Origin of the sequence: Streptomyces sp. NPDC048504, assembly GCF_043200035.1 — a bacterium.
In the GTDB taxonomy this organism is placed as follows: Bacteria; Actinomycetota; Actinomycetes; order Streptomycetales; family Streptomycetaceae; genus Streptomyces.
In genome coordinates, this window is sequence record NZ_JBICXA010000003.1 from 393,758 (window position 1) to 450,051 (window position 56,294).

A 56,294-nucleotide genomic window follows, 5' to 3' on the forward strand; every position below is an offset into this window, starting at 1 on the left:
GCGCGTCCCTGACCTCTACGTGGATATAAACACACTCCACGCGCACTCCCCGTCCTTATTATTGGGGGGGGGGGGGGGGGCCCGCGCGCCCCCCCCCCCCCCCCCCCCACACTGCTGTAACAGGCAAAACGGCTACTGGTCCCTGTACATCTCGGCGACGAGGAAGGCCAGGTCGAGCGACTGGCTGCGGTTGAGGCGCGGGTCGCAGGCCGTCTCGTAGCGCTGGTGCAGATCGTCGACGAAGATCTCGTCGCCGCCGCCCACGCACTCGGTGACATCGTCGCCCGTGAGCTCGACGTGGATGCCGCCCGGGTGGGTGCCGAGGCCCTTGTGGACCTCGAAGAAGCCCTTCACCTCGTCGAGCACGTCGTCGAAGCGGCGGGTCTTGTGACCTGAGGCCGCCTCGTACGTGTTGCCGTGCATCGGGTCGGTGATCCACGCGACGGTCGCGCCGGACGCGGTGACCTTCTCGACCAGCTCGGGCAGCTTGTCGCGGACCTTGTCCGCGCCCATCCGCACGATGAAGGTGAGCCGGCCGGGCTCGCGGTCCGGGTCGAGGCGCTCGATGTACTGCAGCGCGTCCTCGGCGGTCGTCGTCGGGCCGAGCTTGATGCCGATCGGGTTGCGGATCTGGGAGGCGAACTCGATGTGCGCGCCGTCCAGTTGACGGGTGCGCTCGCCGATCCACACCATGTGCGCGGAGACGTCGTAGAGCCTGCCGGTGCGGGAGTCGACGCGGGTCAGGGCCGACTCGTAGTCCAGCAGCAGCGCCTCGTGCGAGGAGTAGAACTCGACGGTCTTGAACTCCTCCGGGTCCGTGCCGCAGGCCCGCATGAAGTTCAGCGCGCTGTCGATCTCGCGCGCGAGCTGCTCGTAGCGCTGGCCGGACGGGGACGACTTCACGAAGTCCTGGTTCCAGGCGTGCACCTGGCGCAGGTCCGCGTAGCCGCCGGTGGTGAAGGCGCGGACCAGGTTGAGCGTGGACGCGGACGCGTTGTACATCCGCTTCAGGCGCTCGGGGTCCGGGACGCGGGACTTCTCGTCGAAGGCGTAGCCGTTGACCGAGTCGCCGCGGTACGTCGGCAGCGTCACGCCGTCACGGGTCTCGGTGCCCTTGGAGCGCGGCTTGGAGTACTGGCCGGCGATCCGGCCGACCTTCACGACCGGCACGGAGGCCGCGTACGTGAGGACGGCGCCCATCTGGAGCAGCGTCTTCAGCTTGTTGCGGATGTGGTCGGCGGACACCGCGTCGAAGGCCTCGGCGCAGTCGCCGCCCTGGAGCAGGAACGCCTCTCCCTTGGCGACGGCCGCCAACCGGGCGCGCAGCTGGTCGCACTCGCCCGCGAAGACGAGCGGCGGATACGACTCGAGGTCCGCGATCACTGCGCGCAGAGCCTCGGTGTCGGGGTACTCGGGCTGCTGCGCCGCGGGCAGGTCTCGCCAGGTGTTGCCAGCGCTGGCGCTGGTCTTAGCGTTCACGGTCACGCCCTCAACATTACGGGGTCGTGTCGAGCTATTTTCGCGCGGCTCGACAGGTGAGACACCCTCACGCTCAGGTGCGCGTGGGGTAGGGTGCGCTCCATGTTCGCGCATTCGACCCGTAACTGGTGGTGGACCGCTCATCCGGCGGCCCACTGACTGCGCGTACTCCCAGTACTCCGCGAAGGCCGCCCGAGGGGCGGCCTTCGGTGTGTCCGGGGTCCGTTCCTCTCCACGAGAAGGAACCAAGGACCCATGCATCTGGACGACCTGCTCAGCGATCCCCGCCCGTTCGCCCTGCTGCGCCGTCGCACCCCGGGCCACGACCAGGACGTGATCGAGGTCATGCTCGGCCCGGTCGCCTCCTACGACCGCCTCGCCGACCTCCCCGCCGAGGGCCTGGCCCTGATCCCCTACCGCCAGATCCGCGAGCGCGGCTTCGACGTCCGCGACGACGGCACCCCGCTGGCCTTCCTCACCCCCGAGGAGTCGTACGAGATCCCGCTCGCCGACGCCCTGGCGCAACTGCCCGCGCACGACGTCCGGGTAGAGGGCGGTGGCTTCGACGTCGACGACGCGGCCTACCGCGAGATCGTCGGACGGGTGCTGCGGGAGGAGATCGGGCGGGGCGAGGGCGCCAACTTCGTCATCCGGCGGACGTACGAGGGCGAGATCCCGGGGTACGGCAGGGCCGAGGCGCTGGCGTTGTTCCGGCGGCTGCTGGTCGGGGAGCGGGGCGCGTACTGGACGTTCGTCGTGCACACGGGCGAGCGGACGCTCGTCGGGGCCAGTCCGGAGGTGCACGTCCGGATGTCCGGCGGGACCGTCGTCATGAACCCGATCAGCGGGACCTACCGCTATCCGGCCGAGGGTCCGACGCCCGAACACCTCCTCGCCTTCCTCGCGGACGGCAAGGAGATCGAGGAGTTGTCGATGGTCGTCGACGAGGAGCTCAAGATGATGTGCACGGTCGGCGACATGGGCGGGGTCGTGATCGGGCCGCGGCTGAAGGAGATGGCCCATCTCGCGCACACCGAGTACGAGTTGCGCGGCCGGTCCTCGCTGGACGTGCGCGAGGTCCTGAAGGAGACGATGTTTGCGGCGACCGTCACCGGCTCGCCCGTGCAGAACGCCTGCCGGGTCATCGAGCGGCACGAGGTCGGCGGGCGCGGCTACTACGCCGGTGCGCTCGCGTTGATCGGCCGGGACTCCGGCGGCGCCCAGACCCTCGACTCCCCCATCCTCATCCGCACCGCCGACATCGACCCGGCCGGCCGGCTGCGGGTGCCGGTCGGCGCCACCCTGGTGCGCGGTTCGGACCCGGCGAGCGAGGTCGCGGAGACCCACGCGAAGGCGGCGGGGGTCCTGGCGGCTCTCGGCGTACGACCGTCCCGGCCGCGCGACGAGAGCACGCGCCCCCGGCTGGCCGACGACCCACGCGTGCGTGCCGCGCTCGACGGTCGCCGCGGCTCGCTCGCCCCGTTCTGGCTGCGGATGCAGGAGCGGTCCGAGGAGCTGACCGGGCACGCGCTGGTCGTCGACGGGGAGGACACCTTCACGGCGATGCTCGCGCATGTGCTGCGGTCGAGCGGCCTTGAGGTGACCGTCCGGCGGTACGACGAGGAGGGGCTGCGGGAGGCCGTCCTCGCGCACGAGGGGCCCGTGGTGTTGGGGCCTGGGCCGGGTGACCCTTCCGACATGAGCGACGCCAAGATGCGGTTCCTGCGGGCGCTGACCGCCGAGGTCCTCCGGGAGAACCGGCACGGCGTCCTCGGCGTGTGCCTCGGGCACGAGCTGATCGCGGCGGAGCTGGGGCTGGAGATCGTACGGAAGGAGGTTCCCTACCAGGGGGCGCAGACGGCGATCGATCTGTTCGGGCGGGAGGAGACCGTCGGCTTCTACAACAGCTTCGTGGCGCACTGCGACGACGAGGCGCTGGGCGAGCTGGCCGCGCACGGAGTCGAGGTGAGCCGCAGCAAGGCTGGAGAGGTGCACGCTCTGCGGGCTCCTGGCTTCGCCTCGGTCCAGTTCCACCCGGAGTCGGTGCTGACGCTCAACGGGGCTGCTGTCGTACGGGAGTTGGTGGGTCAGCTGCGCGGGACGAGCACGTTCTCGGAGCGGCGGCCGGCCGTGTAGTCGAGGACGTTCCGGACGGTGGCCTCGATGATCTGGCCTACGGCGTCCTCGGTGTAGTACGCCTGGTGGGAGGTGACCAGGACGTTCGGGAAGGTGACCAGGCGGGCCAGGGTGTCGTCGTCGACGGCCTCCAGGGACTTGTCCAGGAAGAACAGGCCCGCCTCCGCCTCGTAGACGTCGAGGCCCACGCCCGTGAAGCGGCCCTCGCGCAGTTCGGCGACGAGGGCCGCGGTGTCGATCAGGCCGCCGCGGCTGGAGTTGACGAGGATCGCGTCGTCCTTCATCAGCTTCAGGGCGTCCGCGTCGACGAGCCGCTGGGTCGCGGGCATCAGCGGGACGTGCAGGGTGACCAGGTCGGACTCGGCGAGGAGCTGGTCCTTGGGGACGTAGGACATGCCGAGTTCCACACAGGCCGGGTTCTCGGTGACGTCCCAGCCGAGCAGGCGCATGCCGAAGCCGTGGGCGATCCGGGTGAACGCCTCGCCGATCTTGCCGGTGCCGAGGACTCCGACGGTGCGGCCGCGCAGGTCGCGGCCCATCAGTCCGTCGAGCCGGAAGTCGAAGTCGCGGGTGCGGGTCGCCGCGCGGACGATACGGCGGTTCACGGCCATCGCGAGGGTCCAGGCGAACTCGGCGACGGAGTACGGCGAGTAGGACGAGACGCGGGCGACCGTGAGGCCGAGGCGTTCGGCGACGTCCAGGTCGATGTTGTTGAAGCCGGTGGAGCGCTGGGCGATCAGGCGGGTGCCGCCGGCGGCGAGGATCTCCAGGACGCGGGGGCCGAGTTCGGCGTTGACGCTCGTGGAGACGATCTCGTGGCCGGCGGCGATCGGGGCGGTGTCCTCGTCGAGGAAGACGCTCAGGCAGCGGATGTCGTGGTGGCCTGCGAACGCGCGCTCGATCAGCGGCTTCTCGTCGGCCTGGACGCCGAAGGCAAGGATCTCCACGACCGCTCCCGTTCTGTGGGGTTATGGGCCGAATATACGGCCCATAACCCCACAGTGCCGGTCCGGCCGGTCCGGCCGGACCAGGCCTTTCGGACGGCTCTGCCGACCCGGCCGGTTCCGGCAGGATCGGCCGGTTCCGCCGGTTCCGCCGGGTGCCGCCGCCGTTGCGGACGGTTCCGCGGGATCAGCGGGTTCGGGCCGTTCCGCCGGGCACCGCAGGAGCCGCCCCCGCTGCGGGCGGTTCAGCCGGATCCGACCCTCCAGCCCCTTCCACCGGAGCAGCCGGTCCGACCCGTCCGGCCCGATCGGCCCGTTCCGCCGGATCAGCCGTTCCGCCGGATCAGCCGTTCCGCGGGATCAGCCGGATCCGGCCTTCCGCCGGTTCCAGGAGTTCCGCCCGTTCCGCCCGTTCCGCCCGTTCCGCCGGATCAGCCGAAGAACACGCCGACCTCCTCGTACAGCTTCGGGTCGACCGTCTTCAGCTGGGCCGTCGCCTCCGCGATCGGTACGCGGACGATGTCCGTGCCGCGCAGGGCGACCATCTTGCCGAAGTCGCCGTCGCGGACGGCCTCGATGGCGTGCAGGCCGAAGCGGGTGGCGAGCCAGCGGTCGAACGCGCTCGGGGTGCCGCCGCGCTGGACGTGCCCGAGGACGGTGGTGCGGGCCTCCTTGCCGGTCCGCTTCTCGATCTCCTTGGCCAGCCACTCGCCGACCCCGGACAGCCGGACGTGCCCGTAGGAGTCGAGGGTCCCGTCCTTCAGCACGACGTCGCCGTCCTTGGGCATGGCCCCCTCCGCGACGACCACGATCGGGGCGTACGACGCCTTGAAGCGCGAGGTGATCCAGCCGCACACCTGCTCGACGTCGAAGCGCTGCTCGGGGATGAGGATGACGTTGGCGCCGCCCGCGAGCCCGGAGTGGATGGCGATCCAGCCGGCGTGCCGGCCCATGACCTCGCAGACCAGGACCCGCATGTGCGACTCGGCGGTGGTGTGCAGCCGGTCGATCGCCTCGGTGGCGATGCCGACGGCGGTGTCGAAGCCGAAGGTGTAGTCGGTGGCGGACAGGTCGTTGTCGATGGTCTTCGGTACGCCGACACAGGGCACGCCGCTCTCGTCCCAGAGCCGCGCGGCCACCCCGAGGGTGTCCTCGCCGCCGATCACGATGAGCGCGTCGACCTCCTGCGCGGCGAGGTTGTCCTTGATGCGGCTGATGCCGTTCTCCAGCTTCAGCGGGTTGGTGCGGGAGGAGCCGAGGATGGTGCCGCCGCGGGGCAGGATGCCGCGCACCGCGGGGATGTCGAGCCGGACGGTGTCGCCTTCGAGTGGACCTCGCCAGCCGTCCCGGTAGCCGACGAAGTCGTAGCCGTACTCCTGAACGCCCTTGCGGACGATGCCCCGGATGACGGCGTTGAGTCCGGGGCAGTCGCCGCCTCCGGTCAGTACTCCGACGCGCATGGAAATATCCCTTCGCCGCGGTTTCCTGTGACAGCCACGCTAATGGTGATCCAGGTCACAGAGGGATGGGCGGGAAGGTCAATTCCGAGATCAATTCCGTTGAATTGTCGGGTAGTTGATCTACCCGGTCCGCCTACGCGTCGTCGAGGCCGCGCTCTATCGCGTACCGGACCAGCTCCACCCGGTTGTGCAACTGGAGCTTGCCCAGGGTGTTCTGGACATGGTTCTGGACCGTGCGGTGCGAGATGACCAGGCGTTCGGCGATCTGCTTGTAGCTCAGGCCCTTGGCGACCAGGCGCAGCACTTCGGTCTCGCGGTCGGTGAGTTGGGGTGCCTTGGGCTGGTCGCCGTCGGCGGCCGGCGCCGGGTCGGAGGCCAGGCGGCGGTACTCGCCGAGGACCAGTCCGGCGAGGCCCGGGGTGAACACAGGGTCGCCGACCGCCGTGCGGCGCACCGCGTCCAACAGCTCTTCCGTGGAAGCCGATTTGAGCAGATAGCCGGTCGCGCCCGACTTCACCGCCTCCAGTACGTCCGCGTGCTCGCCGCTCGCGGAGAGGACCAGGACGCGCAACGCCGGGTTGGCGCCCACCAGTTCCTTGCAGACCTGGACGCCGGGCATCTGCGGCAGGTTCAGGTCGAGGACGAGGACGTCGGGGGCCGCGGCCTTGGCGCGGCGCACCGCCTGCTCGCCGTCACCGGCGGTGGCGACCACGTCGAAGCCGGACTCGGCCAGGTCGCGGGCGACGGCGTCGCGCCACATCGGATGGTCGTCGACCACCATGACCCTGATCGGGCCCTTCTGCTCACTCATCGTGTCCCCGCCTTCCCCCGCGCCTTCGGTACTTTCAGCTCGACTTCCGTGCCCTGCCCGGGAATCGAGACCAGCTCGGCACTCCCGCCGAGGTCCCGCAACCGCCCCCGGATCGACAGGGCGACCCCGAGCCGCCCCTCCCCCTCGGCCTGCGCGAGCCGCCCCTCGGGAATCCCGGGGCCGTCGTCCCGCACGGTCACCACGACCTCCCGGGGTTCGTCCTCGACCAGGATCCACGCCCGCGCGTCCTCACCGGCATGCCTGCGCACATTGTCCAGGGCGGCCCCGACAGCGGCGGCCAGCTCCTTCGCCGCGGGCGCGGGCAACGGCACCGGAGCCCCCGGCTCGGCGAAACTCACCTTGGCCGCGGCATACGGCGCGAGCAGCCCCCGCAGATCGACCGTCCCGTCGTCGCCGGGTTCTTCGCCCTCGCCTTCTACGGCCCTCACGACCGCGCCCTCCGCCGCGTCCAGCGACACCCGGGACACGGGCACCAGGGCGCCGGAGACCAGGGTGCGCAGCGCGATCTCCTGCTCCCCCGCCATCCGGCCCAGCTCACCCGCCTCGCCGCCGAGGACGGCACCGCGCCGCTGGACCATCGCCAGCACCTGGAGGACACCGTCGTGGATGTCGCGGGCGAGGCGCTCCCGTTCCCGGGTGGTGGCCTCGATCTCCAGGGCGCGGGCGAGGGTGCGCTCGGAGGCGCGGGCGACCTCCACGACGTAGCCGATGGCGATGGAGGCGACCCAGACGAGGACCACGTTGTGGACGGTGTCGCGGGCCGGGGAGCCGCGCTCGATCAGGTTGGCGACGGCGACCGGGGTGGAGGCGAACGCGGCCCAGCGCCAGCCGCCCTTGATGGCGTAGGCGAGGACCGATCCCGCGGTCCATATCGACGGCAGGGTGGGGCCGCCGCTGGAGATGTGGTGGCCGTCGGCCGCGAGCGGGGTGAGGACGATGCCGGTCAGCGCGATCGCGAGGTCGACGGCGAGGAAGCGCTTGGTGCAGGCGACCGCGCTCTGCACCCGGGGCAGGGTGGCGAGCGTCCACACGAACAGGACGACGTAGAACGCGATGGCGATGCCGGGACGGTCGAACTCGTCGTAGGCGGAGGCGAACAGCCCGATCGCGTACAGCATGGTCAGCACGCGGTAGCCGCTCAGGGCACGCCAGAGCGGCTGCTCGACGGACATCCTGACGACGCGTACCTGCTTGGCCATCTCCCCCACCCCCGACACAGACTCCGGCCCGCCTAGGGGCTGGTCTGTTCCTTCTCCGCTTGTGCGAGCACGGCCTTGGCCGCCTTGTCCGCTTCCTTGTCGGCCTTCGCCGCCTCCGCGATCTGCCGCTTGGCGGCTGTCGCGTAGATGTCGACGTACTCCTGGCCGGAGAGCTTCATGATCTCGTACATGACCTCGTCGGTCACCGCGCGGAGGACGAAACGGTCGTGCTCCATGCCGTTGTACCGGCTGAAGTCGAGCGGCTTGCCGATCCGGATGCCCGGGCGCATCAGCTTCGGCATGACCTTGCCGGGCGGCTGGATCTTCTCCGTGTCGATCATCGCGACCGGGATCACCGGAGCGCCGCTGGCGAGCGCCACGCGCGCGAGGCCACCGGGTTTGCCGCGGTAGAGGCGCCCGTCCGGGGAGCGCGTGCCCTCCGGATAGATACCGAACAGTTCACCGCGCTCCAGGACGTCGATCCCGGCCTTGATCGCGGCCTCGCCCGCCCCGCGCGCACCGGAGCGGTCCACCGGAAGCTGGCCGGCGCCCTTGAAGAACGCGGCCGTCAGCTTGCCCTTCACCCCGGGGGTCGTGAAGTACTCGGCCTTCGCGATGAAGGTCACCTTGCGGTCCAGGACCGCAGGCAGGAAGAACGAGTCCGAGAACGAGAGGTGATTGCTCGCCAGGATGGCGGCACCCTCGTCCGGAATGTTCTCCATGCCCTCCACCCAGGGTCGGAAGGCGACCTTCAGCGGTCCCCCGATGGCGACCTTCATCGTGCCGTACAACAACCGAGTGCCTCCCGTGTCCGTCGATCAGACCTTAACCCGGAGCACTGTCAAAGGACCCGACGACCCTGGTCGGTGTCAGTGCGGTCGCGTACGGTTAACCGCACCTGGACTTGTTCAGACCCCTCTCATGAACACGCGTCTCACCACCACGCCCTTCTCATGAACAGGAGACCGAAGGTGCCGGTCCTCCCCGGAGCCGAGCCGTACCGCCACGAGGGCGGGGAGGTCGGAGTTCTCCTCTGCCACGGCTTCACCGGTTCCCCGCAGTCGCTGCGCCCCTGGGCGGAGCATCTGGCCGAGCGCGGCCTCACCGTGTCGCTGCCGCTGCTGCCCGGGCACGGCACGCGCTGGGAGGACATGCAGCTCACCGGCTGGCAGGACTGGTACGCGGAGGTGGACCGCGAGCTGCGCGCCCTGCGCGAGCGCTGCTCGCAGGTCTTCGTCGCGGGCCTGTCCATGGGCGGCGCGCTGGCCCTGCGGCTGGCCGCGAAGCACGGTGACGAGATCAGCGGTGTCGTGGTCGTCAACCCCGGTATCAAGGTGCACGGGCTCGCGGCGTACGCCCTTCCGGTGGCCCGCCATCTGGTGCGTACGGCGCCGGGTATCGCCAGTGACATCGCGAAGGAGGGCAGCGAAGAGGTCGGGTACGACAAGGTACCGCTGCACTCCGCGCACTCCCTGCGTATTTTCTTCCGGCTGGTCGACCGCGAGCTGCCGCAGGTCACCCAGCCGCTCCTGCTGCTGCACAGCCCCCAGGACCATGTGGTTCCGCCGGCCGACTCGGCTCGTGTCCTCAGTCGGGTTTCCTCGGCCGACGTGACGGAGATCCTGCTGGAACAGAGCTACCACGTCGCGACGTTGGACCACGACGCGGACCGGATTTTCGAGGAGAGCTTCGCGTTCATCGGCCGGCTCGCACCCAGTGTCGGCAAGCAGGTGTCCGACACGGGCCGGGTGAGCGAGCAGGAAGGGACGGCCACAGGTGGCTGAGCACGACTCCGACCGCGAGGGCCTCGAACCGGACGAGCAGGGCGTCCCGTTCGACGAGGAGGCCGCGTGGGCCGCGATCGTCGCCGGATACGGCGAGGAGCCCAAGGATCCGCCGGGCGCCAAGCCGTTCAAGTCGATCGAGGATCTCGCGCTGCTCGATCCCGAGAAGAACGACGAGCGGCCGAAGGCCAAGGAGCCGGACAAGGGCGACAAGGCCAAGGACAAAGGCCCCGGCAAGGACAAGGGCACCGAGGAACCGCCGCCGCCCGCGAAGCCGTTGGGCAGTTCGGTCTCCTTCGCGCCCGGTGTCGGCGGTCCCCGCGACTACACCTCGCCGGACTCCTCCGAGGAGGACTTCGACGAGGACGACGAGGGCCACTTCGTGCCGCCGGAGCCGCCTCCGCTGCCGGAGGCCGACACCACCGCCAAGTTCGCCTGGCTCGGGGTGGTCGGCGGCCCGATCCTGCTGCTCCTGGCGGTGCTGCTCAGCTGGGACATGACCTGGTGGCTGGCGACCATCGGGATCGGCGGATTCCTGGGCGGGTTCGGCACGTTGGTGATGCGGATGCGGACGGACGAGGAGGACGGGGACGATCCGGGGCGGGGTGCGGTCGTCTAGCTCGCGGGCACTTTGAGGGCGGCCGGCACCGGGAAGTGGTCGGTGGCCGCCCTCACGGCAGCGCCTCTCAACGCCCCCCTCGCACTGCTCGGCCCCGGTGGGCCTCGCAGGCTTCGGGCGGCTGCGCCGGACTCCGCCCGGCGGCTGTGGTTCAGGCCGCGGGCACGCGCAGTGCGGCGAGCACGGGGAAGTGATCCGTCGCCCGCTTGATGTCGGCCTCCTCCACCCCCGGGAGGCCCAGCGGTACCCCGCAGCCGAGAACCTCGATGCCCTGCGTGGCGAAGATCGCGTCGATGCGCTGGAAGGGGTTGCCGGGGGTCCAGGTGTTCTCCTCGCCCCAGGGGGCGGTGGCCCAGCAGTCCTGCAGTTCCTTGGCCAGGCGTCCGAAAGTCCGGCCGTCGGGGCGGTCGTTGAGGTCGCCGCCCGCGATCACGTGGTCCACGCCCATTCCGGCCAGCCGGTCGAGCAGCATGCCGCCCTGCTCGTAGCGTTCGTCCTGGTGGAGGCTGAGGTGACAGCTGAGGACACCCAGGCGGGTGCCGCCGATCCGTACGACCGCGGTGGCGAAGCCGCGTCGGTGTTGGCCGGGGGTCAGTGGCAGGAGTACGTCCTCCGTGCGCTCGACCGTTGCCCGCAGTGAGCACAACAGCGCCGGGCCGGCCGCGGTGCCTCCGCCGCTGAGGACGACCAGGTCGGACGCGGAGGCGAGGCGGGCCAGTTTCTTGCGCCAGCGGAAGAAGAGGGGGGCCTCTTGGATCAGGACGAGGTCCGGAGCGCAGGCCCTGATGACGCGGGCCAGGGCGTCTGTGTCGTCGCGCATCGAGCGGATGTTGTAGCTCAGGACGCGGATGACTGCCGAACCGTCGGGTTCGGTGCGGGAGTTGGGGAGCAGCGGGGTCGTCGCCATGCGGATCAAGATACGACGTGGTGCGGGGGGTTGCAGCGGGGGGACGTGCGGGTCGTGCGTCGGCTGCACGTGCGTCGTGGCTGGTCGCGCAGTTCCCCGCGCCCCTAAAAGCAAAGGCGGGGCGCGAGGTACGTGGGCGACTGCCGGTCGTACGTGGCTGGTCGCGCAGTTCCCCGCGCCCCTAAAAACCAAAAGCAGCGTGGCCTACATGATCGGGTCCGGCTCCCTCGCCAGGTCCGCCGCTCCCACCATGCCAGCCTTGTTGCCGAGCTGCGCGGCGATCACGTCGGCGACCGGGCGCCAGTTGCCGCCCACCAGCCAGCGTTTGTAGGACTTGCGGATGGGGTCGAGGACCAGTTCGCCCTCGTCGGAGAGGCCGCCGCCGACGATGAAGGCGGAGGGGTCGAAGAGGGAGGCGAGGTCGGCGAGGCCGGCGCCGGCCCAGCGGGCCAGTTCGCGGTAGGAGTCGACGGCGACCGGGTCGCCCTGCCGGGCGGCCATGGAGATGTGCTTGCCCTCGATGCCGTCGGGGGTGCCGTCGCCGAGCGAGAGGAGCACCTCCGCGGACTCGGGGGTCGCGTTCGCGCGCTGCTTGGCGTAGCGCACGAGGGCGCGGCCCGACGCGTACTGCTCCCAGCAGCCCTGTGAGCCGCAGCCGCACAGCAGGCCGTCCGGCACCATGCGGATGTGGCCGAACTCGGCGGCCACCCCGAAGTGTCCGCGGCGCAGCTTGTTGCCGATGATGATGCCGCCGCCGAGGCCGGTGCCGAGCGTGATGCAGATGACGTTGCGGTGGCCCTTGCCGGCGCCGAACTTGTACTCGCCCCAGGCCGCGGCGTTCGCGTCGTTCTCCACGACGACGGGCAGGCCCACGCGGGCCTCGACCTTCTCCTTCAGCGGCTCCTGGCGCCAGTCGATGTTCGGCGCGAAGTAGACCGTGGAGCGCTGACGGTTGACGTACCCGGCGGCACCGATGCCCACGCCGACGATCTCGTGCCCGGCGCGTGCTCCGTCGACCGCGGCGGCGATGGCGTCCACGATGCCTTCGGGCGTACCCGGGGTCGGCACCTTGTGGGTCGAGAGGATGTTGCCTTCCTCGTCGACCACCCCGGCCGCGATCTTGGTGCCGCCGATATCGACGCCGATGGTGAGTCCCATGAATCCCTCAGTTTCGGTCGAGCCCCGCTACGGCCCACCGTACCCGAGGGGCTGCCGTCGGAATCGCGTCGTTCGCCCGCTGGGCAGCCCTGGCGGGCTCCGGTGGCGGTGAGGGAAGTGCGCACCAGAGCCCACCGGACGGACGCGAATCCGGCAGCATGCCCTCAGGGGCTTCTAGTCCAGGTCGATGCGCTCCCCGGGACCGGAGTCGTCTCCCCGGTCGCGGCGGTCGTTCCTCAGGTCCTTCAGCTCGCTGTCGCGGGCCGTCCAGCGCTGCTCCTGGGCCTGGACCGCGGAGCGGTACGCGGCGAGGAGTTCGTTTCCGGCCGCCGCGAGGTGGTCGAAGACGTCCGGGTTGCGTTCGATGACGGGCTCGACGGCGGCCTTGGCCTGCTGGACGACCTGCTTCACCACCTGCTGGGCGGCCGGTCCGGCGACCTGGCCGAGCAGCGGGGACTGGAGGCCGGACAGCTTGTCCGCGACGGTGTCGACGAGCTTGCGCAGTTCCTCGGCGGCCGAGACCGGCGGCTGGCCGTACTGGGTGCGGCGGCGGGCCTTCTCCGCCGCGAGGTCTTCGGCGGCCGCCGTCGCCCAGGCGTCGGCGTCGGTCGCCCGCACCTCGTCGAGCGCCTCGTCCTTGCGGGCGTCGGACGGGGGGAGCTCTTCGCTCATGACGGACTCCTGACTACGGTTCGTCTCTACGACGTTACCCGAATGGGCGTACGTGCTTCACGGCTCCGCACCCACCAATACTCATCTTCCCTGCGGCCACAGGTCCGGGTCCGGGGCGAACCGGATGCGCAGTTCGCCCTCCCGCAGGGCCGCACCGGCCACGGTGCAGCGGCGCAGGGCCGACGGCAGCGGCACGATACGGCGGAACCGGCCGACGGTGACGACGAGTTCGTCGCCGCGCCGGACCAGGTCCAGCTCGTCCCGTATCGCGCCGGGCAGCGGAATGCCCCAGACCAGCACACCGTCCTCGGCCAGCCGGTCGGTCACCGGCCACTCGACCGTCGAACCGGCCGCGTCGACACCGGGCACGGCGAGCGCGGTGAGGTCGTCGGTGCCGCGCGGGTCGTGGCCGAGGTGCGGGACGTGCCGGACGTCGTCGTACGTCCCCTGCCACTCGTCCAGGGTCTTGCGCTGCTGCGCGTTGAGGCCGGCCAGCCAGGTGTCCTCGACGGACTCGGGCAGCACCCGGTTGGCGACCAGCACGTCGGGCCGCAGGCCGCGCAGGGCGAGCGCGAGACCGGCCGCGCGGACGGCTTCGGCGCCCGCCGGTCCGGGCTCGGCGACCAGTCGTACGGTCGTGTTCCGGTCCGCGAGAACCGCTTCTACGGCGGCCAGTTCGACGTCCCAGCGGCCGGCCGTGTCGTAGAGCCACTCGGAGGGCATCGGGACGCCCGCGAGGCGGCCGAGGACCGGGCGGAGGGCGCGGGCCGCTTGCCGCTCGGCCGGGAGAAGGCGGCGGAGGTAGCGGCGGAGTTCCTCGGGGAGGGCGAGGAGCGCGAGCGCGTGGGGGGTGGGTGGGAGGTCCACTACGAGGAGGTCGTACGCCTCGGACAGGGCCGCGTCCCTGAGGGCTCGGAGGAGGGCCAGTTCCTCGGCGCCGGGGAGGGGGGTCAGTTCCTCGGCGTCCAGGCGGGCCGCGCCCAGGAGTTCGAGGGCGGTGGAGGCGCGGTCCTGGAAGGCGGTGAGGTCGGCGCGGAAGGACTCCGTGGCGTCGGGGCGCCATGCCGTGAGGTTCTCGGCGGCCTCCACGGGGGCCGCTCCCGTCACCACGCCCAGGGCGGCGCCCAGGGTGTCGCCGCGGTCGGCACCGAGGAGGAGTGTCCGGGTGCCGGTGCCTGCGGCGGCTTGTGCGGTGGCTGCGGCGATGGTGCTGCGGCCGCTGCCGCCTGGGCCGGTGATCAGGATGGTACGCATATGAGTGAACGGTAGTCGCTCGACGAGGGTGGGGGCTGGGCGCCGTTGCTGGGGGCTGCCGCCCCCAGACCCCCGCTTCGGCCCTGAAGGGGCCTCGTCCTCAAACGCCGGACGGGCTGAGTGATCCGACCCGCGCTGTTAAGTGAAGCCCTACTGCTCCCCCGACTCCACGCGCTTCTTCAGTCCCGCCAACGCCCGGTCGATGATGACCTTCTCGGCCTTGCGCTTGATCATGCCCAGCATCGGGATCTTGACGTCCACCGTGAGGAGGTAGGTGACCTCCGTGGCGCCCGCGCCCGAAGGCTTGAGCAGGTACGAGCCGTCCAGGGAGCGCAGCATCTGGGACTTGACGAGGGTCCAGGAGACCTCGTTGTCGCCGGTCCAGGTGTACGCGAGGGTCTGGTCGTCCTTGATCGCGCCGGCGTCCATGACGAGGCGGACCTGTTCGGCGCGGCCGCGTTCGTCGGTCTTGAGGACGTCCGCCTCCTTCACCTCGCCGGTCCAGTCCGGGTAGCGGGCGAAGTCGGCGATCACTTCCATCACTTCGGCCGGTGCCGCCTCGATCGTGATGCTCGAACTGGTGTGTTCCGCCATCGCTGTGGCTCCTCCAGATGCGGACCGGCAGGGCGTCGTCGTCATGCGCGTGTGCGTGCAGCGTGAAGGCTACCGCGCGGTCGACCGCCCCACTTCACCCCCTACCTGCGGACATCGAGGGGGACGGTCACCATTTCAGCGCCCACGGCTTGCCGCTCCCCGCGAAGTGCCCCACGTTCACACACTCGGTCGCCCCGATCCGCATCCTCCGCACCAACGGCTGGTGAACGTGGCCGAACAGTGAATAGCGGGGCCTGGTGCGGCGGATGGCGTCCAGGAGGGCTCGGCTGCCGCGTTCGAAGCGGCGCGCGACGGTGTCGTAGACCAGCTCGGGGACCTCGGGCGGGATGTGGGTGCAGAGGACGTCGACCTCGCCGACCGCCTCGATCTTGGCGGCGTACTCCTCGTCGCTGATCTCGTACGGGGTGCGCATGGGGGTGCGGAGGCCGCCGCCCACGAAGCCGAACGTCCAGCCGCCGATCTCGACGCGTTCGCCGTCGAGCACGGTGGTTCCGGGGCCGGCGTACTCGGACCACAGGGTCGGCATGTCGACGTTGCCGTAGGTGGCGTACGTCGGGGTGGGGAAGGCGGCGAACATCTCGGCGTACTGTTTGCGGACCGCCTTCTCGATGAGGGCCGCCCGGTCGCCGCCGACGCCGGACCAGAGGCGGGCGCCCAGTTCTCGGGCCTCCTCGAAGCGGCGGGCGGTGCGCAGCTCGACCAGGCGGTCGGCGTTCTCCTCGCCGAAGAGTTCGGGGAAGATCCCGCGCGCGTGGTCGGCGTAGTCGAGGAAGAGGACGAGGTCGCCCAGGCAGATCAGGGCGTCGGCACCCTCGCCGGATCTGGCCAGGTCACGGGCGTTGCCGTGCACGTCGCTGACCACATGGATGCGCGTCCCGGAGTTTCCGGCCGGTGTGGGTGCCATGACGATCAAGCGTAGGCGTGTGCGGCAAACGTGAACAGTGGCGGCGGACCTTGCGGTTACTGGCCAGTCAAGAAAGGGGTGGACTACTGTGCGCGAGGAAACACCAATCTGTGTGACGCAGCGAACATCTCGCCGGACCCCCCTGTCGTAGGAGCCATACCGGCGGGTAACGTCCGGGCAGTCCAGTCGTGCTCAGGATTTCAATCACCCGGTCCTGACGCACCTGCCCGAGTCTTGGACCGGACCGTCGCATCACACAACGTCGTGGCGCCGGCGCCCTATGAGGAGCAGCAGTCTTGCGCGAGTTCAGCCTTCCGGCTTTGTACGAGGTCCCTGCGGACGGCAATCTGACCGACATCGTCCGCAGAAACGCCGCGCAGCACCCAGAGGTCGCCGTGATCGCCCGCAAGGCGAACGGCGCGTGGCAGGACGTGACCGCCACGGTCTTCCTCGCCGAGGTGCACGCGGCCGCCAAGGGGCTCATCGCCTCCGGCGTCCAGCCCGGCGACCGGGTCGGGCTGATGTCCCGCACGCGGTACGAGTGGACGCTGCTCGACTTCGCGATCTGGTGCGCGGGCGGGATCACCGTGCCGGTGTACGAGACCAGCTCGCCGGAGCAGGTGCAGTGGATCCTCTCCGACTCGGGCGCCACCGCCGTCATCGTGGAGCAGGACGGGCATGCCGCCACCGTCGAGTCGGTGCGGGCGCAGCTGCCCGCGCTGAAGCACGTCTGGCAGATCGACGCCGGCGCGATCGACGAGCTGGACCGCGCGGGCAAGGACGTCACCGACGCGACCGTCGAGGAGCGCAGCTCGCTGGCGAAGGCCGACGACCCGGCGACCATCGTCTACACCTCCGGTACTACGGGCCGGCCCAAGGGCTGTGTGCTCACCCACCGCAGCTTCTTCGCGGAGTGCGGCAACATCGTCGAGCGGCTGCGCCCGCTGTTCCGCACCGGCGAGTGCTCGGTGCTGCTGTTCCTGCCGCTCGCGCACGTCTTCGGACGGCTCGTGCAGATCGCCCCGATGATGGCGCCGATCAAGCTCGGCCTGGTCCCGGACATCAAGAACCTCACGGACGAACTCGCCTCGTTCCGGCCGACGTTGATCCTCGGCGTGCCGCGTGTCTTCGAGAAGGTCTACAACTCGGCGCGCGCCAAGGCGCAGGCGGACGGCAAGGGCAAGATCTTCGACAAGGCGGCCGACACCGCGATCGCGTACAGCCGCGCGCTGGACACGCCGGCCGGTCCGTCCCTCGGGCTGAAGATCAAGTACAAGACCTTCGACAAGCTCGTCTACAGCAAGCTGCGCGCGGTGCTCGGCGGCAAGGGCGAATACGCGATCTCCGGCGGCGCCCCGCTGGGCGAGCGCCTGGGCCACTTCTTCCGCGGCATCGGCTTCACGGTCCTGGAGGGCTACGGCCTGACCGAGTCCTGCGCGGCCACCGCGTTCAACCCCTGGGACCGGACGAAGATCGGCACGGTCGGCCAGCCGCTGCCCGGCTCGGTCGTGCGCATCGCGGACGACGGCGAGGTGCTGCTGCACGGCGAGCACCTCTTCAAGGGCTACTGGAACAACGAGGCCGCCACGGCCGAGGCGCTGGCCGACGGCTGGTTCCACACCGGGGACATCGGCACCCTCGACGAGGACGGCTACCTCAGCATCACGGGCCGCAAGAAGGAGATCATCGTCACCGCGGGCGGCAAGAACGTCGCCCCGGCCGTGATCGAGGACCGCATCCGCGCGCACGCGCTGGTCGCGGAGTGCATGGTCGTCGGCGACGGGCGGCCCTTCGTGGGCGCGCTGGTCACCATCGACGACGAGTTCCTGGGCCGTTGGGCCGCTGAGCACGGCAAGCCGGCGGGTTCCACCGCGGCGTCGCTGCGTGACGATCCGGACCTGGTGCGGGCGGTCCAGGACGCGGTCGACGACGGCAACGCCGCGGTGTCGAAGGCGGAATCGGTGCGGAAGTTCCGCATTCTGTCCTCCCAGTTCACGGAGGAGTCGGGCCACCTGACGCCGTCGCTGAAGCTCAAGCGCAATGTGGTGGCCAAGGACTACGCGGACGAGATCGAGGCCATCTACCAGAAGTAGCGGGCGAGTTGGGTCAGGTGTCCTCGGCGAGGACCCGTTCCATCGTGCGCTCGGCGAGCGCGGTGATCGTGACGAACGGGTTCACGCCGATGTTGCCGGGCACCAGCGAACCGTCCGTGATGTACAGCTTCGAATACCCCTTCACCCGGCCGTAGTTGTCGGTCGCCTTGCCCAACACGCAGCCGCCCAGCGGGTGGTAGCAGAAGTCGTCCGCGAACACCTTGCTGGTCGAGCCGAACAGGTCGTACCGGTAGAGCGTCGCGTTGGCCGCGTTGATCCGGTCGAACAGCTTCTTGGCCATGGCGACCGAGACCGCGCTCTGGGCCGCGGTCCAACCCAGCTTCACCGTGCCGCTCGCCGAGTCGTAGGTGAAGGACGCCCGTTGGGGGTTCTTGGTGATCGCCAGATAGAGGCTCACCCAGGTCTCGAAGCCGATGGGCAGCGGGGCGATCTCCGCGAAGACCGGGTTGTCGGTGTTGGACCAGTCGTCGATGCCCATGACCGGCATGGTCGCCTGGTTGGCGCCGGTGGTGTCCCAGATGTGGTTGGCGCGGCCCACCATGGTGTTGCCGTTGGGCCCCCAGCCCGCCCCGACCGTGGCGTCCAGCGCGGGCAGCGTGCCGGTGTCCCGAGCGCGGACGAGGAGTTCGGTGGTGCCGAGGCTGCCGCCGCCGAGGAACAGATAGGTGCAGCTGTACTGCTTGGTCTCGACGACCGTTCCGGTGTTGTCGATCCGGTCGACGGTCAGCAGGTACGACCCGTCGCTCGCCCGCGTGACGGCCTTCACCTTCTCCATGGTGTGGATGGTGACCTTGCCGGTGCCGAGCGCGGAGGCGAGGTAGGTCTTGTCGAGGCTCTTCTTGCCGTAGTTGTTGCCGTAGATGACCTCCTGGGCGAGCGCGGATTTGGTGGCGGTGCCGGCCGCCTCCTGCTGCATGTACCCGAAGTCGTAGACGTTGGGCACGAAGGTGGTCGTCAGGCCGGTGTTCGTGGCGGCCTTCCGTGAGGTGCGGGTGAACTGGTACCACTCGGTCGACTCGAACCACGTCGGGTCGACGGTGTTGACGCCGAGCATGGTGCGGGCGCGCGGGAAGTACGTGTTGTACATCGCGCTCGCGTCCACGGTGGGGAACTGCTCGGTGAAGTACGACTGGCGCGGGGTGACCGCCATCCCGCCGTTGACCAGCGAGCCGCCGCCGACGCCCCGGCCGACGTAGACGGACATGTTGTCGTAGTGCACACGGTCCAGGACGCCCGGGTACGGGGTGATGTCCTTGTTGACGACGTCCAGCCAGAGGAAGCTCGCGAGCGGGGCCTCGGTGCGGGTCTTGAACCACATCGATCGCTGGTCCGGGCTGGCGGTGTTGCAGAAGATCTTGCCGTCGGAGCCGGGGGTGTTCCAGAGCCTGCCCATCTCCAGGACGAGCGTGGTGATGCCGGCCTGGCCGAGGCGGAGGGCGGCGACCGCGCCGCCGTAGCCGGAGCCGACGACGATCGCGGGGGCGGTTTCGACGGCCGCGGGTTCGACGGCCTGCGCGGACTGCAGGCCGATACGGGTGAGACCGGCGGTGGCGGCGGTCTGGAGGGCGATCATGCCCAGGATTTGACGTCTCGTCAGCTGATGCTGCGTCAGTTTTGCTGTCATGCGCGCAGCATGTGCGGATTATTCGGTTCCGCCAAGGGGCTGCGCCGGTTTTGGGGCACCCCCAGACGGCGCCCCTAGACCAGCTGCTCCTTCAGCCTCTCCGCCAGGAGGTCCCAGCGCCACCGTTCCTCCACCCACTGGCGCCCCCGCTCGCCCATGTTCTGGCGGAGTTCCGGGTCGGCCAGCAGGGCGATGACGCGGTCGGCGGCGTCCTCCGGGGAGCCGCCTCGGACGACCCAGCCGGTCTCGCCGTCGAGGACGGCGTCGGGGGCGCCGCCGGAGTCGCCGGCGACGACGGGGAGGCCGGTGGCGGATGCCTCCAGGTAGACGATGCCGAGGCCTTCGACGTCGAGGCCGCCGCGCCGGGTGCGGCAGGGCATCGCGAAGACGTCGCCGGCGCCGTAGTGGGCGGGGAGTTCGGACCAGGGGACGGCGCCCGTGAAGCGCACGGAGTCACTCACACCCGTCTCCCGCACAAGCCGCCGCAGGTCCTTCTCGTACGGCCCGCCGCCCACGATCAGCAGCACGGCGTCGGGCTGTTGGGCCAGGATGCGCGGCATCGCCAGGATCAGCGTGTCCTGGCCCTTGCGCGGGACGAGGCGGGAGACGCAGACGACCACCGGTCGGTCGGTCAGGCCCAGGCGCGCCCGGACCTCCGCTCCGCCCGACCCGGGGTGGAAGACCTTCTCGTCGACGCCGGGCGGGAGCTGGACCATCCGCGCGGCCGCCGCCGGGCTCAGCGCGGCGGCGATGCGTGAGCGCGTGTACTCGCCGAGGTAGGTGATCGTGTCGGTGGACTCCCCGATGCGGTGCAGGAGTTGACGGGAGGCGGGGAGCTGGGCCCAGCCGGCCTCGTGGCCGTGGGTCGTGGCCACCAGCCGTTCCGCGCCCGCCTTCCGCAGCGCCGGCGCCATCAGCCCGAGTGGCGCCGCCGCGCCGAACCACACCGCCGTACACCCGTGTTCACGCAGCAGCCCGACGGCCCTGCGGGTCGCGGCGGGCGTCGGCAGCAGCATGGTCGTGGCGTCCCGTACGACGGTGAACGGCTGCTCGGCGTCGAACGCGGCCGTCGCCTCGGCGCCCTCCTTGCCGCGCTTCCAGGTCGAGGCGTAGACGACGAGCCGCTCGGGCTCCAGCCGTAGCGCCATGTTGTGCAGAAACGCCTGGATGCCACCGGGCCGGGGCGGAAAGTCATTGGTCACGATCAGGGTCTTGCGCACGCGGCAGACCCTACCGGCCCCACCGGACGACGACTCACAGGCCCGCACGGCCGCGCTTCATGGCCATCGCACAGCAGATCGGGAGAACATGTGCCCCACATCGGCAGGCACGGCACGGAACAGGGGCTCAGGTGGAGATCGCGGGCGCGGGACGGCGGCTGGCGCCGCTGCTGGGAACCTGGGGCCTGACCAGGGTCGTACTCCTGCTGTTCGTCTTCAAGGTGCTCGTGTTCCCGGGCCCGGACGTCACCAGCGACGTGTCGGTGATCTACCAGGGCTGGTACGAGACGCTCCGCCACGGCGGCTTCCCGCTGGACGACGTCACCTGGCAGTACCCGCCCGCCGCCGCCCTCCCGATCCTCTCCCCCGCCCTGCTGGGCTTCCTGGACTACGCGTCGGCGTTCTTCGTCCTCGCCTTCCTCGCCGACCTGGCCGTCCTGGCCCTGCTCCTGTACACGGGCCTGCGCCCCGGCCGGACCCTGCGCGGCGCCTGGGTCTGGGTCGCGGGCGTCCCGCTGCTCGGCCCGACCGTGTACGCGCGCTACGACGTGATGGTGACCGCGGTCGCGGTGGCCGCGCTGCTCGCCGGCACCCGGCATCCCCGCGTGATGGGAGCGCTGGCCGGCTTCGGGGCGCTCCTGAAGGTGTGGCCGGCGCTGCTCCTGCTGGGCGCGGTCAAGCGCCGCGCGTGGGGAGCGGCGGCGGTGACGGTGGTGGTGATCGCCTCGCTCTTCGCGGTGTCGATGCCGGGCGCGTTCGCCTTCCTGAACTTCCAGCGCAACCGGGGCACGGAGGTGGAGTCGCTGGGCTCCCTGGTCTTCCACGTGGCCCGGCACTTCGGCTGGCCGGGCCAAGTCCTCCTGAACTACGGCTCGGTCGAGTTCGTCGGCCCGTACGTCAACTGGGTCAGCACGGCCGCCCTGGGCCTCACCGCGATGGCCTTCGGCTGGCTCATGCTCTGGCGCCTGATGGCGGCCCGCTTCCTGCCCCACACCCTCGCGGACGCGGCCTTCGTGGCCGTCCTGATGTTCACGGTCACCAGCCGCGTCATCAGCCCCCAGTACGTCGTCTGGCTGATCGGCCTCGCGGCGGTCTGCTCCTGCTTCCGAGCCAGCCGCATGAGGCTCCCGGTCGCCCTGGTCCTGGTGGCCGCCTTCGTCACGGTCCTGGAGTTCCCGATCTGGTTCGCCCACGTGGTCGCAAGCGACGGCCTGGGCGTGACCCTGCTGATCGTCCGCAACGGCCTGCTGATCGCGGCGGCCCTCATCGCCGCACGGGAGCTGTGGCGGGCGTCGGTCACCTGGGCGGACGTACCGCCGCTGCCGAGTCAGGCGACCCGCTCGAAGGCGACTTCGGCGTCTTCCTGAGACCGGGCCCGCCGCCGGAGCAGCACGGCGACGGCCGCGCACTGCACCCCCATCGAGAGCGCCAGCGCCAGGCACACCCCCGGCAGACCGAGCCCCGACAGCCCGTACGCCAAGGGGAGTTGGACCGCCGTACCGAGCACCGTCACCCGTAGCAGCGCCGGTGCTCCCCCGCTGCCCTCGAAGACCCCGCCGAGCGCGATGAAGCAGGCCATCAGGAGCAGGTAGGGGCCGACGCAGCGCAGGAACAGGACGCCCCCGTGGGCGACTTGGGGACCGGCGCCGAAGGCGGCCATGATCCAGGGGGCGGTGAGGAGGAGCAGGACGGCCGCCCCGACTCCCACGATCCCGGACACGAGCATCGCCTCCCGCCCGATCTCCCGCCGTGCGTCCCTTCCCGCTCCCCGCAGGTGCGAGGTGTGGATGGAGGCGGCCTGCCGCACGGAGTAGAAGGCCATCGTCGCCACGTACAGGACCTTGTAGGCGATGGCGTACGCGGCCACCGCAGTCACCCCGAGCCGCGCCACGATCGCGACCGTCACCAGTCCCCCGCCCTGCCGGACGGTGAAGTCGGCGGACATGGGCAGGCCGGTGCTCAACGTCCGGCGCAGGGCCGCGCGAACGGACTCGGCGGGGTCGACCTCCGTACGCAGCAGGGCATTTCGGCGCAGCGCGCGCAGCCCCACCCCCAGCGCCACCACCCGGCACAGCACGGTCGAGGCGGCGGCGCCCCGGACGCCGTAGAGGTTGATGAGGAACGGGTCGGCGACGAGGATCAGGCCGTTGGCGAGCAGGGCCAGGCGCATCGGGGTTCTGGTGTCGCCGGCGCCCTTGAGGATGCCGTCGACGAGTTGCTGGACGTAGAAGACGGCGATGCCCGGCAGGGAGATCGCGAAGTAGGCGACCGCGAGCGAGAGTTCGGGTCCGGTGCCGCCGAGGACCAGGCGGGCGAGTGGTTCGCGGAGCAGGAAGCCCGTCGCCACGACCACCGGTGTGACCAGTGCGCAGAGGGCCGCCCCGCCGCGCACGGCGGACCGTATCGCGGCCGGGTCGCGGGCTCCCCTCCCGTGGGCGACGAGCACGGTCGTGCCGGAGGCGAAGACCAGGGCGATGCCGAGCAGGACGTTCTCGGTACTGGTCGCGACGGCCACGGCGGCGACAGCGGGGCCGCCGAGCCGGGAGACCCAGACGGTGTTGATGATCCCGGCGGCGACGGAGGCGAGGAGCGAGAGGTAGACGGGGTGGGCGAGCGAGACGAGCTGCTTGCGATGGCTGTTCACAGGTCGGTCCTCCTCGATACGAGCCACCTCTAATCGAGGTAGCTCGATTAGAGGTACCATGGGTGCACGAGGTCCGCAAGAACCGTGCGAAGGAGGACCATGCTGGAACTGTCGATCCTGGGATTCCTGGCCGAACAGCCGCTCCACGGCTACGAGTTGAAGGAGCGCATCAAGGCGCTCAGCGGCCATGTCCGCCCGGTCAGCGACGGCGCGCTCTACCCGGCACTCACCCGCCTGGTCACCGCCGGCAAGCTCGACCAGCACACGGAGGAGGGCACGAGCGCGGCCCCGCGCCGGGTCCTGTCCCTCACCGAAAAGGGCCGCGAGGACCTCCTGGAACGGCTCCGGCACCCCAAGCAGGCCGAGATCACCGACCACGTCCGCTTCAACACGGTCCTGGCCTTCCTACGGCACCTGCCCGACCCGCGTGAGCAGGCCGCCGTGCTGCGTCGCCGGCTGGAGTTCCTGGAGACCCCGGCGAGCTTCTTCTACCGGGACGGCGAGCCCGTGCGGGCGGAGGAGAGCGGGGATCTGTTCCGGCAGGGCATGCTGCGGGTCGCGCGGGCGACGGGGGCGGCCGAGCGGGAGTGGCTCGCGGAGGCCATCGGCCAACTGGACCAGCAGAGGTGAACCGGTCGCCGGATCAGGCGAGTTGAGCCTTCAGATAGTCCCGCCACTCCGCCGTGAAGTTGGCCAACGTCACCCCGAGCACGCTCTTCATCGCGTCCTCCACCGCCCCCGCCCGCTTCTTGTGGGCGCCGACAGCCCGGTAGAACCTGCCCAGTTGGTCGACTCCCCAGCGGTCCTCGATCATCCGGCAGGCCATCCACCCGCCCTCGTACGCCTGCGCGAGCTTCGTCGGCTCGCTGCTGAAGCCGAAGTCCTTGTCGGCGGGGAGGGCGGTCGGGAGGCTGCCCTCCGCTACGGCGCGGTAGAGCTCCGGGGCGGCCTGGGTCGGGGTGCGGCCGGTGCCCCGGTAGCCGATCCAGTCGGCGTAGCCCTCCGAGAGCCAGAGCGGCGTGGCGGAGGTGGTGTGGGCCCGGGTCGCCACATGGGTCGTCTCGTGGGTGAGCACCACCTGCTTGCCCATCGAGCCCAGGAGCGCGTACGCCTCCGGGTTGACGATGATCCGGTCCGCGGGCGCACTGCCCGAGCCGCCCGCCTCGCCCGTCGTCACCGCGGCGATGCCCCGGTAGGAGGCCGCCGGCGAGCCCAGGAGGCCCGCCATGCCGTCCAGGGAGCCGGGGACGAGCACGACGACGTGCCGGGTCCAGTCCGTGCCCCACGCGTCCGACACGGCCGGTACGGCGTGGTCCGCGAGTGAGCGGTAGTCGTCGAGGCTGTCTGCGTCCTGGCCGACCCCCATCACGAGGCTGTGCGCGCCCTTGACGACGCTCACCTTCCCCTGGTCCCACAGCTGTTGGCCGGACTTCTTCGCGGGCTTGTCCGAGTCGACGTACCACTGCCCGTCCACGGTGAGGCGGAGCGTGAGCGCGCGGCCGACGGTGACGGGTGAGGTGTCGTAGCCCCTGACCTTGTAGCTCAGTTCGGCGTCGGCGGTCGCGGTGGCGCCGGTGCGGTGCAGGGCGGTCAGCCGGTAGGACCAGGAGGCGAAGGGGACGGCGCTCAGGTTCTCGTACGCGGTGCGCGCGCCGGTCCTCGTGTACGCCGTCCCGTCGTGGTGCAGGACCGCCGCGGACTGGCGGTCGAGGAGGCTCTGGACCTCCGCCTTCGCGCTGTCCGCCGCCGGCTGCCCGCCGCATCCCACCAGCGAGACGAGCAGCAGACACAGCGCGAGCACTCCGGAGCGCGACGCCCGCCTACGACCAGTCACTTCCCGATCGTACGACCCTTTCGGGCGGGTTCAGACCCTCGTGACCGACGAGATGGGCATCATGCCGACCGGGTCGTAGCGCACCGGCGCACCGGGGTAAGGGGCGTGGATGACCTGGCCGTTGCCCACGTACATGCCGACATGGCTGGCGTCGGAACGGTAGACGACCAGGTCGCCGGGCTGGGCCTGGGAGAGCGGGATCCGGTGGCCGGCGTAGCGCTGTTCCTGCGAGGTGCGCGGGAGGTGGACGCCCGCGTGGGCGTACGACCACTGCATCAGGCCCGAGCAGTCGAAGCCGCCGGGGCCGTTGGCGCCCCAGATGTACGGCTTGCCGAGTGCGGACCGGGCGGCGGCCACGGCTGCGGCGGCGCGGCCCGAGGACGGGACGCCGGCGCCGAGGTCGGGGATGTCCTCGCGGGAGGAGCGGGAGGCTCGGTCGAAGGAGGCGCGCTCGGCGAGCGGCATCTGGTTGAGGAGTTGCCGGGCCTTGGCGAGTTTCCGTTCGACGGTCTTCTTGTGGGTGGCGACGGCCTTGCGGCTGCGCTCCAGTTCGGCGAGGTGTCCGGCGGCCTCGGTGCGTTCCTGGGCGAGTTCGCGCATGGCCTCCTGGAGGTCCTTGAGCTGGCCCGCCTGCTGGGTGGTGATGCGGTCGAGGACGGAGGCCTTGTCGAGGTAGTCGGCCGGGTCGTCGGAGAACAGCAGCGCGACGGTGGGGTCGATGCCGCCGGAGCGGTACTGGGCGCCGGCGAGTGAACCCAGCGCGTCCCGCATGGTGTTGATGCGCTGCTGCTGCCGGGCGATCCGGTCCTGCGCGTTGCTCACCTGCCGGTGCAGTTGCCCCGCGCTCTCGTCGGCCTTGTCGTAGGCCTCGGTCGCCTGCTCGGCCTCGTGGTAGAGCCGGTCCACCTCGGCCCGGGAGTCGTCGTGCGGCGCGGCCACGGCGGAGCCGGCCGGCATGGCGCCGAGTGCTGCTGCGGCGGCGGACAGAACACAGACCGCGGCACTGGCGCCTCGGTCGAACCCGGACGGTGCAAGGCGACGACGGGATCCCACGGAGAGTCGCACTTCCTTCCGCTGGCGGACACGGACCGTTCCCCCGGTGCGGGGAAACGCGCCAGACAGTAGCTCTGTGAAGGGGTGCGGGCCAAAGACCTCCGCGGACACATAACGTGACGCCCCGCCTATGACGCAGGTCATGGGCGGGGCGTGGGGTCAGCGTGGTGTGTCGCAATTCGCCCGTTCGGGCGGTGCGGTCACGTCGGACACGGTCAATGACCGACGCGACCGCGACAGCTTCTACAAGTGAGGCGATCCCGTGAGGTCCCAGGGACCCAGAGCGCCCTTGCCGTCGGCGTCGATGTCGTAGCGGACGGTCGCGTCTCCCGTGACCCGCGGGCGCATGTTGATGCTCATCTTCAGGCCGGTCTGGCAGCGCAGCCCGGCGGAGTCGTCACGGTTGATGTCGGCGGTGACGTCGCAGACGGCCTTGCTGTCGACGTAGTCACTTCCGGTCCCGCCCGCGGGACTTGATTCCAGCCGGATCTCCAGGTCGAAGTTGTCGAACTTCCTGGTGCTTCCCCCACCGCCGTCCTTGAACGTGCCGGTGAGGACGGCGGTGTAGGTCCGGTAGTCCTCGCTCGCCGGACTCGTGGGGCTCTCCTGGATGCAGACCTGGAGGTCGACGTCCGTGTCGAACCCCGGGGTGGAGAACGACTTCGACTGCATACCGGTGCACTTGCTGACCACCGCGTGGGCGGTACCGGCGAACGTCAGCCCACCGACGCAGAAAGCCGCCGTTGCGAGCGCGGTCGCGCCTATCCGAAACCGATACATATTTCCCCCTCTGTCATGAACTCAACAGAAGGTATGCCATCGGTAAAGATAAGCGCAACTCCAGGTAAACTCTCGGGGGTTTGGCCTTCGACTAGATCCGGACGCCGAACTGGAAGGGCATGTTGCCGATCGACTCGTAGCGCACCACGGCACCGGTGTGCGGGGCGTGCAGCACCTGGCCGTTGCCCGCGTACAGACCGACGTGATGGTGGTCGCTGTAGAAGATGACCAGGTCGCCGACCTTCAGGTCGCTCTCGCTGGAGATGATCGTGCCCGCGCTCGCCTGCGCCTCGGACGTGCGGGGTATGGAGACACCCGCCTGCGCGTAGGCCCAGGAGGTGAGGCCGGAGCAGTCGAAGGAGGACGGGCCGGAGGCGCCGTAGACGTACGGGGAGCCGATCACGGACTGGGCGGCGGCGAAGGCGGACGCGGCGCGGCCGGAGGCGGAACCGGTGTTGCCGAGGTTCACACGGGAGCTGGAGCGGTTGGCGGCCTGCGCCTGCTCCTGGTCGAGCGCCGCCTTCTCCGCGGCGGTCAGGGTGTTGAGCAGCTTCTGGGCCGAGGCCAGCTTGGCCTTGACCTCGTCCTTCTTCTTCTTGAGCTCGGTGCGGGTGGCGGAGAGGTCCTTGAGCTTGCTGCTCGCCTCCGCGCGCTCCTGGGCGAGTTCGCGCTGCTTGCCCTGGATCTTCGTGAGCGCCTCGACCTGCTGACTGCTCAACTGGTCCATCGTGGACGCCTTGTCGAGGTAGTCGTCCGGGTTCGAGGACAGGAACAGCTGGATCGAGGGGTCGATGCCCCCGGTGCGGTACTGGGCGCTCGCCATCGTGCCGAGGCCGTCCCGGAGCTTGTTGAGCTCCTCCTGGCCGCGGGCGACGTTGTCCTGGATGGTGGAGATCTCCTTCTGGAGCTTCTCCTGCTTCTCCTGGGCCCCGTCGAGCTTCTCGGTGGCCTGCTCGGCCTGCTCGTAGAGGGCGTCGACCTTCGCCTTGACCTCGTCCTTGCTGGGCTTCTCGCTCGGCGCGGCATTCGCGGCCTGAGCGCTGAAGGCAACGGCGGCTGCGGCTGCGGTGGTCAGCACAGTCACACGCGTGCGGCTCGGCTGCTTCGGTCGACGATGGGACGCCACGGAGTCGAGCTCCTTCTATTGAGTGATCACCCGTTCGGAGGTTCGAGGCCTGACCCTAGTGATGTTTCTGTGATCAGTTCAAATCCTCACACGAAAAAATGCTGTCACTCAAAGCATTCTTTGCACATAACCAACATGCAGTGATGGTCGATTGACGCTACGTTGCGTGACGGTTCGGTCAATTCCGGCATTAAACCTGTACGTTGACCTTCACGACAGTCGCTTGAGGAGTACCGCAGAAGCGACGGGCCGGGCGCCCGCCTTCGCGATGCCGTCGGCCACCTCGCGGTCGGTCGACGCGACGATCACCGGCCGGCCGGGCGGCTCGGCGCGCACCAGCTGGCGGATCAACTCGTCGGCGGTGACGCCCGGTTTGGAGAACAGCACCCGCACCCCGCGCGGCGGCGCGAGCAGCACGGGCGCGGCCAGCTCGGCCCCGTCGAAGACACAGGTGACCTCGGCACCGGTCTGCGCGGCGAGCTGCGACAGCTGCCCGAGCAGCCTCAACCGCTGCTTCTCCAGGGGCATTTGGGGATAGCCGGTCTTGGTGACGTTGTAGCCGTCGACGACCAGGTGGGCCTGCGGCAGCGCGAGCAACTGGTCGAGGATCGCGGGGTCGTTGTCCGACAGCGCCCGCGCGGCGATGTCTTTCGGGGTCATTCGTCCCGGTTCGACCGCGTCGACGGTCTCGGCGGGCCGTACGGAGACGGGCGGCAACGCCAGCTCGCGGCGCAGCCCCTGGGCCGCGTCCAGCACGGTGTCGAGCAGCAGCCGTACCCGCATGTCCTCGACGCTGCGGCCCTCGCGGGCGGCCTTGCGGGTGGCCTCCAGGGCCGCCTCCGCCTCGCCGAGCCGGGCCTTGAGGCGGCGGCTCTCGCTCTCGGCGGCGGACAGCTGGGTCTGCGCCTCGGCGCGCGCGGTGTCCGTCTCGGCCCGCAGCTTGCGCAGGGCGGCCTCGCCGCGCTTGACGTCGCTGTGGGCGGCACGCAGCTTGCGGTGCAGCGAGTCCGCTTCCTTCTTCGCCGCGTCCAGCTCGGTGCGCAGCCGCTCGGTGTCGGCCCGGGTCGCGTCCCGCGCCTGCGCCAACTCCTCGCGCAGCCGCTCCAGTTCGGCCCGGCTCTCCTCGTCCGCGCGCTCGGCGTCGGCGCGCAGCGCCTCCTCGCCGGCGGCGGTCACCAGCTTCACCCAGCCGGTGGGGCGCAGAACATAGGCCGCGGCCGCCACGTCGAGCGGATCCGCGGCCGGGGGCGGCGAGCCGGAGTCGAGCGCGCCGGCGAGCTCCGACTGGGCCTCTCTCAGCTTCTCCCCGATCCGCTGCCGGAACAGCGGATCGGTCTCCAGCGCGGCGGCCATGGCGTTGCCGGCGAACTTGGCGCGCCGGTTGGGGGCGAAGCGGGCGTACTGTCGTAGCTGCGCGGGCAGTTCGGAGACGGTGAGGCCGCCGAAGCCGTCAGAGACGATCTGTACGACTCTTCTCCGCACGCCGTCGGGCAGCGGACGGTCGAGCATCTCGGCGGCGCCGTCGCCCGGCCCCCCGCCTGAGTTCTCCACCATCCCTCACACCCCTATATGTGTGCGGGGCCGCTCCCTCTCAGGAGCCGGCGCCCGGCCTGTCCACGAGTTCCACCTGATCCACGGCATTGCACCAGCGGCAGCGCACCGACTCGATGGTCTCACTGACCACCTCGCGCTCCTCCACCTTCGGCTCACCCGCCAGGTCCAGGTGGAGGTACTCCACGACCTTCGACGAGCGCGTCACGTCGAAGCGCGTGAGGTTGCCGCAGAGGGTGCAGCGCCACCGCGTGGAGCCGGTCGGCAGGGGAACCGTCATCGTGGCTGTCCGCTTCCTTCTTGTTCCAGTTTCCGTGATCGCCGGTTTCCCCGGCGAGTGTGGCTCGTAACCCTACGGCCTGGCGGGTACTCGCCGCTCGGCCGTCCACAGCGGCGAGGCACGCTGTTCCGCTACGCCCCGTTACGTCATGCTCTGTAACCGTGATCAGCAACTGGGGCCCGGCCCTCGTCAGGACGTTCCGCGGCACCTCGGCGCCCATGACATACGTCCTGATCGGCCTGTGCTGCCTGATCTTCGCCCTCGGCCCGGCCTCGGGTTTCGTCCCGTCCTACGGCACCGGGGACGCGCTGCTCGCCGCGCAGCGGGCGTACTTCCGCCGCTGGGGGGTGGTTCCGGCCGAACTGTTCGACCACCCCGCCCGAGAGGCCCTGACCCCCGTCACGGCCCTCTTCATCCACGGCAGCTGGATCCATCTCCTCGGCAACATGCTCTTCCTCTACGTCTTCGGAGCGATGACCGAGGAACGGCTGGGCCGTGTCGAGTTCACCCTGTTCTACCTGGTCGGCGGCTACCTGGCGCTGCTGGGCTACGCGGTGGCCAACGCCGACTCCGAGCAGTCCCTCGTCGGCGCTTCCGGGGCGATCTCGGCGGTCCTCGGGGCGTTTCTGTACTTGTTCCCCCGGGCCCGCGTGACGAGTCTCCTCCCCTTCCTCTTCTTCCTGCCGCTGCGTTTCCCGGCCTGGGTCGTCCTGCCGTTCTGGGCGGCCCTGCAGTGGCTCGCGGCGGGCCAGGCCGCGCAGGGGCCCGGGGTGGCGTACCTCGCCCACCTGGTGGGCTTCACGCTGGGCTTCGGTTACGCGTGGGTGAGATTCGGTCGTACCACTAGAGTTGGGGCCGCCCCAGTAACGGTCCCCGAGGGAGAGAACCAGCCGTGATCACCGCGATCGTCCTCATCAAGACCAGCGTGGACCGGATTCCCGAGATCGCCGAGTCGATCGCCGCGCTCGAATCCGTGAGCGAGGTCTTCTCCGTCACCGGGACGTACGACCTGATCGCGATGGTCCGGGTGCGGCAGCACGAGGACCTGGCCGAGGTGATCCCCGGGCGGATCAGCAAGATCCCCGGGGTCGAGGGGACGGATACGCACGTGGCGTTCCGGACGTACTCGCAGCATGACCTTGAAGCCGCGTTCGCCATCGGGCTGGACTCCTAGCGCGCGCCCAGCCGCCTCCACAGGGCGACCAGCGCGCCCCAGTTCACGACCTCCCAGGCCGGCAGCTCGGTGCGGTGCGGGTCGCCGTGTCCGTCCTTGCCCAGCAGGACGAGCCGGACGCCCCGGGGCCGCAGCCACCAGGACGCCGGCACGGGAAAGTCCGGCAGGTCGACGGCGGGATACGGCTCCCGCATCTCGGCCCAGCGGTAGGCCACCAGCCCGCCCGGCAGGAACAGCCCGTGCGCGTCCGCCGTGAGCGGGCCGAAGGTGACCTGACGGCCCGTCTCGATCCGGTCGAGCAGCGTGGGTGCCTGGGCCTCGGCAACCCGCTTGCGGATGTGCTCGGCGGCGGTCCGGATCCGGAGGTTCTCGAAGGGCTCGGCGACCATCGGCCCCAGCTCGGTCCGCCGCTCGTCGAGCAGGAACCCCTGTTCCGTCCCGTCGCCGAACCGCAGCAGATGCCGGTGGGCCAGGGTGTACCAGGCCCTGTCTCCCTGCTCGTCGCTGGTGACGATCACGTCGACGGTGGAGCGCCAGTGCGTCACGTCCGCCCAGCGCCGGACCCGCGCACCGCGTACGAGCCCCTCCTCGTACAGCTGGACCGGTCTGCCGCCAAGCAGCCGCGGCAGCCGTCGTACGACCGCCTCGATCAGCGGCTCGCCCAGTCCCGTCGGAGTGCCCACCCCTGGATGGTCACACGGCAGGCACGCAACGGCCGTCCTGCGTACGGTAGTTCCACTTCGCGCCGTCGGTCACGAGCTCCCGTACGGCCGTCACGAAACGCTCGACGTGCTCGTCCGGAGTGCCCGCGCCGAAGCTCACGCGGATCGCGTTGAGGGACTTCTCGCCCGGGGCCGCCTCGGGGGCGCCGCACTCGCCCTGGGTCTGGGGGTCGCTGCCCAGCAGGGTGCGGACCAGGGGGTGGGCGCAGAAGAGGCCGTCGCGGACGCCGATGCCGTACTCGGCGGAGAGGGCGGCGGCGAAGTGGGAGCTGTTCCAGCCGTCGACCACGAAGGAGATGACGCCTACGCGCGGGGCGTCGTCGCCGAACAACGACAGCACCTTGACCTCCGGGACCTCGGCCAGGCCCGCCCGGACCTTCTCGATCAGGCGCTGCTCGCGGGCGACCAGGGTGTCGAAACCCGCCTCGGTCAGGGCCTTGCAGGCCGACGCGATGGAGTAGGCGCCGATGACGTTCGGGGAGCCGGCCTCGTGGCGGGCCGCGCTGTCGTGCCACTCCACGTCCACTCCCCCGTCCTCGCGCCGGGTGACCTTGCGGCTGGCGCCGCCGCCCGCGAGGTAGGGGTCGGCCGCCTGGAGCCAGTCGGCGCGGCCGGCCAGGACGCCCGAGCCGAAGGGGGCGTAGAGCTTGTGGCCGGAGAAGGCGATCCAGTCGACGTCGAGGTCCTGGACGGACACCGGGTGGTGCGGGGCGAGTTGGGCGGCGTCCAGGACGATACGGGCGCCGTGGGCGTGCGCTGTGGCCGCCAGCTCCCGTACCGGCCACAGCTCGCCGGTGACGTTCGAGGCGCCGGTGACGCAGACCAGGGCCGGGCCCTGGGGGTCACGGTCGGCAAGGGCCCGCTCCAGGGTCTCGACGGCCTGGCCCGGGGTGCGCGGGGCGTCGAGGTAGGTGACCCGGGCGTCCTTCCAGGGGAGCAGGGACGCGTGGTGCTCGGTCTCGAAGACGAAGACCTGGCAGTCGGCGGGGAGGGCGGCGGCGAGGAGGTTCAGGGAGTCCGTCGTCGAGCGGGTGAAGATCAGCTGGTCGTCGGGGCGGCAGTCCAGGAACTCCTCGACCGTCCTGCGGGCGTTCTCGAACAGGTCGGTGGAGAGCTGCGAGAGGTAGCCGGCGCCTCGGTGCACGCTGCCGTAGTACGGGGCGTAGGCCGCCACGTCGTCCCAGACGCGCTGGAGGGCGGGGGCGCTGGCCGCGTAGTCGAGCGCCGCGTAGGTGACTTCGCCGCCCGTGACGAGCGGGACGGTGACATCCCGGCCGAGAACGGGCAGCGGGGCGCAAATGGTCGTAGCGGCGGCAACGGTGGCGACAGACATGGCGAACTCCCGTGAGAGGCAGGCGAATTCACTGCGCGAGCGGACATGGCTCCGGCGCAGGAAAGGGTGAAAGGGGATGTGCGGAGTGGGGGCTTCGCGCCCTATCGCATTCGCTGGCTCACAGAGAGCTCCCTCGATGACCAGGACCCCTGGTGTCTTTCGAGGGGCCCGCGCTTGCCGCAGACCTCGCTGCCTACGGCCTGGTCTTCACCCGGGGCACCCCGCCACGGACGGAGGGTTGCCGGACAGTCGGCCGGGGCCTCATGACTGTCACTCATGACCTGGTCGGAAAATTTACGCGAGGTGATCGTCGTCCCGCAACCCGTGTCCGGATCGCGGGACGACGACCGCCGTACCGCTATGCGTTGCTGGCCGCCGCCCAGCGCTCCAGCGTGCGCTTGGCCGCCCCCGAGTCGATCGACTCCCGGGCCTTCTCCATCCCGGCCCTGATCCGGTCCACCAGCGGCCCGTCCCCGGCCTCCAGAGCCACCAGGGCAGCAGCCGAGTTCAGGAGTACGGCGTCCCGTACCGGGCCCGTCTCGCCGTCCAGGAGACGGCGGGCGACGCCGGCGTTGTACTCGGGGTCGGCGCCGCGCAGGGCTTCCACGGGGACCAAGTCGAGGCCGACGTCCCGCGGGTCGAAGGCCTCCTCGGTGACCTTGCCGTCGCGGACGATCCACACCCGGGAGGTGGCCGTGGTCGTCAGCTCGTCGAGGCCGTCGTCGCCGCGGAACACCAGCGCGGAGGAGCCGCGTTCGGCCAGCACGCCCGCGATGAGCCCGGCCATGCGGGTGTCGAAGCAGCCGACCGCCGACGAGGTGACCTTCGCCGGGTTGGTGAGCGGGCCGAGCAGGTTGAACGCGGTCGGCACCCCCAGGTCCCGCCGGACCGCGCCCGCGAACCGCATCGTGGGGTGGAACTTGGCCGCGAAGCAGAACGTGATCCCGGCCTCCTCCACCACCTGCGCGACCCGCTCGGGCGACAGCTCCAGGTTGATGCCGAGCCGCTCCAGCACATCGGAGGAACCGCTCGCCGAGGACGAGGCCCGGTTGCCGTGCTTGACGACCTTCGCGCCGGCTCCCGCGATCACGATGGCGGACATCGTCGAGATGTTGACCGTCTTGGCCCGGTCGCCGCCGGTGCCGACGATGTCGACGGCCGGCCCCGGGATGTCCAGCGGCTTCGCGTGGGCGTACATCGTCTCGACGAGGCCGTTGATCTCCTCGACGGTCTCGCCCTTGGCCCGCAGCGCCACCAGGAAGCCGGCGATCTGGGCGTCCGCCGCCTCGCCGCTCATGATGCGGTCCATCGCCCACGCGGTGTCGGCGGTGCTCAGGTCCTGTCCGGCCAGCAGCGCGCTCAGTACGTCGGGCCAGGAACGGGCCGCCGCGGTGTCGCCTCCAGCGGGGGTCACAGCGCTCATACGGCCGCTCCTGAGTGTCGTAGAAACCTGCTTCACAAGACGTCCCCCACCCTATCCAGCGCGGGGCACGGCGAAGGGCCCCGTCCGGTGTTCGGACGGGGCCCTTCGACTGTGGCGTGGCGACGCCTCAGCGATCAGTGGTGGCCGTGGCCGCTCGTGATCTCCTTGTACTCCTCGACGGTGGGCTTGGGGATCTGGGACTCCTCGCCGTAGTACGCCTCGCTCAGCTTGGCGCGCAGCTTCTGGGAGCCCTTCACCTTGCGCTCGACGCCGTTCTCGTCGACCGTCGCACCGATCGCGGCCGGCTCGTACTGCTCGTGCGCGGTGAGCGTGTGCAGCGCGTCCTGGCTGAGCGGCTCGTGGATCTCGACGAACTCACCGTGCGGCAGGCGCTTGATGATGCCCGACTCGCGGCCGTGCAGCACCTTGTCCCGGTCGCGGCGCTGGAGACCGAGGCAGACCCGCTTGGTGGCGATGAAGACCAGCACCGGCACCACGAAGAAGCCGACGCGCACGAACCAGGTGATCGAGTTGATCGACAGGTGGAAGTGCGTGGCCCAGATGTCGTTGCCGCCACCGATGAGCAGAACGAAGTACCACGAGATCCACGCGGCACCGAAGGCCGTACGGGTCGGGACGTTGCGCGGGCGGTCCAGGATGTGGTGCTCGCGCTTGTCGCCGGTGACCCAGGACTCGATGAACGGGTAGACCGCGATCGCGACCAGGACCAGCGGGAAGATGACCAGCGGGATGAACACGCCCAGGACGAGCGTGTGACCCCAGACGTTGATCTCCCAGCCCGGCATGACACGGATCAGGCCCTCGGAGAAGCCCATGTACCAGTCGGGCTGGGCGCCCGTGGACACCATGTCCGGACGGTACGGACCCATGGCCCAGATCGGGTTGATCGACGCGATCGCCGCGACGGCCGCGATGACACCGAAGACCAGGAAGAAGAAGCCGCCGGCCTTGGCCATGTAGACCGGCAGCAGCGGCATGCCGACGACGTTGTTGTTCGTCTTTCCGGGACCCGCGAACTGCGTGTGCTTGTGGTAGAAGACCAGGATCAGGTGGCCGACCACCAGGCCGAGCATGATGCCCGGCAGCAGCAGGATGTGGATCGAGTAGAACCGCGCGACGAAGTCGCCGCCCGGGAACTCGCCGCCGAAGAGGAAGAACGACAGGTACGTGCCGACGATCGGCACGGACAGGACCGCGCCCTCCATGAAGCGGACACCGGTGCCGGAGAGCAGGTCGTCCGGGAGCGAGTAACCGGTGAAGCCGGTGAACATGCCCAGGACGAACAGCAGGAAGCCGAACAGCCAGTTGACCTCACGCGGCTTGCGGAACGCGCCCGTGAAGAACACGCGCATCATGTGCACGAACATGGCGGCGAGGAAGATCAGCGCCGCCCAGTGGTGGATCTGACGGATCAGCAGACCACCGCGCACATCGAAGGAGATGTGCATCGTCGAGTTGAACGCCTCCGACATCAGCTGCCCCTGGAGCGGGACATAGCTGCCGTGGTACGTCACCTCGTTCATCGACGGGTGGAAGAACAGCGTCAGATACACACCCGTGAGGATGATGATGATGAAGCTGTAGAGGCAGACCTCACCCAGCATGAACGACCAGTGGTCGGGGAAGATCTTGCGCATGTTGGACTTGGCGAGGGAGTAGATCCCGAGCCGTCCGTCGGCCCAGTCGGCGATCTTCTCGCCGGCCGGTGCCTTCTCGCGCGAACGCGAGTCGGAGTTGGTCGTAGTGCTCATCCGCGCTCCCAGAATGCAGGACCGACGGGCTCCTCGAAGTCGCCGAGCGCCTGGAGGTAGCCCTCGTCGCTCACGCCGATGCGCAGCTGCGGCAGGGCGTGACCGGCCGGGCCGAAGATCACTCGGGCACCGTCGGAGAGGTCGAAGGTGGACTGGTGGCACGGGCACAGCACGTGGTGCGTCTGCTGCTCGTACAGGGAGATCGGGCAGCCCACGTGGGTGCAGATCTTCGAGAAGGCCACGATGCCCTCGTGCGCCCACTCCAGCTCGCGCTTGTCCTTGATGTTGTCCGGCTGGAGCCGGACGATCATCAGCGCGGACTTGGCGATCTCGGTCTGGAACTCCTCGTCGGTCTCCTCCAGGCCCTCGGGCTTGGCGAAGGTGAGCGAGCCGACGGCCACGTCCGAGGGACGCAGCGGCAGGTTCGTGTTCATGTTGACGAGCAGCTTGCCCTTGGACCACAGGGTGTGGCGGAGCTTCGTCCCCGGCAGCGGGCCGAGGTCGCGCAGCAGCATGACGCCGGAGAGCGGGAACAGGGCCAGCGCGCCGAACATCGTGTTGCGGATCAGCTTGCGACGGCCGAGCGCCGACTCCTTGGCACCGTCCTTGAAGTCGGCCATGACCTTGGCCTTGACCTCGGGGGGCGCCTCGATCGCGTGCCGCTCGTCGGCGATCTCCACGTCGGACATCAGGGTGCGGGCCCAGTGGACCGCGCCCGCGCCGATGGTGAAGAGCGCTCCGCCGAGGGTCAGACCCAGCGCGAAGTTGAGCGCGTTGATGTGACCGATCGGGAAGACGAAGATCGCCTTGTCGTGCGGGATCGCCACGTACGAGGCGATGAAGCCGACCGTGAGGAGCATCGACAGCGTGAACAGGAAGGCGACGACGCGCTCGGACCGCTTGGCGGCCCGCTCGTCGATGTCCTGGACACGGTGCTCGTGCGGCGGCAGTCCCGGGTCGGCGAACGGGTCCTGCTCGTCCGCGACCGACACCGCGCCGTGCGCGTCCTGCTCAGCGGGCAGGTTCTCTTCTGGAATGTCTTGGCTACTCATGACTTCTTGGCCTTTGCGGTCCGAGCGGCGACCCAGACGGCTACCGCGATCAGCGCGCCCAGACCGAAGATCCAGGCGAAGAGACCCTCACTGACCGGACCGAGACCACCCAGCTCAAGCCCGCCGGGGCTCTCGGTGTTGTCGCCGTTGACCGCGTCGAGGTACGCGATGATGTCCTTCTTGTTCTTCGACGACAGCGTGGTGTCGGGGAAGGAAGGCATGTTCTGCGGGCCGGTCTGCATGGCCTCGTAGATGTGCTTCGGGGCAACGCCTTCGAGGCTCGGCGCGAACTTGCCGTGCGTCAGCGCGCCGCCCTTGCCGGTGAAGTTGTGGCACTGGGCGCAGTTGGTGCGGAACAGCTCGCCGCCCTTGGCGATGTCCGAACCCTCCGGCCCGTACTCGTTCTTCGTCGGGATGGCCGGGCCGGCGCCCAGCGAGGCGATGTACGCCGCGAGCTGGTCGATCTCGGCCTGGGAGTAGATGACCTTCTTGGCCGGGATCTGAGCACCCGGCTGCTGCGCCGGCATACGGCCGGTGCCGACCTGGAAGTCGACCGCCGCGGCGCCGACACCCACCAGGCTCGGACCGTCGGAACTGCCCTGACCGCCGGTGCCGTGGCAGCTTGCACAGCCGACGGCGAACAGCTTCTTGCCCTCGTCGATGGCGAGGGACTGAGCGGACTCGTCGGCCTGCGCCTTGCCCGCGGGGGCGAGGAAGCTGAACACCCCCCCGGATACCGCCAGCGCGAGGAGTAGTACGACGACCGCCGCCAGCGGATGGCGTCGTCGTGTGGAGAGCTTTTTCACGGATTACCCCGGTGTCAGGATCTTCTGCGTCGATGCTTCTGGAATGTGCGCTTCTTGGCTGCGCGCGGGATCGGGCCCGACTACTTGATCAAGTAGATCGTGGCGAAGAGGCCGATCCAGACGACATCGACGAAGTGCCAGTAGTAGGACACGACGATGGCCGCGGTCGCCTGTTCGTGAGTGAACCTCTTCGCCGCGTAGGTACGTCCGAGGACGAACAGGAAGGCGATGAGGCCGCCCGTCACGTGCATGCCGTGGAACCCGGTGGTCAGATAGAACACCGAGCCGTACGGGTCGGAGGACAGCGACAGGCCGTCCTTCTTCACCAGCTCCGTGTACTCGAAGATCTGACCGCCGATGAAGATCGCACCCATCACGAACGTGATGATGAACCAGCCCCGGAGCTTCTTCACGTCCCCGCGCTCGGCGGCGAAGACGCCGAGCTGGCAGGTGAGGGAGGAGAGCACCAGGATCGTGGTGTTGGTCGCGGAGAACGGAAGGTTTAGATGGCTCGCCATCTCCTTCCAGTGATCCGGACCGGTCACCGATCGCAGGGTGAAGTACATCGCGAAGAGGGCCGCGAAGAACATCAGCTCGGAACTCAGCCAGATGATGGTTCCGACGCTGGTGAGGTTCGGCCGGTTGACCGACGGGTGCGCGTGCCCGGTTTCTACTGTCGTTGCTGTCGCCACGACCGACATTATGTCGGTCGCTTATCCCGCCCTCACTCCGGGGGGTGCCGTTCGGAGTGTCCGCAGCGTGTGTACTGCCCGTATGGCCCATCGCAGGGGTGTTCCAACAGGTGTTGACGGGGTGTTCAAGGGAGTAGCATCCGCGCAACGGACCTTGGGAGGAAGAATGCAGGCGACCGCCACGGTGCTGGTCTACAGCGATGACTCCAACACCCGCGAGCAGGTGCGGTTGGCCTCCGGCAAGCGGCCGGCGTCCGACGTGCCGTTGGTCGAGTTCCTTGAGTGCGCCACGCCTGCGGCGGTTCTGAAGGAACTGGACCGGGGCGGGATCGATGTCTGTGTGTTCGACGGGGAGTCCGTGCCGATGGGGGGCATGGGGCTGTGCCGCCAGGTGAAGGACGAGATCTTCAACTGCCCGCCGGTGCTTGTGCTCATCGGACGGCCTCAGGATGCGTGGCTCGCCACGTGGAGCCGTGCGGAGGCCGCGGTGACCCTTCCGGTGGATCCCGTTGAGTTCGCGGCCTCTCTTGCCTCTCTGCTGCGTGAGAAGCGGGCCTTGAGCGCCTAGTGGGGTGGGGCGCGAGATGTGTGGCGACTGCGGGCCGGCTGTGGCTGGTCGCGCCCGCGCGGCGGAGCCGCAAATGTCACAGCCCCGCGCCCCCAGGGACGTCACACTGACTCGGGGCGCAAACGTGCCGCGTCTTCCGGCCTCGGTCCATCGGGCGTTCCGCCTACCAGTGCGCTGCCGCCTCGCCAGTTCTTCCAGCCGAGGTTCCAGTCGCCGTAGCCGTTGCCGAAGGGTTCCATCTCGTCGCCGTTCGAGTTGACGACCTTGACGACGTCGCCCTCGTGGACGGTGTCGAAGAACCACTCGGCGTTGCTGGTGCTCATGCCGGTGCAGCCGTGGCTGACGTTCTCGGAGCCCTGGGAGCCCACCGACCAGGGGGCGGCGTGGACGTACTCGCCGCTCCAGGTGACGCGGGTCGCGTAGTACACGGGGAGGTCGTACGAGTCCGAGGAGCCCTCGGAGATGCCGACGGTGGTTCCGCGCATCCGTACGAAGTACTCCTTGCCCAGTACGACCTTGACGCCGTTCCGGGTCTCGAAGCCGGGCTTGCCGGTGGTGACGGGGATCTCGTTGATCTCCTCGCCGTTCCTGTAGACCGTCATCTCGTGGGACGCGGCGTCCGTCACGGCGACGATCTTGTCGCCCGTGGTGAGCTTGAGGCCCTTCGAACTGCCGCCCCACAGACGGTCGCTGATCTTCACGCCGTCGAGGTCGCTGCGGACCTGGACGGTGGCGTGGGCGGGCCAGTAGTCCTTGGGGCGGTAGTGGAGTTCCTTGTCGTCCACCCAGTGCCAGGCGCCCTCCACGGCGGGCACGGAGTCCACCCTCAGGGCGCGTTCCACGATGGCCCGCTGCGCCTTGTCCTTGACGGGCATGTTCAGTTCGGCGGTGACCGGCTGGCCGACGCCGTACTGGCCCCCGTCCGGCCCGAACTTCACCGTCAGGCTCTTCTTCGTGGTCGGCTTGCTGGTGTCGAAGGTGAGGACCTTGCGGCCTGGGGCGCCGTCCTCGTCCTCCGTGCTCACCCGGACCGTGTAGTGGGCGTTGGCGGCCAGCGGGGAGGTGCTGTGCCAGCGAGTGCCGTCGGCGGCGAGTTCGCCCGTGACGTAGCGTCCCGCGGCGTCCACGGCGGTGACGTCCGTGATGCGCCCGTCGTCACCGGAGGCGGTGACGGCCAGGGGCTTGTCGGGGTCGACCTTCTTGCCCTTGCCGGACGGGCCGTTGAAGGAGATCTGCCCCGCCGCGTCGTACGGCTTGGCCGACAGCGGGTTGCCGCCGCCGGACCCGCAGGCGGTGACGCCCGCGCCGAGGGAGACCACCAGCAGGGTGCAGCTGACGACGGTGCGGGTGCGCGGAGAGTGGTTCATGGGGTCACGCTATGAAGCTTCGTCAGCCCCGGCGCGGTGAGTAACCCGGACGAGGGACCGGCGTTGCGGCAAAAGCACGAGCCCGGACCCTCCTGACGGAGTGTCCGGGCTCGCGAGTGCTCTGCGCGTGCTACTGGGTGCGGTCTTCACCGCGGTAGTACTCGAAGACCCAGCCGTACAGGCCGATCATGATGATCGGGGCGGAGAAGTACAGCAGCCACCAGCCGATCGCGATCGACAGGAAGGCCAGTGCGCCACCGACGCCGAGGGCGAGGGGCTGCCAGCTGTGCGGGCTGAAGAAGCCCACCTCGCCGGCCTCGTCCGCGACGTCGGCCTCCTTGTTGTCCTGCGCGAGCGTGTCGATCCGCCGGGCCGTGAAGCCCAGGTAGAAGCCGACCATGATGCACAGGCCGAAGGCGAGGAAGAGCGCCGTGGTACCGGCGGGCTCCTTCGACCACAGGCCGTAGACGACCGCCGTGGCGAGCACGAAGACGGCCAGCCACATGAACATCCTGCCCTGGACCTTCACTTGCCCGCCTCCTTGCCGCCAGTGAGGGCCTTGTCACCGTGGTGCGCGTTCTCGAGCTGGTCGAGAGCGGCGATCTCCGGGTGGTGCAGGTCGAACGCCGGGGATTCGCTGCGGATCCGCGGCAGGGTGAGGAAGTTGTGCCGCGGCGGCGGGCAGGACGTCGCCCATTCGAGCGAACGGCCGTAGCCCCACGGGTCGTCGACCTCGACCTTCTTGCCGTACTTGGCCGTCTTCCACACGTTGTAGAGGAACGGCAGGATCGACAGGCCGAGCAGGAAGGAGCTGATCGTCGAGATCGTGTTCAGGGCGGTGAAGCCGTCGGCCGCGAGGTAGTCCGCGTAACGACGGGGCATGCCCTCGGCACCCAGCCAGTGCTGGACCAGGAAGGTGCCGTGGAAGCCGATGAACAGCGTCCAGAAGGTGATCTTGCCGAGGCGCTCGTCGAGCATCTTGCCGGTCATCTTCGGCCACCAGAAGTGGAAGCCGGAGAACATCGCGAACACGACCGTGCCGAAGACCACGTAGTGGAAGTGGGCGACGACGAAGTACGAGTCCGAGACGTGGAAGTCCATCGGCGGCGAGGCCAGGATGACGCCGGTCAGACCACCGAAGGTGAAGGTGATGAGGAAGCCGGTGGCCCAGAGCATCGGGGTCTCGAAACTCAAGGACCCCTTCCACATCGTGCCGATCCAGTTGAAGAACTTCACGCCGGTCGGTACGGCGATGAGGAACGTCATGAAGGAGAAGAACGGCAGCAGGACTCCGCCGGTGACGTACATGTGGTGGGCCCACACCGTCACGGACAGACCGGCGATGGAGATCGTCGCGGCGACCAGTCCCATGTAGCCGAACATCGGCTTGCGGGAGAAGACCGGGATGACCTCGGAGATGATGCCGAAGAACGGCAGGGCGATGATGTACACCTCTGGATGGCCGAAGAACCAGAAGAGGTGTTGCCACAGCAACGCACCGCCGTTGGCGGCGTCGAAGACGTGTGCCCCGAATTTCCGATCCGCCTCCAGCGCGAAGAGCGCGGCGGCGAGGACCGGGAAGGCCAGCAGGACGAGTACGGCGGTCAGCAGCACGTTCCACACGAAGATCGGCATGCGGAACATCGTCATGCCCGGTGCGCGCATGCAGATGATGGTGGTGATGAAGTTGACCGCGCCGAGGATCGTGCCGAAGCCGGAGAAGGCCAGACCCATGATCCACATGTCGGCGCCGATACCGGGGGAACGGACCGCGTCCGACAGCGGGCTGTAGGCGAACCAGCCGAAGTCGGCCGCACCCTGCGGGGTGAGGAAGCCACCGACCGCGATGGTCGAGCCGAAGAGATACAGCCAGTAGGCGAACATGTTCAGCCGCGGGAACGCCACGTCGGGCGCGCCGATCTGCAGCGGCATGATCCAGTTCGTGAAACCGGCGAACAGCGGCGTCGCGAACATCAGCAGCATGATCGTGCCGTGCATCGTGAACGCCTGGTTGAACTGCTCGTTCGACAGGATCTGCAGACCCGGCCGGGCCAGCTCGGCGCGCATCAGCAGCGCCATGACGCCGCCGATCAGGAAGAACGCGAACGACGTGACCAGATACAGCGTGCCGATCGTCTTGTGGTCGGTGGTGGTGAGCCACTTGATCACGACGTTACCGGGTTGCTTGCGCCTTACCGGCAGCTCGTCCGCGTAGTGGGACTCTGCTGCCGCGGCACCCTGAGGTTCGTTGAGGATGCTCACAGGTTGTTCGTCTCCCGGTTCTTCTCGTGGCTCGTCTGCGCGATGCCAGCGGGGATGTAACCGGTCTGCCCCTTCTTGGCGAGTTCCTTGAGGTGCTGCTGGTAACGCTCCGGTGAGACGACCTTCACGTTGAACAGCATCCGGGAGTGGTCGACGCCGCAGAGCTCGGCGCACTTGCCGAGGTAGGTGCCCTCCTTGTTGGGGGTCACCTGGAAGGAGTTGGTGTGGCCCGGGACGACGTCCATCTTCATCAGGAACGGCACCACCCAGAAGTCGTGGATGACGTCACGTGAGGTGAGGACGAAGCGGACCGTCTCGCCCTTGGGGAGCCAGAGGGTCGGGCCCGGGTTGTGCGTCTGCGGGTTCTTCGTGGCGGGCGTACCGACGTCGTAGACTCCGCCGGCGTTCGCCGGGAACTCCTTCTTGAACCGGTCCGGAATGGCCGCCAGGTTCTTGTCGGTCGTCGCGTCGCCACTGACACCGTCGACGTTCTCGATGTAGTTGAAGCCCCAGCTCCACTGGAAGCCGACGACGTTGACCGTCACGTCGGGCTTCTTGTCGAGGCTCAGGAGCTTCGTCTCGTCGCGGGCGGTGAAGTAGAACAACACCGAGACGATGATGAGCGGAACAACCGTGTACAGCGCCTCGATGGGCATGTTGTACCGGGTCTGCGGGGGGATCTCGACCTTGGTGCGGCTGCGCCGGTGGAACACGACGCTCCACATGATCAGGCCCCACACCAGGATGCCGACGGCGAGCGCGGCGGCCCAGGACCCCTGCCAGAGGGAGAGGATCCGCGGACCCTCTTCCGTGGTCGGGGTGGGGAAACCAAGGCGAGGAAAGTCCTTGGATGTGCAACCGGTCGCGGTCGCCAGGACCAGGCCCGCAGTCATTGCCTGCAGCAGCTTCCGCCGCATCGGGCGCCGCGGCGAGCGGTCGGAGCCGTTGGGACTCACGTAGCGCCTTCCCGAGAGTCTCGCCCGCGCGGATTGGCTGCGGCCTGCCTTCACGCGGGTCGGTCGCCGCCCTGCGTCGGGCAGGGGTTTGGATGTTTATGCGGACCAAACCCTAGCCGACGCCCTCCGGGGGTTCGCGGGGAGGGTGGCATACGCGCCGCCCGTTACTCCTTGCGCCTAATAGCTCGGGGGTTCAGGTGATTTGGACCGGTGCGGGTGCGTTGTGGCTTGTCGCGCAGTTCCTCGCGCCCCTCAGGAAAGGCACCGTACGTTTTAACGTTGGCGTGTGTCCTACTTTGATGCCGCATCCTCCGCTCCGCTCCATCCCGTTGCCCGGCAGGCGCTGTTGGCGTCCCTGGACGAGGGGTGGGCGGACCCTGCCAGGTTGTACAGGGAGGGGCGTAAGGCGCGCCTGCTGCTGGACGCCGCTCGTGAAGCTGCTGCCGAAGCCGTCGGGTGTCGACCCGACGAATTGGTGTTCACGGGCTCCGGAACTCGGGCCGTGCACAGCGGTATCGCGGGAGCGTTGGCGGGGCGGCGGCGCGTCGGGCGTCACCTGATCGTGTCAGCGGTTGAACACTCTTCCGTGCTCCATTCGGCCGAGGCGCTGGTCGCGGAGGGTGGTTCGTCCACCGAGGTGCCCGTGGACCGTACGGGCGCGGTGAGCGTGGCGGCCTACGCCGATTCCCTCCGCTCGGACACCGCGCTGGCCTGTCTCCAGTCCGCCAACCACGAGGTGGGCACCGTGCAGCCGGTCGCCGAGGTGGCCGAGGCGTGCCGGGCGGTCGGGGTGCCGCTGCTGGTCGACGCGGCGCAGTCGCTGGGGTGGGGGCCGGTCGAGGGCGCGTGGTCGCTGCTCACGGCGAGCGCGCACAAGTGGGGCGGCCCGGCCGGGGTCGGCCTGCTGGCGGTACGCAAGGGCGCGCGCTTCGCGCCCCAACGGCCCGTGGACGAACGGGAGTCGGGACGCGCCGCCGGCTTCGAGAACATCCCCGCCGTGGTGGCCGCGGCCGCCTCGCTCCGCGCGGTCCGCGCGGAGGCGTCCCAGGAGGCGCTACGGCTACGGGAACTGACGGAGCGGATCCGGGCGCGGGTGCCGAAGCTGGTGCCGGGCGTGGATGTGGTCGGCGATCCGGTGCGGCGGCTGCCCGGGATCGTCACCTTCTCCTGTCTCTATGTCGACGGAGAGACCCTCCTCCACGAACTGGACCGCGCCGGTTTCTCCGTCTCCTCCGGTTCGTCCTGCACGAGCAGCACCCTGACGCCCAGCCATGTGCTGAAGGCGATGGGCGTACTGAGTGAGGGAAATGTGCGGGTGTCGTTGCCACGGGGGGCGACGGAGGAGGACGTAGAGCGGTTCCTCGCCGTACTGCCGGGGGCGGTGGCGGGAGTACGGGAGAAGTTGGGGGCGCAGGCCCCGGTGACCGTCGTAGAAGAGGAGTCGCTGGTCGTGGACGCCCTCGGCAAGCGTTGCCCGATCCCGGTGATCGAGCTCGCCAAGGTCATCGGCGATGTGCCGATCGGCGGCACGGTCAAGGTCCTGTCCGACGACGAGGCCGCACGGCTGGACATCCCGGCGTGGTGCGAGATGCGGGGACAGGAGTACGTGGGCGAAGAGGAAGGCCCGGCGTATGTGATCCGCCGGGCAACCTGAGCGCGCCCCAAAGGGGCGCGGGGCTGTGTCGATATGCGGCTACCGCCGCGTGCGCGCGACCAGCCCCCACGCGCCAGCAGACGACAACTCAGCCCAGATGCCCCCGCACCTCAGCAGCAGCATCGTGCCCATACGCCTTGGTGAACCGGTCCATGAAGTGCACCCGCCGCAGCTGGTACTCCTGCGTGCCGACAGTCTCGATGACCAACGTGGCGAGCATGCAACCAACCTGCGCCGCCCGCTCCAGCGAAACCCCCCACGCCAGCCCCGAGAGGAACCCCGCCCGGAACGCGTCGCCGACCCCCGTGGGGTCAGCCTTGCGCTCCTCCTCCGCGCAACCGACCTCGATCGGATCCGCACCGACGCTCTCGATGCGGACGCCACGCGAGCCGAGCGTGGTGACGCGGTGGCCGACCTTGGACAGGATCTCCTCGTCGCTCCAGCCCGTCTTGGACTCGATGAGTCCCTTCTCGTACTCGTTCGAGAACAGGTACGCCGAGCCCTCCAGCAGGATGCGGATGTCGTCGCCCTCCATGCGCGCGATCTGCTGGGAGAAGTCCGCGGCGAAGGGGATGGAACGGGTACGGCACTCCTCCGTGTGGCGGAGCATCGCCTCGGGGTCGTCCGCGCCGATCAGGACCAGGTCTAGGCCGCCCACGCGGTCGGCGACGGTCTTCAGCTCGATCTGGCGGGCCTCGCTCATGGCGCCGGTGTAGAAGGAGCCGATCTGGTTGTGGTCGGCGTCGGTGGTGCACACGAAGCGGGCGGTGTGCAGCGTCTCGGAGATCCGCACCGAGCCGGTGTCGACGCCGTGCCGGTCGAGCCAGTCGCGGTACTCGGCGAAGTCGGAGCCGGCGGCGCCGACCAGGATCGGCGCGGTGCCGAGCTGGCCCATGCCGAAGGCGATGTTGGCGCCGACGCCGCCCCGGCGTACGTCGAGGTTGTCGACCAGGAAGGAGAGCGACACCGTGTGCAGCTGGTCCGCGACCAGCTGGTCGGCGAAGCGGCCGGGGAAGGTCATGAGGTGGTCGGTGGCGATGGAGCCGGTGACTGCGATGCGCACGGCGAGGACTCTCCTGAGGGAGGCTGCGTTGACAGTTCACGCTACCCGGTCCGCGCGGCGGCTCTGAAGCGGCCAAAACTACCCGATAGTAGATCTTTCTTCGCGAGCTCAAGCGTGCCTACGGTGCCGCTATGACGAACCTCAAGTTGGACGGCCCCGTTCCGGTCCACGTTCCGGTCCACCTCGAAGGCGAGGGCGAGGCCGGTCTCGCGGCGCTGCGCGGCGACTGCGCCCGGATGGCTCCCCACTGGACGGTTCCCGACCGGATCGTCGCCCTCCCGGTGTCCCCGTCGCTCATCCACGGGGTCACCGTGCCGTCGACGTCGGCCCGCCTGCTGGACGGCATGTCGGAGTACGGCGACTGAGCGGAGTCGTTCAGCAGGATCGGCGCGCTCGGGGGAACCGTGCGCTCCCCCGCTGCGTCCCATCGCTGTCCCCCGTAAAGGGGATGCGGGATACGACCTTTCCGCCCGCCCCATTGACAGGGCCGGGTCAGGGTCAAGGGACAGTTGCGCAGCCGAAGGAGCGATGCGGTGAACACCGAGCGACCCGACAACGACGACACGACCGGCACGTCCGGTGACGTGCGGGGCGTGGGGGACGCCGCGAAGGGGCCCGAGGTCGACGACACCGGGGCCGGCGGGGACGTGCCTGGTGGCGAGGTGTCCCGCCCGAGCAAGGCGGCTGATCCTACGGCGGCTGCGAGCGAGGGTGGAGACGCGGCGGAGGGCGGCCGTGGGGCGTCCGGCGCCGAGACCGACCGTGGGGAAGAGGCCGGTTCCACGGCGCCCGGCGCGGAGGCGGAACCGCCGGAAGCCGCCGACCCCACACCCCCCGAGGCCGCCCACCCGGAGCAGCCCGTCTCCACCGACGACACCGAAGTCTCGCTGCACGAGCACTCCCCCGAAACCGACGACAGGCGCCCGGCGCGATCCCGGTCGCCCCTCGTCATCGCCTCCGTGGCCGCCGCCGTGCTGCTCGTCGGAGGGGGCGGGGCGTATCTCGCGTCGTCCTCATCGGCTTCTGGGGGTTCGGGGGAGGGTACGGGGTCCGCGGCGTCCGGTGCCGACGGGACTCCCCCGCCGCTCGCGCTCGACGGGTACTCGTCCGGCGGTACGAGTGGGATCGCGTCCGGGGAGCCGAATCCGTACGGGGAGACGTACCGGGCCGTGGGGAGTCTGCCCGATGGACCGGACTCCGCCGCCGTATACGCGCCGGAGGGCGAGGTCGGCAAGGACGCGGTGAGCCGGCTCGCGAAGGCGCTCGGGGTCACGGGAACGCCGGTCGCCGAGGGGCAGCTCTGGAAGGTGGGCGGGCAGGACGGTACCGGGCCGAGTCTGCAGGTGAACAAGGCCGCGCCGGGCATGTGGACGTTCAACCGCTACGCGCCCGGCACCGACGACTGCACCGGCGGCACCCTCAAGTGCACGCACGATCCCGGCACTTCGGCCACCGACCCGGTGAGCGGGGACGTGGCGAAGAAGGCCGCCGCCCCGATCCTCAAGGCCGTCGGCCAGGACGACGCGAAGGTCGACGCGAGCCAGCTCATGGGCGCGCAGCGGGTCGTGAACGCCGAGCCGGTGATCGGTGGGCTGCCGACGCACGGGTGGACCACCGGGCTGACCGTCAGCGCCCAGGGTGAAGTGGTCGGCGGGAGCGGTGAGTTGGCGGCGCCCATGAAGGGTGACGTCTATCCCGTGCTGAGTGCGCGCAAGACGCTGGACCTGATGAACGCGGCGCCGAAGACCGACCACCGCATGGGCATCGGCGGCTGCGCCAGCCCCGTACCGCTGAAGGACCGGCTGGAGGCTCCCTGCGGGCAGTCCACCGACGCCGCCTCCGCCTCCGCCACGCCGACCTCGGCCACCGTCGAGCACGCGGTGTTCGGGCTCGCCGTGCACTCGGTGATCGGGCAGCAGACGCTGGTGCCGTCCTGGCTGTTCGAGACACGGCAGCCGGGTGGGCAGGATACCTTCACGGTGACGTATCCGGCGATCGACCCGAAGTATCTGGCCTCGGCCACCACGCCCACCCCTACGGCGAGTTCGTCGTCGACGGCGGCACCGCACGACGTCAAGGCGGACGGTTACACGGCCGACGGGAAAAGCCTCACCGTGGCCTTCACCGGCGGGGTGTGCGCCGACTACAAGGCGTCGGCCGTGGAGACCTCGGACAAGGTGACGGTCACGGTGACCGAGACGCCCTGGCCGAACAAGATCTGCGTCCTGATCGCCAAGGTCTACCACCAGACCGTGCAGTTGAAGGCGCCGGTCGGTGACAGGTCCGTCGTGGGACCGGACGGCACGAAGATCCCCGTGGAGAAGAGGGTCGAGGTGGGGACAGGACCCTCACTGGCCCGGTAGCCACGACCGCACGGGCGGCGGAAAAGCCCGAAGGCGGCGGCCCTGTCGGAGGGGGCCGCCGCCTTCGTTCTGCTCAGTCGCCCTCTGTGGGGCTTGAGCCGGGCTTAGCTGAACGAGTCGCCGCAGGCGCAGGAGCCCGTGGCGTTCGGGTTGTCGATCGTGAAGCCCTGCTTCTCGATGGTGTCGACGAAGTCGATGGAGGCGCCGCCCAGGTACGGGGCGCTCATGCGGTCGGTGACGACCTTGACACCGCCGAAGTCCTTGACGACGTCGCCGTCCAGGGAGCGCTCGTCGAAGAAGAGCTGGTAACGCAGGCCGGAGCAGCCGCCGGGCTGGACGGCGACACGCAGGGCCAGATCCTCACGGCCTTCCTGGTCGAGCAGGGCCTTGACCTTCGCCGCGGCGGCGTCGGACAGAAGGATGCCGTCGGTGACGGTGCTGGTCTCGTCCGATACGGACATCTACATCTCTCCCGGGTTGTACGGAGACTGCTTGCCGACATTTCAACCGGCGTGGCCGCGGATTCATTCCGGGCCGGGTGGCGTTCTTTTCGCCTGTATCTCTTCTGCTCTCACTTCCATGCTCGCACACACCCGCAAGGCCCCTCACCGGACGCGTACCGGGATTGATGTCACATCGACGCTATGGGCATCGTCAAACTGACGTGAAGAAGTTATGATAGATAACGTCAATTCGACGAAAAGGGCCGTCCTCCCAACGGGCCGGCCCAGCCCGCAGAACAGAAAGGGTGCGTGTCGTGACCACCGCCCAGACCCAGGAACTCGACGTTCAGCCGACGCCCCTCGCCCTGCTCCTCCTCGGCCGTGAGGCCGACCCGAGCAGCGAGCGCGGCGTCGAGTGCCCCGGTGACCTGCCCTCGCCGTCCGACCCGGACCTGGTCGAGCGGGCCCGCGCGGCCAAGGAGAAGCTCGGCGACAAGGTCTTCGTGCTCGGCCATCACTACCAGCGCGACGAGGTCATCCAGTTCGCCGACGTCACGGGCGACTCCTTCAAGCTGGCCCGGGACGCGGCCGCGCGCCCGGAGGCCGAGTACATCGTGTTCTGCGGTGTGCACTTCATGGCGGAGTCCGCGGACATCCTGACCGGCGACGACCAGAAGGTCGTCCTCCCCGATCTCGCGGCCGGCTGCTCGATGGCCGACATGGCCACCGCCGAGCAGGTCGCCGAGTGCTGGGACGTGCTGACCGAGGCCGGGATGGCCGAGCAGGTCGTGCCCGTGTCGTACATGAACTCGTCCGCCGACATCAAGGCGTTCACGGGCAAGCACGGCGGCACGATCTGCACCTCGTCGAACGCCGAGCGGGCCCTTGAGTGGGCCTTCGAGCAGGGCGAGAAGGTCCTGTTCCTGCCGGACCAGCACCTTGGCCGCAACACGGCCGTCCGCGACCTGGGCCTGAGCCTGGAGGACTGCGTCCTCTACAACCCGCACAAGCCCAACGGGGGCCTCACCGTTGAGCAGTTGAGGGCCGCGAAGATGATCCTGTGGCGCGGCCACTGCTCGGTGCACGGCCGCTTCTCGCTGGAGTCCGTCGAGGACGTCCGCGCCCGCATCCCCGGCGTCAACGTCCTCGTGCACCCCGAGTGCAAGCACGAGGTCGTGAGCGCGGCGGACTATGTCGGGTCAACGGAGTACATCATCAAGGCACTTGAGGCGGCCCCGGCCGGTTCCAAGTGGGCCATCGGCACCGAGCTGAATCTCGTACGACGGCTCGCGAACCGTTTCGCCCCCGAGGGCAAGGAGATCGTCTTCCTCGACAAGACGGTCTGCTTCTGCTCGACGATGAACCGCATCGACCTCCCCCACCTGGTCTGGACCTTGGAGTCCCTCGCCGAGGGCAACCTGGTCAACCGCATCGAGGTGGACAAGGAGACGGAGGCGTTCGCCAAGCTGGCGCTGGAGCGGATGCTGGCGCTGCCGTAGGCCTGCCGGGTCATTCCACCCGTGGCCGGACCAGGCCCGACTCGTAGGCGATGACGACGAGTTGGGCCCGGTCGCGGGCGCCGAGTTTGGACATGGCGCGGTTGACGTGGGTCTTCACCGTGAGGGGGCTGACCTCCAGGCGTTCGGCGATCTCGTCGTTCGAGTGGCCCCCGGCGACCTGGACGAGGACCTCGCGTTCGCGGACGGTGAGGGCGTCGAGGCGTTCGGCCCGGGCGGGGTCGCGGTCGTCGTCCAGGTCGCCGCCCTGGGCGAGAAAGCGGGCGATCAGGCCCTTGGTCGCCACCGGGGAGAGCAGTGCCTCTCCGGCCGCCGCCACCCTGATCGCGCTGAGGAGTTCCTCCGGTTCCGAGCCCTTGCCGAGGAAGCCGGACGCGCCCGCGCGCAGGGACTGGACCACGTAGTCGTCGACCTCGAAGGTCGTCAGGATGACCACGCGGACGTGGGCCAGGGACGGGTCCGCGCTGATCATGCGGGTCGCGGCGAGGCCGTCCGTGCCGGGCATCCGGATGTCCATCAGCACGACGTCGGCCCGCTCCTCCTTCGCCAGCCGCACGGCCTCCGCGCCGTCCGACGCCTCCCCTACGACCTCCATGTCGGGCTCGGAGTCGACGAGTACGCGGAAGGCGCTGCGCAGCAGGGCCTGGTCGTCGGCGAGCAGGACACGGATCGTCGTCATACGGGGTCCCCCGAGGCGCGTGGGCGGGTCTTGACCGGCAGGATCGCATGCACGCGGAAGCCGCCTCCGTACCGGGGACCGGTGGTGAGGGTGCCGCGCAGGGCGGTGACGCGCTCGCGCATGCCGAGCAGGCCGTGGCCGCCGCCGGAGTCGGGGTCGTGGTCCTCGCCGGAGCCGTTGTCGAGGACGGTGACCTCCACGTTCGGGCCCACGCGTACGACACTCACCTCGGCCTTCGCCTCCGTACCGGCGTGCTTCTGCACGTTGGTGAGGGCCTCCTGGATGACGCGGTAGGCGGCCAGGTCCACGGCTGCGGGGAGGGTGGTTCCGTTGTCCGCGCGGGCCACCTCGACCTGGAGGCCGGCGCTGCGGAAGGTGCCGGCGAGTTCTTCGAGGCGGTCCAGGCCCGGGGCCGGTTCGGTGGGGGCCTCGGGGTCGCCGGACTGGCGCAACAGGCCGACGGTGGCGCGGAGTTCGTTGAGCGCGGAGCGGCTGGCCTCGCGTACGTGGGCGAGGGCTTCCTTGGCCTGGTCGGGGCGCTTGTCCATGACGTGCGCGGCGACTCCGGCCTGGACATTGACCAGGGCGATGTGGTGCGCGACCACATCGTGCAGGTCGCGGGCGATGCGCAGCCGTTCCTCGGCGACCCGGCGGCGGGCCTCCTCCTCGCGGGTGCGTTCGGCCCGTTCGGCGCGCTCGCGGATGGCGTGCACGAATTCCTTACGGCTGCGTACGGCGTCGCCGGCGGCGGCCGCCATGCCGGTCCAGGCGAAGATGCCGAGGTTCTCCTGGGCATACCACGGGAGGGGGCCGCCGAGCATCGCGGCGCCGGTCAGCACGGTCATCGTGAGCAGGGCGACGCGCCAGGTCGTCGAGCGGTCGGTGGTGACGGCGACGGTGAACAGGGCGACCACGGCGGACATCGCGACCGGGGCGCGGGGGTCGCTGGTGACGCTCTCGATGAGGGAGGCGGTCGCGGTGACGGCGAGCACCAGCATGGGGGCGCGGCGGCGTTTGACCAGCGCGGCGGCGCCGACCGCCATGAGGATCAGGCTGAGGGGGGCGGGGGTACGGAGGCCCCAGCTCACGCCGTTGTCCCCGTGGGGGTCCACGAAGGAACCGGCAACCATGCAGACGAGCACCGCGGCGGCGAGGGCCGCGTCCAGGGCGGAGGGATGCGCCTTCGCTTGGCAGCGGGCCCGGTCGAGGGTGCGGGTCCCTGCCGGGGGCGGAACGGGGGCCAACGGTACGTCTCCTTGTGAGTGACCGGTGCTGGGGTGACCCCGTACTGGGGGCTGCCGCCCCCAGACCCCCGCTTCGGCCTGAACGGCCTCGTCCTCGAACGCCGGACGGGCTGAATGCAGTCACCGGCACTGAAAGATCACCCTGGGATCAACCCGTCGTCGCTCAGCAGGTCCCGGACCTCCTCCAGGGTTGCGTCCTCGGCCGGGAGGATCAGCTCCGACGGCTCCAGGGAGTCGTCCGGCAAGGGGTCGCCCAGTTCTCGGACCTTTGCCAGGAGGGCCTGGAGGGTTTGGCGGAAGGCTGGGCCGTCGCCGTTCTGGACCTCCGTGAGGAGGGTGGTGTCCAACTTGTTCAGCTCGGTGAGGTGGCTCTCGGCCAGCCTCACCTGCCCCTCCCCCATGATCCGTACGATCATGTCGCCCTCCTCAGGCGTGGGCCTACTGCTTGTCGAAACGCGGGGTGTCCTGCGGCTGGGACGAGGACTGCGGCTGGTCCTTGCCGCCTTCGATCGCCTGCTGGGAAGCAGACGAGCCTCCGGCCAGCTCCGCCTTCATGCGCTGGAGTTCCAGCTCTACATCCGTACCACCGGACAGGCGTTCCAGCTCGGCCTGGATGTCGTCCTTGGCCATGCCGGTCGGGTCGTCCAGGGCGCCGGAGGCGAGGAGCTCGTCGATCGCGCCGGCCCGGGCCTGGAGCTGCTGGGTCTTGTCCTCGGCACGCTGGATGGCAAGCCCGACATCGCCCATCTCCTCGGAGATGCCGCTGAAGGCCTCGCCGATCCGGGTCTGTGCCTGGGCCGCCGTGTACGTGGCCTTGATGGTCTCCTTCTTCGTACGGAAGGCGTCCACCTTGGCCTGGAGGCGCTGGGCCGCGAGGGTGAGCTTCTCCTCCTCGCCCTGGAGAGTCGTGTGCTGCGTCTCCAGGTCCGTCACCTGCTGCTGGAGCGCGGCGCGGCGCGACAGCGCCTCGCGGGCCAGGTCCTCACGGCCGAGGGCGAGCGCCTTGCGGCCCTGGTCCTCCAGCTTCGAGGACTGCGACTGCAGCTGGTTGAGCTGGAGCTCCAGACGCTTGCGGGAGGTGGCGACGTCGGCCACTCCCCGGCGCACCTTCTGAAGCAGCTCCAGCTGCTTCTGGTACGAGTAATCGAGGGTTTCGCGCGGGTCCTCGGCCCGGTCAAGGGCCTTGTTCGCCTTCGCGCGGAAGATCATCCCCATACGCTTCATGACACCGCTCATGGGCTTCGCGCGCCCCCTTCTGACGGACTCCAGCTCCAGCGTTGCAACAGAACCCACAGTACGGGCCCTGCATCCATTACCGCACTGTTCGGGGACGGATGCGCTCATCCCCAAGGACGACTGACCGAGGTCCTGATCCGGCGTAAGGAGTAGGTGCTCCCCTGGCAGGACCCGCTCATGACGTCCTTCTCTGTCCCCCTACAGACGAGCGGTGTTGCCGGATCGTTCCCCACAGGGCTGGGGTCCAACCCCATTGACCCCTTACCCTTGGGTTTTGTGTTCCGTAGCCGCGCCAAGGAAGAGAAGGCAGCGTCCACCGACAAGGTGTCGCTGACCGACTCCACAATGCCCCGAGACCCTCAGGCCCCGAAGGGTCGGCCCACGCCCAAGCGCAGTGAGTCACAGACTCAGCGCCGCAGCGTCGCCAACACCTCGATGACGCGCAAGGACGCCTCCAAGCGTCAGCGCGACGAGCGGCGTACGCAGATGGAGAGGCAGCGCCAGGCGCTGTCCGGCCGTGGCAACGAGCGGGATCTGCCCCTCCGTGACAGGGGTCCGATCCGCAAGTTCGGGCGCGACTACATCGACTCGCGCATCAACATCGCCGAGTTCTTCCTGCCGCTGGCCGTGGTGATCCTCGTGCTCAGCGTGGTGCAGATCCCGGCGCTTCAGAACATCGCGCTGCTGCTGTGGCTCGTGGTGATCGTGCTGATCGTGGTCGACTCCTTCTGGAGCGTGTTCCGGCTGCGCAAGCTGCTCGCCGAGCGCTTCCCGGGCCAGAACACGAAGGGCACGGTCTGGTACTCCATGATGCGATCCCTCCAGATGCGTCGACTCCGGCTGCCGAAGCCGCAGGTCAAGCGCGGAGAGCGGCCCTGAGCGCGGATTCCTTCTCCGGGGGCGCGGCGGACGCCTGGCTGAGCAGGCTGGGCGGGCTGCGGAATGTCGTACGACAGGAGCTGGTGGCCCGGCAGCTCGACGAGCAGATAGCCGGCCGGTATCCGGTCGGACAGCGGCTGCGGGTGCTCGACGTCGGGATGGGCCAGGGCACGCAGGCGCTGCGGCTGGCCCGGGCCGGGCATCAGGTGACCGGGCTCGAACAGGAACCGAAGATGGTCGCCGCGGCCCGCGAGGCGCTGTCCGGCGAGCCCGAGGGCATCCGGGAGCGGGTGCGGATCATCGAGGGCGACGGCCGGGACACGGGCGTGCACTTCCTGCCGGGCAGTTTCGACGTCGTGCTCTGTCATGGCGTACTCATGTACGTGTCCGAGCCCGATCCGCTGCTCGCGGGGCTCGCGCGGATGCTGGCGCCGGGCGGGCTGCTGTCGCTGCTCGTGCGGAACGCCGACGCGCTGGCCATGCGGCCCGGACTGTCGTGGGACTGGGCGTCCGCGGCGGCCGCGTTCGACTCGACCGCGTACCGCAACCGGCTCGGCATCGACGCGCGGGCGGACCGGCTGGACACCCTGACGGCGACGCTGGCGGGGATCGGGGCGCCGCTGCAGTCCTGGTACGGCGTGCGGGTCTTCACCGACACGGCTCCGGAAGGGGCCGAGATCCCGGCGGACGTCGAGCCGCTGCTGGCCGCCGAGGAGCGGGCCGGGCGGACCGATCCGTACCGGGCGGTGGCCGCGCTGCTGCATCTGTGCGGCGTGCGGGGCTGAGCACGCGCCCCTTCCCCCAGGGGCCCGTTCGGGTCAGCAGCACAAGCCGGACATTCACCCCAAAGAGACACTCGCGGTATGGACTCCTCCCGCACCCGCACTCGTATCCGTGCTC

At 69.7% G+C, this 56,294-nt stretch carries 55 protein-coding genes and 1 riboswitch (1 of these 56 cut by a window edge); of the genes, 17 read left to right on the forward strand and 38 right to left on the reverse strand.

The features are described 5' to 3' along the window. Nucleotides 1-132 precede the first annotated feature (132 nt). The gene (locus tag ACGFY9_RS09540) at nt 133-1,485 is read right to left on the reverse strand and encodes a class II 3-deoxy-7-phosphoheptulonate synthase (RefSeq protein WP_393753159.1); all 1,353 of its coding nucleotides are present in this window, start codon (nt 1,483-1,485) and stop codon (nt 133-135) included. A 96-nt stretch (nt 1,486-1,581) separates the two neighbouring features. Between ACGFY9_RS09540 and ACGFY9_RS09545 the strand changes: the two genes are divergently transcribed. Next, complete coding sequence (locus tag ACGFY9_RS09545) at nt 1,582-1,638, forward strand: trp operon leader peptide (protein WP_073735655.1); 57 nt, start codon at nt 1,582-1,584, stop codon at nt 1,636-1,638. Between the two features lie 96 nt (nt 1,639-1,734). Beyond that, entirely contained in the window at nt 1,735-3,615 is a 1,881-nt protein-coding gene (locus ACGFY9_RS09550; RefSeq protein WP_393753160.1) for an anthranilate synthase family protein, read from the forward strand. Here the strand turns inward: ACGFY9_RS09550 and ACGFY9_RS09555 are convergent. The 5 genes from ACGFY9_RS09555 to ACGFY9_RS09575 form a co-directional block, all read right to left on the reverse strand. Then, a complete protein-coding gene (locus ACGFY9_RS09555) occupies nt 3,567-4,562 on the reverse strand; it encodes a 2-hydroxyacid dehydrogenase (protein WP_393753161.1) in 996 nt (331 codons plus the stop codon). The genes ACGFY9_RS09550 and ACGFY9_RS09555 overlap by 49 nt on opposite strands. A gap of 428 nt (nt 4,563-4,990) precedes the next feature. Next, complete coding sequence (locus tag ACGFY9_RS09560) at nt 4,991-6,019, reverse strand: 6-phosphofructokinase (RefSeq protein WP_393753162.1); 1,029 nt, start codon at nt 6,017-6,019, stop codon at nt 4,991-4,993. Between the two features lie 133 nt (nt 6,020-6,152). Then, the gene (locus ACGFY9_RS09565) at nt 6,153-6,830 is read right to left on the reverse strand and encodes a response regulator (RefSeq protein WP_393753163.1); all 678 of its coding nucleotides are present in this window, start codon (nt 6,828-6,830) and stop codon (nt 6,153-6,155) included. After that, nucleotides 6,827-8,050, reverse strand: coding sequence for a MacS family sensor histidine kinase (gene macS / locus ACGFY9_RS09570; protein ID WP_393753164.1), 1,224 nt, complete (start codon nt 8,048-8,050; stop codon nt 6,827-6,829). The genes ACGFY9_RS09565 and macS overlap by 4 nt, the downstream gene beginning before the upstream one ends. 32 nt (nt 8,051-8,082) lie before the next feature. Continuing rightward, nucleotides 8,083-8,829: a lysophospholipid acyltransferase family protein gene (locus ACGFY9_RS09575; RefSeq protein WP_393753380.1), complete on the reverse strand. Its 747-nt coding sequence runs from the start codon at nt 8,827-8,829 to the stop codon at nt 8,083-8,085. 192 nt (nt 8,830-9,021) lie between these two features. Between ACGFY9_RS09575 and ACGFY9_RS09580 the strand changes: the two genes are divergently transcribed. Both ACGFY9_RS09580 and ACGFY9_RS09585 read left to right on the forward strand, forming a co-directional pair. Continuing rightward, nucleotides 9,022-9,834, forward strand: a complete 813-nt coding sequence (locus ACGFY9_RS09580) for an alpha/beta hydrolase (protein WP_393753381.1) — start codon at nt 9,022-9,024, stop codon at nt 9,832-9,834. Then, nucleotides 9,827-10,453, forward strand: coding sequence for a hypothetical protein (locus tag ACGFY9_RS09585; protein WP_393753165.1), 627 nt, complete (start codon nt 9,827-9,829; stop codon nt 10,451-10,453). Before ACGFY9_RS09580 ends, ACGFY9_RS09585 begins: the two co-directional genes overlap by 8 nt. 151 nt (nt 10,454-10,604) lie before the next feature. Here ACGFY9_RS09585 and ACGFY9_RS09590 read toward each other — a convergent pair whose 3' ends face one another. The 6 genes from ACGFY9_RS09590 to ACGFY9_RS09615 all read right to left on the reverse strand — a co-directional run bounded on the left by ACGFY9_RS09590 (nt 10,605) and on the right by ACGFY9_RS09615 (nt 15,963). Next, complete coding sequence (locus tag ACGFY9_RS09590; protein ID WP_393753166.1) at nt 10,605-11,360, reverse strand: endonuclease/exonuclease/phosphatase family protein; 756 nt, start codon at nt 11,358-11,360, stop codon at nt 10,605-10,607. Between the two features lie 204 nt (nt 11,361-11,564). Further along, nucleotides 11,565-12,518, reverse strand: a complete 954-nt coding sequence (locus ACGFY9_RS09595) for an ROK family glucokinase (protein ID WP_327404692.1) — start codon at nt 12,516-12,518, stop codon at nt 11,565-11,567. A gap of 174 nt (nt 12,519-12,692) precedes the next feature. After that, the gene (locus tag ACGFY9_RS09600) at nt 12,693-13,190 is read right to left on the reverse strand and encodes a DUF5304 domain-containing protein (protein WP_393753167.1); all 498 of its coding nucleotides are present in this window, start codon (nt 13,188-13,190) and stop codon (nt 12,693-12,695) included. An 81-nt stretch (nt 13,191-13,271) separates the two neighbouring features. Further along, nucleotides 13,272-14,444, reverse strand: coding sequence for an ArsA family ATPase (locus ACGFY9_RS09605; protein WP_393753168.1), 1,173 nt, complete (start codon nt 14,442-14,444; stop codon nt 13,272-13,274). Nucleotides 14,445-14,594: 150 nt separating this feature from the next. Then, nucleotides 14,595-15,038, reverse strand: coding sequence for an SRPBCC family protein (locus tag ACGFY9_RS09610; protein WP_393753169.1), 444 nt, complete (start codon nt 15,036-15,038; stop codon nt 14,595-14,597). Between the two features lie 127 nt (nt 15,039-15,165). Next, nucleotides 15,166-15,963, reverse strand: a complete 798-nt coding sequence (locus ACGFY9_RS09615) for a metallophosphoesterase (protein ID WP_393753170.1) — start codon at nt 15,961-15,963, stop codon at nt 15,166-15,168. 296 nt (nt 15,964-16,259) lie between these two features. Here ACGFY9_RS09615 and ACGFY9_RS09620 point away from each other — a divergent pair, with 296 nt between their 5' ends. After that, complete coding sequence (locus tag ACGFY9_RS09620; RefSeq protein WP_393753171.1) at nt 16,260-18,056, forward strand: AMP-dependent synthetase/ligase; 1,797 nt, start codon at nt 16,260-16,262, stop codon at nt 18,054-18,056. A 13-nt stretch (nt 18,057-18,069) separates the two neighbouring features. Here the strand turns inward: ACGFY9_RS09620 and ACGFY9_RS09625 are convergent, their stop codons facing one another. Both ACGFY9_RS09625 and ACGFY9_RS09630 read right to left on the reverse strand, forming a co-directional pair. After that, entirely contained in the window at nt 18,070-19,650 is a 1,581-nt protein-coding gene (locus tag ACGFY9_RS09625) for a GMC oxidoreductase (protein ID WP_393753382.1), read from the reverse strand. Between the two features lie 125 nt (nt 19,651-19,775). After that, nucleotides 19,776-20,921 (reverse strand): glycosyltransferase family 4 protein, encoded by a 1,146-nt coding sequence (locus tag ACGFY9_RS09630; protein WP_393753172.1) that lies wholly within the window; start codon nt 20,919-20,921, stop codon nt 19,776-19,778. Nucleotides 20,922-21,052: 131 nt separating this feature from the next. Between ACGFY9_RS09630 and ACGFY9_RS09635 the strand changes: the two genes are divergently transcribed. Continuing rightward, nucleotides 21,053-22,288, forward strand: coding sequence for a glycosyltransferase 87 family protein (locus ACGFY9_RS09635; RefSeq protein ID WP_393753173.1), 1,236 nt, complete (start codon nt 21,053-21,055; stop codon nt 22,286-22,288). On the opposite strand, the gene ACGFY9_RS09640 is transcribed toward ACGFY9_RS09635, so the two are convergent. Beyond that, nucleotides 22,249-23,565: an MATE family efflux transporter gene (locus ACGFY9_RS09640; protein WP_393753174.1), complete on the reverse strand. Its 1,317-nt coding sequence runs from the start codon at nt 23,563-23,565 to the stop codon at nt 22,249-22,251. The two genes, ACGFY9_RS09635 and ACGFY9_RS09640, sit on opposite strands and share 40 nt — an antisense overlap. 99 nt (nt 23,566-23,664) lie before the next feature. On the opposite strand from ACGFY9_RS09640, the gene ACGFY9_RS09645 reads away from it, so the two are divergent. Beyond that, nucleotides 23,665-24,195: a PadR family transcriptional regulator gene (locus ACGFY9_RS09645; protein ID WP_393753175.1), complete on the forward strand. Its 531-nt coding sequence runs from the start codon at nt 23,665-23,667 to the stop codon at nt 24,193-24,195. A 13-nt stretch (nt 24,196-24,208) separates the two neighbouring features. Here the strand turns inward: ACGFY9_RS09645 and ACGFY9_RS09650 are convergent, their stop codons facing one another. The 6 genes from ACGFY9_RS09650 to ACGFY9_RS09675 form a co-directional block, all read right to left on the reverse strand. After that, nucleotides 24,209-25,399, reverse strand: a complete 1,191-nt coding sequence (locus ACGFY9_RS09650; RefSeq protein ID WP_393753176.1) for a hypothetical protein — start codon at nt 25,397-25,399, stop codon at nt 24,209-24,211. Between the two features lie 30 nt (nt 25,400-25,429). After that, on the reverse strand, nt 25,430-26,452 hold the full coding sequence (locus ACGFY9_RS09655; protein WP_393753177.1) for an NlpC/P60 family protein: 1,023 nt from the start codon (nt 26,450-26,452) through the stop codon (nt 25,430-25,432). 243 nt (nt 26,453-26,695) lie between these two features. Beyond that, nucleotides 26,696-27,232, reverse strand: coding sequence for a hypothetical protein (locus ACGFY9_RS09660; protein ID WP_393753178.1), 537 nt, complete (start codon nt 27,230-27,232; stop codon nt 26,696-26,698). Between the two features lie 91 nt (nt 27,233-27,323). Continuing rightward, nucleotides 27,324-28,358 carry an NlpC/P60 family protein gene (locus tag ACGFY9_RS09665; protein WP_393753179.1) on the reverse strand — a complete coding sequence of 345 codons (1,035 nt, stop codon included), beginning with the start codon at nt 28,356-28,358 and terminating at the stop codon, nt 27,324-27,326. A gap of 210 nt (nt 28,359-28,568) precedes the next feature. After that, nucleotides 28,569-29,912, reverse strand: coding sequence for an NYN domain-containing protein (locus ACGFY9_RS09670; protein ID WP_393753180.1), 1,344 nt, complete (start codon nt 29,910-29,912; stop codon nt 28,569-28,571). A gap of 37 nt (nt 29,913-29,949) precedes the next feature. Beyond that, nucleotides 29,950-30,189, reverse strand: a complete 240-nt coding sequence (locus ACGFY9_RS09675; protein ID WP_033284410.1) for a hypothetical protein — start codon at nt 30,187-30,189, stop codon at nt 29,950-29,952. Between the two features lie 161 nt (nt 30,190-30,350). On the opposite strand from ACGFY9_RS09675, the gene ACGFY9_RS09680 reads away from it, so the two are divergent. Both ACGFY9_RS09680 and ACGFY9_RS09685 read left to right on the forward strand, forming a co-directional pair. Beyond that, nucleotides 30,351-31,085 carry a rhomboid family intramembrane serine protease gene (locus ACGFY9_RS09680; protein WP_393753181.1) on the forward strand — a complete coding sequence of 245 codons (735 nt, stop codon included), beginning with the start codon at nt 30,351-30,353 and terminating at the stop codon, nt 31,083-31,085. Beyond that, complete coding sequence (locus ACGFY9_RS09685; RefSeq protein WP_019062383.1) at nt 31,082-31,363, forward strand: Lrp/AsnC family transcriptional regulator; 282 nt, start codon at nt 31,082-31,084, stop codon at nt 31,361-31,363. The genes ACGFY9_RS09680 and ACGFY9_RS09685 overlap by 4 nt, the downstream gene beginning before the upstream one ends. On the opposite strand, the gene ACGFY9_RS09690 is transcribed toward ACGFY9_RS09685, so the two are convergent. The 7 genes from ACGFY9_RS09690 to ACGFY9_RS09720 form a co-directional block, all read right to left on the reverse strand. Beyond that, a complete protein-coding gene (locus tag ACGFY9_RS09690; protein WP_393753182.1) occupies nt 31,360-32,046 on the reverse strand; it encodes a hypothetical protein in 687 nt (228 codons plus the stop codon). The genes ACGFY9_RS09685 and ACGFY9_RS09690 overlap by 4 nt on opposite strands. Before the next feature lie 10 nt (nt 32,047-32,056). Beyond that, nucleotides 32,057-33,418, reverse strand: a complete 1,362-nt coding sequence (locus tag ACGFY9_RS09695; RefSeq protein WP_393753183.1) for an aminotransferase class V-fold PLP-dependent enzyme — start codon at nt 33,416-33,418, stop codon at nt 32,057-32,059. Between the two features lie 165 nt (nt 33,419-33,583). Continuing rightward, a riboswitch (SAM riboswitch) is annotated at nt 33,584-33,700 on the reverse strand. A gap of 76 nt (nt 33,701-33,776) precedes the next feature. Beyond that, nucleotides 33,777-34,841, reverse strand: coding sequence for an anthranilate phosphoribosyltransferase (gene trpD / locus ACGFY9_RS09700; protein WP_393753184.1), 1,065 nt, complete (start codon nt 34,839-34,841; stop codon nt 33,777-33,779). 134 nt (nt 34,842-34,975) lie between these two features. Continuing rightward, entirely contained in the window at nt 34,976-36,613 is a 1,638-nt protein-coding gene (locus tag ACGFY9_RS09705; RefSeq protein WP_393753185.1) for a cytochrome bc complex cytochrome b subunit, read from the reverse strand. Then, nucleotides 36,610-37,665 carry a ubiquinol-cytochrome c reductase iron-sulfur subunit gene (locus ACGFY9_RS09710; RefSeq protein WP_033284405.1) on the reverse strand — a complete coding sequence of 352 codons (1,056 nt, stop codon included), beginning with the start codon at nt 37,663-37,665 and terminating at the stop codon, nt 36,610-36,612. Before ACGFY9_RS09710 ends, ACGFY9_RS09705 begins: the two co-directional genes overlap by 4 nt. After that, the gene (locus ACGFY9_RS09715; protein WP_393753186.1) at nt 37,662-38,471 is read right to left on the reverse strand and encodes a c-type cytochrome; all 810 of its coding nucleotides are present in this window, start codon (nt 38,469-38,471) and stop codon (nt 37,662-37,664) included. Before ACGFY9_RS09715 ends, ACGFY9_RS09710 begins: the two co-directional genes overlap by 4 nt. An 80-nt stretch (nt 38,472-38,551) precedes the next feature. Further along, nucleotides 38,552-39,172 carry a heme-copper oxidase subunit III gene (locus ACGFY9_RS09720; RefSeq protein WP_019067823.1) on the reverse strand — a complete coding sequence of 207 codons (621 nt, stop codon included), beginning with the start codon at nt 39,170-39,172 and terminating at the stop codon, nt 38,552-38,554. A 157-nt stretch (nt 39,173-39,329) separates the two neighbouring features. Between ACGFY9_RS09720 and ACGFY9_RS09725 the strand changes: the two genes are divergently transcribed. After that, nucleotides 39,330-39,731, forward strand: a complete 402-nt coding sequence (locus tag ACGFY9_RS09725; RefSeq protein ID WP_393753187.1) for a hypothetical protein — start codon at nt 39,330-39,332, stop codon at nt 39,729-39,731. 101 nt (nt 39,732-39,832) lie between these two features. Here the strand turns inward: ACGFY9_RS09725 and ACGFY9_RS09730 are convergent, their stop codons facing one another. From ACGFY9_RS09730 to coxB, 4 genes are all read right to left on the reverse strand, one after another. Next, on the reverse strand, nt 39,833-41,098 hold the full coding sequence (locus tag ACGFY9_RS09730) for an Ig-like domain-containing protein (RefSeq protein ID WP_393753188.1): 1,266 nt from the start codon (nt 41,096-41,098) through the stop codon (nt 39,833-39,835). 130 nt (nt 41,099-41,228) lie between these two features. Further along, nucleotides 41,229-41,627 carry a cytochrome c oxidase subunit 4 gene (locus ACGFY9_RS09735; RefSeq protein WP_366493969.1) on the reverse strand — a complete coding sequence of 133 codons (399 nt, stop codon included), beginning with the start codon at nt 41,625-41,627 and terminating at the stop codon, nt 41,229-41,231. Next, nucleotides 41,624-43,360, reverse strand: a complete 1,737-nt coding sequence (gene ctaD / locus ACGFY9_RS09740) for a cytochrome c oxidase subunit I (RefSeq protein ID WP_318015828.1) — start codon at nt 43,358-43,360, stop codon at nt 41,624-41,626. Before ctaD ends, ACGFY9_RS09735 begins: the two co-directional genes overlap by 4 nt. Then, the gene (coxB, locus tag ACGFY9_RS09745; RefSeq protein WP_393753189.1) at nt 43,357-44,316 is read right to left on the reverse strand and encodes a cytochrome c oxidase subunit II; all 960 of its coding nucleotides are present in this window, start codon (nt 44,314-44,316) and stop codon (nt 43,357-43,359) included. Before coxB ends, ctaD begins: the two co-directional genes overlap by 4 nt. A 286-nt stretch (nt 44,317-44,602) precedes the next feature. Between coxB and ACGFY9_RS09750 the strand changes: the two genes are divergently transcribed. Next, a complete protein-coding gene (locus tag ACGFY9_RS09750; RefSeq protein ID WP_393753190.1) occupies nt 44,603-45,970 on the forward strand; it encodes a cysteine desulfurase/sulfurtransferase TusA family protein in 1,368 nt (455 codons plus the stop codon). Nucleotides 45,971-46,058: 88 nt separating this feature from the next. On the opposite strand, the gene ACGFY9_RS09755 is transcribed toward ACGFY9_RS09750, so the two are convergent. Beyond that, entirely contained in the window at nt 46,059-47,033 is a 975-nt protein-coding gene (locus tag ACGFY9_RS09755) for a carbohydrate kinase family protein (protein ID WP_393753191.1), read from the reverse strand. 131 nt (nt 47,034-47,164) lie between these two features. On the opposite strand from ACGFY9_RS09755, the gene ACGFY9_RS09760 reads away from it, so the two are divergent. Further along, nucleotides 47,165-47,398 (forward strand): hypothetical protein, encoded by a 234-nt coding sequence (locus ACGFY9_RS09760; RefSeq protein WP_393753192.1) that lies wholly within the window; start codon nt 47,165-47,167, stop codon nt 47,396-47,398. Between the two features lie 168 nt (nt 47,399-47,566). Further along, nucleotides 47,567-49,396, forward strand: coding sequence for a hypothetical protein (locus ACGFY9_RS09765; RefSeq protein ID WP_393753193.1), 1,830 nt, complete (start codon nt 47,567-47,569; stop codon nt 49,394-49,396). 104 nt (nt 49,397-49,500) lie between these two features. Here the strand turns inward: ACGFY9_RS09765 and ACGFY9_RS09770 are convergent, their stop codons facing one another. Next, a complete protein-coding gene (locus ACGFY9_RS09770; protein ID WP_019065032.1) occupies nt 49,501-49,857 on the reverse strand; it encodes an iron-sulfur cluster assembly accessory protein in 357 nt (118 codons plus the stop codon). 296 nt (nt 49,858-50,153) lie between these two features. Here ACGFY9_RS09770 and nadA point away from each other — a divergent pair, with 296 nt between their 5' ends. After that, nucleotides 50,154-51,338, forward strand: a complete 1,185-nt coding sequence (gene nadA, locus ACGFY9_RS09775) for a quinolinate synthase NadA (protein ID WP_393753194.1) — start codon at nt 50,154-50,156, stop codon at nt 51,336-51,338. A 10-nt stretch (nt 51,339-51,348) separates the two neighbouring features. On the opposite strand, the gene ACGFY9_RS09780 is transcribed toward nadA, so the two are convergent. The 4 genes from ACGFY9_RS09780 to ACGFY9_RS09795 all read right to left on the reverse strand — a co-directional run bounded on the left by ACGFY9_RS09780 (nt 51,349) and on the right by ACGFY9_RS09795 (nt 54,515). Continuing rightward, nucleotides 51,349-52,035, reverse strand: a complete 687-nt coding sequence (locus tag ACGFY9_RS09780) for a response regulator (protein WP_393753195.1) — start codon at nt 52,033-52,035, stop codon at nt 51,349-51,351. Then, complete coding sequence (locus tag ACGFY9_RS09785) at nt 52,032-53,279, reverse strand: sensor histidine kinase (protein WP_327404666.1); 1,248 nt, start codon at nt 53,277-53,279, stop codon at nt 52,032-52,034. The genes ACGFY9_RS09780 and ACGFY9_RS09785 overlap by 4 nt, the downstream gene beginning before the upstream one ends. Nucleotides 53,280-53,416: 137 nt before the next feature. After that, a complete protein-coding gene (locus tag ACGFY9_RS09790) occupies nt 53,417-53,695 on the reverse strand; it encodes a hypothetical protein (protein ID WP_393753196.1) in 279 nt (92 codons plus the stop codon). A 22-nt stretch (nt 53,696-53,717) separates the two neighbouring features. Beyond that, a complete protein-coding gene (locus tag ACGFY9_RS09795; protein ID WP_393753197.1) occupies nt 53,718-54,515 on the reverse strand; it encodes a PspA/IM30 family protein in 798 nt (265 codons plus the stop codon). 177 nt (nt 54,516-54,692) lie between these two features. Here ACGFY9_RS09795 and ACGFY9_RS09800 point away from each other — a divergent pair, with 177 nt between their 5' ends. The 3 genes from ACGFY9_RS09800 to ACGFY9_RS09810 form a co-directional block, all read left to right on the forward strand. After that, nucleotides 54,693-55,394 (forward strand): DUF3043 domain-containing protein, encoded by a 702-nt coding sequence (locus ACGFY9_RS09800; protein WP_393753383.1) that lies wholly within the window; start codon nt 54,693-54,695, stop codon nt 55,392-55,394. A gap of 83 nt (nt 55,395-55,477) precedes the next feature. Then, nucleotides 55,478-56,179, forward strand: a complete 702-nt coding sequence (locus ACGFY9_RS09805; RefSeq protein WP_393753198.1) for a class I SAM-dependent methyltransferase — start codon at nt 55,478-55,480, stop codon at nt 56,177-56,179. 78 nt (nt 56,180-56,257) lie between these two features. Then, on the forward strand, nt 56,258-56,294 hold the beginning of the coding sequence (locus ACGFY9_RS09810) for a S1C family serine protease (protein ID WP_393753199.1). 1,064 nt of this gene lie beyond the right edge of the window; the window shows 37 of its 1,101 coding nt (coding positions 1-37); the start codon lies at nt 56,258-56,260; its stop codon lies beyond the right edge, outside the window.

Bases quoted from the DNA above. Each gene is read 5' to 3' on its own strand.
- ACGFY9_RS09550 (WP_393753160.1), top strand. From the start codon at position 1,735: ATGCATCTGGACGACCTGCTCAGCGATCCCCGCCCGTTCGCCCTGCTG.
- ACGFY9_RS09560 (WP_393753162.1), bottom strand. From the start codon at position 6,019: ATGCGCGTCGGAGTACTGACCGGAGGCGGCGACTGCCCCGGACTCAAC.
- ACGFY9_RS09565 (WP_393753163.1), bottom strand. From the start codon at position 6,830: ATGAGTGAGCAGAAGGGCCCGATCAGGGTCATGGTGGTCGACGACCAT.
- macS (WP_393753164.1), bottom strand. From the start codon at position 8,050: ATGGCCAAGCAGGTACGCGTCGTCAGGATGTCCGTCGAGCAGCCGCTC.
- ACGFY9_RS09575 (WP_393753380.1), bottom strand. From the start codon at position 8,829: ATGAAGGTCGCCATCGGGGGACCGCTGAAGGTCGCCTTCCGACCCTGG.
- ACGFY9_RS09590 (WP_393753166.1), bottom strand. From the start codon at position 11,360: ATGGCGACGACCCCGCTGCTCCCCAACTCCCGCACCGAACCCGACGGT.
- ACGFY9_RS09595 (WP_327404692.1), bottom strand. From the start codon at position 12,518: ATGGGACTCACCATCGGCGTCGATATCGGCGGCACCAAGATCGCGGCC.
- ACGFY9_RS09600 (WP_393753167.1), bottom strand. From the start codon at position 13,190: ATGAGCGAAGAGCTCCCCCCGTCCGACGCCCGCAAGGACGAGGCGCTC.
- ACGFY9_RS09605 (WP_393753168.1), bottom strand. From the start codon at position 14,444: ATGCGTACCATCCTGATCACCGGCCCAGGCGGCAGCGGCCGCAGCACC.
- ACGFY9_RS09610 (WP_393753169.1), bottom strand. From the start codon at position 15,038: ATGGCGGAACACACCAGTTCGAGCATCACGATCGAGGCGGCACCGGCC.
- ACGFY9_RS09615 (WP_393753170.1), bottom strand. From the start codon at position 15,963: ATGGCACCCACACCGGCCGGAAACTCCGGGACGCGCATCCATGTGGTC.
- ACGFY9_RS09625 (WP_393753382.1), bottom strand. From the start codon at position 19,650: ATGATCGCCCTCCAGACCGCCGCCACCGCCGGTCTCACCCGTATCGGC.
- ACGFY9_RS09645 (WP_393753175.1), top strand. From the start codon at position 23,665: ATGCTGGAACTGTCGATCCTGGGATTCCTGGCCGAACAGCCGCTCCAC.
- ACGFY9_RS09660 (WP_393753178.1), bottom strand. From the start codon at position 27,232: ATGTATCGGTTTCGGATAGGCGCGACCGCGCTCGCAACGGCGGCTTTC.
- ACGFY9_RS09670 (WP_393753180.1), bottom strand. From the start codon at position 29,912: ATGGTGGAGAACTCAGGCGGGGGGCCGGGCGACGGCGCCGCCGAGATG.
- ACGFY9_RS09675 (WP_033284410.1), bottom strand. From the start codon at position 30,189: ATGACGGTTCCCCTGCCGACCGGCTCCACGCGGTGGCGCTGCACCCTC.
- ACGFY9_RS09695 (WP_393753183.1), bottom strand. From the start codon at position 33,418: ATGTCTGTCGCCACCGTTGCCGCCGCTACGACCATTTGCGCCCCGCTG.
- trpD (WP_393753184.1), bottom strand. From the start codon at position 34,841: ATGAGCGCTGTGACCCCCGCTGGAGGCGACACCGCGGCGGCCCGTTCC.
- ACGFY9_RS09705 (WP_393753185.1), bottom strand. From the start codon at position 36,613: ATGAGCACTACGACCAACTCCGACTCGCGTTCGCGCGAGAAGGCACCG.
- ACGFY9_RS09710 (WP_033284405.1), bottom strand. From the start codon at position 37,665: ATGAGTAGCCAAGACATTCCAGAAGAGAACCTGCCCGCTGAGCAGGAC.
- ACGFY9_RS09720 (WP_019067823.1), bottom strand. From the start codon at position 39,172: ATGTCGGTCGTGGCGACAGCAACGACAGTAGAAACCGGGCACGCGCAC.
- ACGFY9_RS09725 (WP_393753187.1), top strand. From the start codon at position 39,330: ATGCAGGCGACCGCCACGGTGCTGGTCTACAGCGATGACTCCAACACC.
- ACGFY9_RS09730 (WP_393753188.1), bottom strand. From the start codon at position 41,098: ATGAACCACTCTCCGCGCACCCGCACCGTCGTCAGCTGCACCCTGCTG.
- ACGFY9_RS09760 (WP_393753192.1), top strand. From the start codon at position 47,165: ATGACGAACCTCAAGTTGGACGGCCCCGTTCCGGTCCACGTTCCGGTC.
- ACGFY9_RS09770 (WP_019065032.1), bottom strand. From the start codon at position 49,857: ATGTCCGTATCGGACGAGACCAGCACCGTCACCGACGGCATCCTTCTG.
- ACGFY9_RS09780 (WP_393753195.1), bottom strand. From the start codon at position 52,035: ATGACGACGATCCGTGTCCTGCTCGCCGACGACCAGGCCCTGCTGCGC.
- ACGFY9_RS09790 (WP_393753196.1), bottom strand. From the start codon at position 53,695: ATGATCGTACGGATCATGGGGGAGGGGCAGGTGAGGCTGGCCGAGAGC.
- ACGFY9_RS09795 (WP_393753197.1), bottom strand. From the start codon at position 54,515: ATGAGCGGTGTCATGAAGCGTATGGGGATGATCTTCCGCGCGAAGGCG.
- ACGFY9_RS09800 (WP_393753383.1), top strand. From the start codon at position 54,693: ATGACGTCCTTCTCTGTCCCCCTACAGACGAGCGGTGTTGCCGGATCG.